Source organism: uncultured Eubacterium sp., from assembly GCF_934295145.1.
Lineage (GTDB): Bacteria > Bacillota > Clostridia > Lachnospirales > Lachnospiraceae > Eubacterium_I.
In genome coordinates this window covers 1-43,305 of sequence record NZ_CAKRAS010000025.1, presented here as the reverse complement: position 1 = coordinate 43,305, position 43,305 = coordinate 1, and the positions used below count along the sequence as shown (strand labels likewise).

General features: G+C 43.2%; 37 protein-coding genes. 35 read left to right on the top strand and 2 right to left on the bottom strand.

Annotation, left to right across the window (positions count from 1 at the left end):
* Positions 1-48 precede the first annotated feature (48 nt).
* From Q0I54_RS06765 to Q0I54_RS06695, 15 genes are all read left to right on the top strand, one after another.
* On the top strand, positions 49-726 hold the full coding sequence (locus Q0I54_RS06765; protein ID WP_296117478.1) for a hypothetical protein: 678 nt from the start codon (positions 49-51) through the stop codon (positions 724-726).
* A gap of 252 nt (positions 727-978) precedes the next feature.
* A complete protein-coding gene (locus Q0I54_RS06760; RefSeq protein ID WP_296117476.1) occupies positions 979-1,461 on the top strand; it encodes a VanZ family protein in 483 nt (160 codons plus the stop codon).
* Positions 1,462-1,548: 87 nt separating this feature from the next.
* On the top strand, positions 1,549-3,174 hold the full coding sequence (locus Q0I54_RS06755) for a MutS-related protein (protein WP_296117473.1): 1,626 nt from the start codon (positions 1,549-1,551) through the stop codon (positions 3,172-3,174).
* A gap of 269 nt (positions 3,175-3,443) precedes the next feature.
* Positions 3,444-3,746: a DUF6506 family protein gene (locus Q0I54_RS06750; RefSeq protein ID WP_307776715.1), complete on the top strand. Its 303-nt coding sequence runs from the start codon at positions 3,444-3,446 to the stop codon at positions 3,744-3,746.
* 93 nt (positions 3,747-3,839) lie between these two features.
* Positions 3,840-4,712 carry a DegV family protein gene (locus Q0I54_RS06745; protein WP_296117471.1) on the top strand — a complete coding sequence of 291 codons (873 nt, stop codon included), beginning with the start codon at positions 3,840-3,842 and terminating at the stop codon, positions 4,710-4,712.
* A gap of 1 nt (position 4,713) precedes the next feature.
* Complete coding sequence (locus Q0I54_RS06740; protein ID WP_296117469.1) at positions 4,714-5,136, top strand: PaaI family thioesterase; 423 nt, start codon at positions 4,714-4,716, stop codon at positions 5,134-5,136.
* Between the two features lie 245 nt (positions 5,137-5,381).
* A complete protein-coding gene (locus Q0I54_RS06735; protein ID WP_296117468.1) occupies positions 5,382-6,656 on the top strand; it encodes an adenylosuccinate synthase in 1,275 nt (424 codons plus the stop codon).
* Positions 6,657-6,984: 328 nt separating this feature from the next.
* A complete protein-coding gene (locus tag Q0I54_RS06730; protein ID WP_296117465.1) occupies positions 6,985-8,193 on the top strand; it encodes a glucose-1-phosphate adenylyltransferase in 1,209 nt (402 codons plus the stop codon).
* Complete coding sequence (gene glgD, locus Q0I54_RS06725; protein WP_296117463.1) at positions 8,187-9,332, top strand: glucose-1-phosphate adenylyltransferase subunit GlgD; 1,146 nt, start codon at positions 8,187-8,189, stop codon at positions 9,330-9,332. Before Q0I54_RS06730 ends, glgD begins: the two co-directional genes overlap by 7 nt.
* 303 nt (positions 9,333-9,635) lie before the next feature.
* Positions 9,636-10,970, top strand: a complete 1,335-nt coding sequence (locus tag Q0I54_RS06720; RefSeq protein WP_296117462.1) for an MATE family efflux transporter — start codon at positions 9,636-9,638, stop codon at positions 10,968-10,970.
* Positions 10,971-11,176: 206 nt separating this feature from the next.
* On the top strand, positions 11,177-12,976 hold the full coding sequence (locus Q0I54_RS06715) for a serine/threonine-protein kinase (protein ID WP_296117461.1): 1,800 nt from the start codon (positions 11,177-11,179) through the stop codon (positions 12,974-12,976).
* The gene (locus tag Q0I54_RS06710; RefSeq protein WP_296117460.1) at positions 12,973-15,675 is read left to right on the top strand and encodes an Ig-like domain-containing protein; all 2,703 of its coding nucleotides are present in this window, start codon (positions 12,973-12,975) and stop codon (positions 15,673-15,675) included. Before Q0I54_RS06715 ends, Q0I54_RS06710 begins: the two co-directional genes overlap by 4 nt.
* A gap of 102 nt (positions 15,676-15,777) precedes the next feature.
* Complete coding sequence (locus tag Q0I54_RS06705; RefSeq protein WP_296117459.1) at positions 15,778-16,887, top strand: ABC transporter ATP-binding protein; 1,110 nt, start codon at positions 15,778-15,780, stop codon at positions 16,885-16,887.
* A complete protein-coding gene (locus Q0I54_RS06700; RefSeq protein WP_296117458.1) occupies positions 16,884-18,986 on the top strand; it encodes a Gldg family protein in 2,103 nt (700 codons plus the stop codon). The genes Q0I54_RS06705 and Q0I54_RS06700 overlap by 4 nt, the downstream gene beginning before the upstream one ends.
* A gap of 106 nt (positions 18,987-19,092) precedes the next feature.
* Positions 19,093-19,674 carry a DUF4340 domain-containing protein gene (locus Q0I54_RS06695; RefSeq protein WP_296117457.1) on the top strand — a complete coding sequence of 194 codons (582 nt, stop codon included), beginning with the start codon at positions 19,093-19,095 and terminating at the stop codon, positions 19,672-19,674.
* A gap of 215 nt (positions 19,675-19,889) precedes the next feature.
* Here Q0I54_RS06695 and Q0I54_RS06690 read toward each other — a convergent pair whose 3' ends face one another.
* Entirely contained in the window at positions 19,890-20,117 is a 228-nt protein-coding gene (locus Q0I54_RS06690; protein ID WP_296117456.1) for a hypothetical protein, read from the bottom strand.
* Positions 20,118-20,153: 36 nt separating this feature from the next.
* Entirely contained in the window at positions 20,154-21,041 is an 888-nt protein-coding gene (locus Q0I54_RS06685; RefSeq protein ID WP_296117455.1) for an AraC family transcriptional regulator, read from the bottom strand.
* Positions 21,042-21,281: 240 nt separating this feature from the next.
* On the opposite strand from Q0I54_RS06685, the gene Q0I54_RS06680 reads away from it, so the two are divergent.
* The 20 genes from Q0I54_RS06680 to srtB all read left to right on the top strand — a co-directional run bounded on the left by Q0I54_RS06680 (position 21,282) and on the right by srtB (position 43,231).
* Positions 21,282-22,886 (top strand): xylulokinase, encoded by a 1,605-nt coding sequence (locus Q0I54_RS06680; RefSeq protein ID WP_367270791.1) that lies wholly within the window; start codon positions 21,282-21,284, stop codon positions 22,884-22,886.
* Positions 22,887-22,927: 41 nt separating this feature from the next.
* Complete coding sequence (locus Q0I54_RS06675) at positions 22,928-23,626, top strand: L-ribulose-5-phosphate 4-epimerase (protein WP_296117454.1); 699 nt, start codon at positions 22,928-22,930, stop codon at positions 23,624-23,626.
* Positions 23,627-23,686: 60 nt separating this feature from the next.
* Positions 23,687-25,186, top strand: coding sequence for an L-arabinose isomerase (araA, locus tag Q0I54_RS06670; protein WP_296117453.1), 1,500 nt, complete (start codon positions 23,687-23,689; stop codon positions 25,184-25,186).
* 331 nt (positions 25,187-25,517) lie between these two features.
* The gene (locus tag Q0I54_RS06665) at positions 25,518-26,024 is read left to right on the top strand and encodes an SEC-C metal-binding domain-containing protein (protein ID WP_296117452.1); all 507 of its coding nucleotides are present in this window, start codon (positions 25,518-25,520) and stop codon (positions 26,022-26,024) included.
* Positions 26,025-26,207: 183 nt separating this feature from the next.
* On the top strand, positions 26,208-26,522 hold the full coding sequence (locus tag Q0I54_RS06660; RefSeq protein WP_296117450.1) for a DUF1540 domain-containing protein: 315 nt from the start codon (positions 26,208-26,210) through the stop codon (positions 26,520-26,522).
* Between the two features lie 218 nt (positions 26,523-26,740).
* Positions 26,741-26,893 (top strand): Spo0E family sporulation regulatory protein-aspartic acid phosphatase, encoded by a 153-nt coding sequence (locus Q0I54_RS06655; protein WP_296117448.1) that lies wholly within the window; start codon positions 26,741-26,743, stop codon positions 26,891-26,893.
* Between the two features lie 255 nt (positions 26,894-27,148).
* Positions 27,149-27,589 carry a division/cell wall cluster transcriptional repressor MraZ gene (mraZ, locus tag Q0I54_RS06650; RefSeq protein WP_294783210.1) on the top strand — a complete coding sequence of 147 codons (441 nt, stop codon included), beginning with the start codon at positions 27,149-27,151 and terminating at the stop codon, positions 27,587-27,589.
* A gap of 26 nt (positions 27,590-27,615) precedes the next feature.
* Positions 27,616-28,554: a 16S rRNA (cytosine(1402)-N(4))-methyltransferase RsmH gene (gene rsmH / locus Q0I54_RS06645; protein WP_296117446.1), complete on the top strand. Its 939-nt coding sequence runs from the start codon at positions 27,616-27,618 to the stop codon at positions 28,552-28,554.
* 45 nt (positions 28,555-28,599) lie between these two features.
* On the top strand, positions 28,600-29,091 hold the full coding sequence (locus tag Q0I54_RS06640) for a hypothetical protein (protein ID WP_296117445.1): 492 nt from the start codon (positions 28,600-28,602) through the stop codon (positions 29,089-29,091).
* Between the two features lie 18 nt (positions 29,092-29,109).
* Positions 29,110-31,197 carry a penicillin-binding protein 2 gene (locus Q0I54_RS06635; protein ID WP_296117444.1) on the top strand — a complete coding sequence of 696 codons (2,088 nt, stop codon included), beginning with the start codon at positions 29,110-29,112 and terminating at the stop codon, positions 31,195-31,197.
* A gap of 70 nt (positions 31,198-31,267) precedes the next feature.
* Positions 31,268-33,019, top strand: coding sequence for a penicillin-binding protein 2 (locus tag Q0I54_RS06630; protein WP_296117443.1), 1,752 nt, complete (start codon positions 31,268-31,270; stop codon positions 33,017-33,019).
* A 115-nt stretch (positions 33,020-33,134) separates the two neighbouring features.
* The gene (gene mraY, locus Q0I54_RS06625) at positions 33,135-34,088 is read left to right on the top strand and encodes a phospho-N-acetylmuramoyl-pentapeptide-transferase (RefSeq protein ID WP_296117441.1); all 954 of its coding nucleotides are present in this window, start codon (positions 33,135-33,137) and stop codon (positions 34,086-34,088) included.
* A gap of 164 nt (positions 34,089-34,252) precedes the next feature.
* Entirely contained in the window at positions 34,253-35,614 is a 1,362-nt protein-coding gene (murD, locus tag Q0I54_RS06620; RefSeq protein WP_296117440.1) for a UDP-N-acetylmuramoyl-L-alanine--D-glutamate ligase, read from the top strand.
* A gap of 5 nt (positions 35,615-35,619) precedes the next feature.
* Positions 35,620-36,780 carry an FtsW/RodA/SpoVE family cell cycle protein gene (locus Q0I54_RS06615; protein ID WP_296117438.1) on the top strand — a complete coding sequence of 387 codons (1,161 nt, stop codon included), beginning with the start codon at positions 35,620-35,622 and terminating at the stop codon, positions 36,778-36,780.
* A 30-nt stretch (positions 36,781-36,810) separates the two neighbouring features.
* On the top strand, positions 36,811-37,749 hold the full coding sequence (locus Q0I54_RS06610; RefSeq protein ID WP_296117436.1) for a cell division protein FtsQ/DivIB: 939 nt from the start codon (positions 36,811-36,813) through the stop codon (positions 37,747-37,749).
* 139 nt (positions 37,750-37,888) lie between these two features.
* Positions 37,889-39,052: a cell division protein FtsZ gene (gene ftsZ / locus Q0I54_RS06605; protein WP_296117435.1), complete on the top strand. Its 1,164-nt coding sequence runs from the start codon at positions 37,889-37,891 to the stop codon at positions 39,050-39,052.
* A gap of 164 nt (positions 39,053-39,216) precedes the next feature.
* Complete coding sequence (locus tag Q0I54_RS06600) at positions 39,217-39,987, top strand: sigma-E processing peptidase SpoIIGA (RefSeq protein WP_296117433.1); 771 nt, start codon at positions 39,217-39,219, stop codon at positions 39,985-39,987.
* Between the two features lie 45 nt (positions 39,988-40,032).
* The gene (gene sigE, locus Q0I54_RS06595) at positions 40,033-40,770 is read left to right on the top strand and encodes an RNA polymerase sporulation sigma factor SigE (RefSeq protein ID WP_296117430.1); all 738 of its coding nucleotides are present in this window, start codon (positions 40,033-40,035) and stop codon (positions 40,768-40,770) included.
* 78 nt (positions 40,771-40,848) lie between these two features.
* Positions 40,849-42,342, top strand: a complete 1,494-nt coding sequence (locus Q0I54_RS06590) for a L,D-transpeptidase family protein (protein WP_296117429.1) — start codon at positions 40,849-40,851, stop codon at positions 42,340-42,342.
* A gap of 103 nt (positions 42,343-42,445) precedes the next feature.
* Positions 42,446-43,231 carry a class B sortase gene (gene srtB / locus Q0I54_RS06585; RefSeq protein WP_296117428.1) on the top strand — a complete coding sequence of 262 codons (786 nt, stop codon included), beginning with the start codon at positions 42,446-42,448 and terminating at the stop codon, positions 43,229-43,231.
* Positions 43,232-43,305 lie beyond the last annotated feature (74 nt).

Genomic DNA, 43,305 nt, shown 5'->3' with positions numbered 1-43,305 from the left:
TGCTGAAGTTTGATAATAACAGGATAACACTAGAAGAGGAGTTGTGATATGAGATATTTATGGACAGAGGATACCGGCGCAGGTCTTCACTTCTGGAAATTAGTTAATCAGCTTTTCTTTGACAATGAGCTTGTAGTTGAGAGTAAAGGAAGCAATCAGGGATTATTGGATGCATTAATAGACTTGGATATTAGAGATGACGATGAATACTATGTTGCATTTGATTATGTGGTTGATAATCAGGACATTCGCAATAAGTATCGTATGTTGAAATCAATAACAGATAAGTTGGAAGGAAAGATTGTAATTCTGGATATGATATGTTTTGAGTACCTAATTCTTGCATTTGACAAGCTGGTAGAATGGACGAACACCAGAAAGACGGATAAAATAAAAATCCGTGAGGAGGTTTTGGCGGCAGTTGGGAATCACAGAATCGACTTATCAAGGATTGATGATGAGAAAACATTACAGTACATAGCAGGATTTAAGAGATATTCTACAGAACGTGTGATGAAGTCATTGGCTGGTGAATTTACACAAAATGAAAAGTGGTCTGTTAAAGGTGCTCTTATGGGTGAGTGCTGGTATAAAGATTGTTGTGTGTCAGAGCATACGGATAGTCTTAGGTGTGGTAAGCCAGAGGTTGAAGGTGGGGATGAAAAGATGATGCGGCTGATACAGTCGGAGAAGGTGCAAGATATTATTGACAAATTGGTACATTAGAGTTGGATCGAACAGATATACAAGATTGCAGTACAGTTTGCACCAGATTATGTTGAAACTCAGATATGTGAAGCGTTGATGAAGAAACAGTAGAATAAGTGTAAGGGAAAGGGAACCGTAAGCTTCCTTTCTTCCAATAGAGAAAAAAAGATAGGAAGTATACTGGAGGATTACAAAAATCAATAAGTTATGTGACTGAAAACAAAGAGTGTTATAAAAGATTATTAATAGAAGTATAGGAACATATCGTTTATGAAAAATTATTCTAATAAGAAATATTTCATCTGGCTTTTTCCGCTTGCTGTAGCAGTTATGATTTTTTGCTTTTCCAGCCAGCATGCGCAAGAGTCATCAAATTTAAGCAATTTTTTTGTGCAGCTATTTTTAAATGTACGGGCAAAGCTGGGATTGTTCTCAAAATTATCGGATGCAGATCTATTGGGTGTGATTTCTACACTGGTGCGAAAAGGAGCGCATGTGACGGAATATATTATTTTGTGTATATCGTTTCTGACAGCATTCTGGGTGTCCGGTATCCGTGGAAAATGGAGAAATATTGCATCTTTTGCGATGACATTCGGTTATGCGTGTACGGATGAATTTCATCAGTTGTTTGTGCCGGGAAGAGCCGGCAGGTTTACGGATGTGTTGATCGACAGCAGCGGAGCACTGGTGCTGAGTATAATTGTTGTACTTGTGATGCGTTTTAGAGGTAAGAAAAGGCAACAGTTATAAAATCTGAAGAGGCGCGTTGTGGAGATTAGGGAACTTAAAGAAATTTATATATAGTAGATAAACAAGTCATGGGAGGAAATAGACAAAATGACAGGTTTCCGGTTTTTATATCCGCCGGAGTATGATCCGGCGAAGGAAGTGAAGATGAAATCGTTTGAGTTTATCCGGACGTTACAGATTGATGATATGGTGGTATTGCAAAATGACCGGTATCGGGGCTACTCGGATCTGACATTGGAAAAGTTTTTTTCTGCGGATCCACAGGTACTGGAATATCGGCAGGCTATCGTGGAAGATCTGGTGGAGCATCCAAAGCTTTATGAGGTATTTTGCAGGTCTGTCTCAGAAATTCAGAATGTAAATGATCTGCGCCGTGTGCTGGGGAGTGATTTTTCTGTGGATTCAGCGCTGAGTGCCGTGCGTTATCTGGAAATGTATGAGGAACTGGTGGATATGTTTGCCGATGTTTTTGACGAACTGGAGAAAAATCCGGAGTCTGATATTATATCGGAGGGCATGAAACGGTTCCGCGCGCAGATTTATGCGGTGTCCTGCAGTGAAGAGTATCAAAACCTGAAGAGGGAAATGGCATGTACAGGAAAAAACTTTGGCTATCTGAAGAGTGTGACCATCGGCATTAACCTGGATGAAAATCTGCGACCGAAGGAAGCAGGGATTATTTCTATTAATGAAAAGGAGTTTTCGGCGGGAAGCATCATTAATAAACTGATGAAGCACCGGCTGAATGACCGTCAGGTTATGATGACTCCGCTGTATCCGCTGCAAAAGGGACTGCATGGGGAGGAACAGAAGTCATTGAATTATTCTATGGGAAGTGCGCTGCAGACTATTTTTGAAAAGTCCTTGCGGGCTTTTGAACCGATCATTCAGAATTATTATAAGGAAAACACAGCGATGTTTGTGGCAGTGTTGGATGACATTCGCTTTCTGACAGCTGGGGTGAAGTTTATTCTGGATATGCGGACTCATGGATTTGAAATGTGCCGGCCACAGATCTGTTCGGTGGAGGACAAGGTTTGTGAGTTAAAACAAGTCTACAATCCGATGCTTGCCATGCGCGGTGTGGAGAAAACGGTGGTTTCCAATGAGTTTATGCTAGATGAAAACGGGCGTTTTTATATTGTGACAGGACCGAATCACGGTGGAAAATCAATTTTTGCCTATTCTGTTGGAATGGCGCAGGCGTTATGTCAGCTTGGTTTGTTTGTGCCTGCGCATCAGGCAAAAATGAGTCCGATGACGGGAATTTTTACGCATTTTCCAGTTTCCGATGAAAATAATTTTGGAAAGGGACGTCTGGAAAGTGAGTGTGCCCGTCTGAGTGAGATTTTAGGGCGGCTCGCTGACACGGACATGCTTTTGATGGACGAGTCTTTTTCCAGTACCAGTGGCCTGGAGGCCGGTTATATTGCTTCGGAAGTGCTGACAGGAATTGGCGTGATTGGCTGCTGCGGCCTGTTTGTAACGCACATTCATGATCTGCCGATGAAGATTGCGGAGTACAATAATTATCCGGGAAACCGCAGCAAGATTGATAATCTGGTGGCACAGATGGAAAATAAAGAGGACGGTGTGCGAAGTTACCGTATCAGCAGAACGACACCGGACGGTCTGAGTTATGCCCGGGATATTGCTTTCCGGTATGGATTGAACCTGGAAGAAATTTGTCAGAAGGCGCAGAAGCGGGATTAAGTAGTGGGTAAATCAATCTGCTAAGATGCTTTATTTATTATAGAAGTGTTCTTATAGAAAAAGGAAGGTATCTGGCGGCGTTAAAAATGTGTGAAATAAGAACAAGAGAAAATACAATTCAGCAAAAATGTTTAAAATACAGGCGGGGACGGACTTTACAAGTTTTTTTAGTAGTATTAAAATAAAGCTGTTCCGAGAAAATTCAAAATACATATATTTTTTGCAGAAGAAGCGGAATAATTCAAAAGAAGCATGAGGAGGATAATATCATGATTAATGCAGCTTTTATTTATGTAGCACCAGGACAGAACCCGCAGGAGCAGAAAGCAGTAATTCCGTCCGAGACACTTACGTTACATGTCGTAGGATGCTCTACTTACGAGCAGGCAGAGGCAGCGGCAAAGGAACTGGTTGCAAACGGATGTGGCGCTATTGAGTTATGTGCAGGTTTTGGAAACGAAGGAATTGCACGAATCAAGAAGGCAGTTGGACCGGAGATCCCGGTAGGAGCTGTAAAATTTGATTATCATCCGGCTTTCGGTTTCAAGAGCGGAGACGAATTATTCCAGTAAGACGGTTGTTTTTTCTCTTGCGGTATGTTACTATTTGTAGTACTGATAAAAATAGAGTATAGAGCAAGAGAGAAAAAACGGAGGAATGAAAATTTGAGTAAAGTAGCAATTGTGACAGATAGCAACAGTGGAATTACTCAGGCACAGGCAAAAGAACTTGGAATCCGCGTCATGCCGATGCCGTTTTATATTAATGAAGAAATGCTTCTGGAGGATATTGATCTGACCCAGGAACAGTTTTATGAGAGATTGACAGAAGGTGCTGATATTCATACATCCACACCGATTCTGACAAATTTTACAGAGCTTTGGGATGAACTTTTAGAGGAGTATGATGAAATCATTCATATTCCGATGTCCAGCGGTCTTTCCAGTACTTGTGCGACAGCGTCTATGCTGGCTCAGGATTATGATGGAAAAGTCTTTGTGGTAGATAATCAGCGTATTTCTGTGACACAGCGTCAGTCTGTACTGGATGCCATGGAGCTTGCAGAGGCAGGCAAATCCGGTCAGGAGATTTATGATAAACTGATGGAGAATAAAATGGAATCCAGTATTTATATTATGCTGGATACCTTATATTATCTGAAAAAAGGTGGCCGTATCACACCGGCGGCAGCAGCACTTGGTACTCTGCTGAAACTGAAACCGGTTCTGCAGATTCAGGGTGAGAAGCTGGATGCTTTTGCAAAAGCAAGAACCGTAAAACAGGCAAAAAATATCATGATCAAACAGATCAAAGATGATTGTGAGAAACGTTTTGGCTCCGCTGACGGTACAGGTGTACACATTTCTATGGCTTATACTCATGATCTGGAAGCGGCAGAAGAGTTCAAGAAAGAAGTACAGGAAGCATTTCCAGATCACGAGATCGTGCTGAATCCGTTATCCTTAAGTATCGCATGTCATATTGGACCAGGTGCTTTGGCTGTAACAGCGACAAAAGCAATTGAGGTGGATGCATAACATGGATTTTGAGAAGTTAAAAGAAATCCGAAATATGGGATATATTAAGCATACAGGGATTCGGACTGTTGAACTTCGGGAAGGTTACGCAAAGGCTGAGATCGTTCTGGATGAACGTCATGCAAATCCAATCGGTTCCACGCACGGTGGGGTACTTTTTACACTGGTGGATACTGTTGGCGGTGCGGCAGCAACCAGCCGTGGCAGATATGTGACGACGGTATCCGGTAATATCAACTACCTGCGTCCGGCCATGAATTGTAAAAAGCTGATCGGAGAATCCCGTGAGATCAAGATTGGTAAAAAGATGTGTGTGTATGATGTGATGATCACAGATGAGAATGACCGTGAGATCGCGAAAGCTACGATGACGTTTTTTTATCTGGACAAAATTAATGCAGAGGATTTTTTGGACGCAGAATAAGCATTCTCCGCTTCAAGTGCGTGGAGCACTAAGCGTGGGGAAGACGGATGAAATTTTTGCTGAGTGATATAAATGTAATATAATAGTAAAAAACTTATTAGCTTTGCTTATGAATCGACGATATATATTAGAAAAAAGATTTTACATCTTGTATAGAATCGTGTATAATCATAAAGTAAAACGGAAAATAAAAAAGGCAGGTTTTACACCTGTCTTTTATAATGCCGAAGGAGGAATCTGTAATTATGGTAAAAGCTGTAGTAGGAGCAAACTGGGGTGATGAAGGAAAAGGTAAAATCACCGACATGTTGGCAAAAGAGGCAGATATTATTGTTCGTTTCCAGGGTGGCGCAAATGCAGGTCACACAATCGTGAACAATTATGGTAAATTTGCACTTCATACACTTCCGTCAGGATGTTTTTATGGACATACAACAAGCATCATCGGTAATGGTGTTGCATTAAATATTCCGGTACTGTTCAAAGAGATCCAGGACATCGTAGCAAAAGGTGTGCCAATGCCAAAAATTCTTGTATCTGACCGTGCGCAGATGGTTATGCCATATCATGTATTATTCGATCAGTACGAGGAGGAGCGTCTGGGTGGTAAATCATTCGGTTCCACAAAATCCGGTATTGCACCATTCTACTCAGATAAATATGCAAAAATCGGTTTTCAGGTAAGTGAATTATTTGATGAGGAGCTTTTAAAAGAGAAAGTTGTCAGTGTCTGCGAGACAAAGAACGTTACTTTAGAGCACCTGTATCACAAACCGTTACTGAATCCGGATGAGTTATTGGAGACTCTGCACCAGTATAAAGAGATGGTAGAGCCATACGTATGTGACGTATCTGCTTATCTGTGGAATGCAATCAAAGAGGGCAAAGAAATCCTGTTAGAGGGTCAGCTTGGTACATTAAAAGATCCGGATCACGGAATTTATCCGATGGTTACATCTTCTTCCACACTGGCAGCATATGGCGCAATCGGCGCAGGTATCCCGCCATACGAGATCAAGAAGATCATTACAGTCTGCAAAGCATACTCAAGTGCAGTAGGTGCAGGCGCATTTGTCAGCGAGATCTTTGGTGACGAAGCTGATGAGCTGAGAAGACGCGGCGGCGACGGTGGCGAGTACGGCGCTACAACAGGCAGACCGAGACGTATGGGATGGTTCGACTGTGTCGCCAGCAAATATGGATGCCGTCTGCAGGGTACTACAGATGTAGCATTTACCGTACTGGATGTACTTGGATATCTGGATGAGATTCCGGTATGCGTAGGTTACGAGATTGACGGTGAGGTAACCACTGAGTTCCCGACCACTGCAAAATTGGAGAAAGCAAAACCGGTATTAAAGACATTACCGGGATGGAAATGCGATATCCGCGGAATCAAAAAATACGAAGATCTTCCGGAAAACTGCCGCAAATATGTAGAGTTCATCGAGGAGCAGATTGGTTTCCCAATCACTATGGTTTCCAACGGACCAGGCAGAGAAGATATTATATATCGCTAGGCATATGGCAGTGCAGCTATTCAGAACAAAGCAGATTTGTAAAAAATAGTTATAAAAAAGTAAGACAGGAGCAGCGAAACAATCGGCTGCTCCTTTTGTTTGATAGGAAATTACGATGAATTTCCTATCAAACAAAAGGGAAAAATGTTGCTTTGTATAAAATTATGAAAAAATGTAAAAACAAAAGAAAATCATTGTAAAAAATATTGAGAAAAACGCAAAATACACTTTAAAAATTGGTAAATATGCAGTATAATATAATTAATACCCATACTAACCATTTGAAAATTATGGGAATAAATACTAATTTTTTAGAGGGGGATATGAAGTGGAAAAAGAAATTATTGCTATGCTGCTTGCCGGTGGTCAGGGCTCACGATTATATGCGCTGACACAAAAGCTTGCAAAACCTGCAGTTCCATTTGGCGGAAAATACCGAATCATTGATTTTCCGTTATCCAATTGTATAAATTCCGGTATTGATACCGTAGGTATTCTGACACAGTATCAGCCACTTGTTTTGAATGAGTACATTGGAAATGGACAACCCTGGGACCTTGACCGTTTACACGGAGGTGTCCATGTATTGCCACCATATCAGAAAGCATCCGGTTCCGACTGGTACAAAGGAACTGCGAATGCAATTTACCAGAACATTTCGTTTATTGAGCGTTATGATCCGAAATATGTCATCATTCTTTCTGGTGATCAGATCTGCAAACAGGACTACAGTGACTTTCTGGAGTTCCATAAGCAAAAAGGCGCAGAATTCAGCGTGGCTGTTATGGAAGTGCCATGGGAAGAGGCTTCCAGGTTTGGACTGATGGTTGCAGATGAGAATGATAAAATTACAGAATTCCAGGAGAAACCGGCAAATCCGAAGTCAAATCTGGCTTCTATGGGTATTTACATTTTCAACTGGGATGTACTGCGTAAATATCTGATCGAAGATGAGGAAGATCCGGAATCTGAAAACGATTTCGGTAACAATATTATTCCGAATCTGCTGCGTGACGGCAGAGAGATGTATGCATATCACTTCAGTGGCTACTGGAAAGATGTCGGAACGATTTCTTCTCTGTGGGAAGCTAATATGGAGGTTCTTGATCCGAAAAACAGTGGTATTGATCTGTTTGATGATGACTGGAAAATCTACAGCCGAAACAGTGGTATGACTGGTCACAAGATTGGTGCGCATGCAGTGATTAAAAATTCTATGATCACAGACGGATGCCGGATCGACGGTGAGGTAGAGCATTCTGTACTGTTTGCCGGTGTAAAAGTAGCACCGGGTGCTGTTGTCAGGGATGCGGTTGTCATGGGTGGCACTGTGATTAAATCAGGTGCTGTAGTAGAGCATTGTATTATCGGAGAAGATGCTGTCATTGGAGAAAATGCCAAGATTGGTGTGACAAAAGATGGTGAGGAGAAAGGCGTTGCTACTATTGGACCGGGTGTCTACGTAGGAGATGGCGCAATGGTAGGCTCTACTGCTATGGTTCGAGAAAATGTAAAGGATGGTGAGGAAGAATGGTAAAGTCAAATATTAGCGCACTGGGAATCATTTTCCCTAATTACTATGATTCTCTCATTTCGGAGCTTGTCAATGAGCGCCTGATGGGATCCGTCCCTTTTGCCAGCCGATACCGTTTGATAGATTTTGTGCTTTCCAGTATGGTAAACAGTGGCATTAACAACGTATCTGTACTAGTGCGTGAGAAATATCATTCCCTGATGGATCATCTCGGTTCTGGTCGTGAGTGGGATCTGGTTCGTAAGAATGGTGGATTGACAATCTGGCCGCCATATGCAGAGAAGGGCATGAACCTGCACAGTGGACGTATTGATGCATTAGAGCACACACTGGATTACCTGAAAAAGCAGAAAGAAAAATATGTCATCATGACAGATACAAATATTGCTGTGAACTTTGATTTCAGAAAACTGGTTGCAACCCATGAACAAAATGATGCGGATATAACGGTTGCATACACCGTGGAAGAGATTCCGGAAGGATTACTGAAAGCGGAAAATGCAAGGAAGGATATGTATTATACCTTTGATTTTGATGAAAATGGCCGGGTAAACAAATGGCATATCAATACAAAAGAAAAAGGTGCACATAATCTTGGTATGAATATTTACTGTTTCAACCGTGAGTATCTGATCGATCTGATCGATGATGCATTTATCCGCGGAAATGTTTTCCTGGAGCGTGACATCCTGGCAAATCAGGTAGATACAATTAAAATCTATGGTCACAGATATGAGGGATATGCTTCCCGCATCTGTGATATGAAGAGTTATTTCCAGGAGAATCTGAAACTGCTCGAGGATGAGAATCTGGAAGGATTGTTTGCAGGCGGACCAATTTATACGAAACTGAGAGATGACAACCCGACTCGTTACATCAATGGCACGGTTGTAAAAAATACAATGGCTGCGGATGGCTGCGTGATCGAGGGAACTGTAGAAAATTGTATTCTTTTCCGCGGGGTGAAAGTTGGAAAAGGCGCAGTTGTGAAAAATTGTGTACTGATGCAGGATACGGTCGTTGAGCCGGATGTAAAAGCAGAGTATATCATTACAGATAAAGATGTTGTGATTACTGCCGGAAAAGAATTAAAAGGAACAGATTCTTTCCCAGTGTACATTGCAAAACACCAGACGGTATAGGCATAGTACATGTCAATATTTTGACTGATATAAAAAGCGTAAGTTTATAGGAACGTGGGAATGCAAAGTTTCAAGTCGAACGCACGTGAGACTTGGTGCGTGATTCAAGGGAGCTGTCCAGCAGTGCTGTGCAGCTCCCTTTTTGGGTGCACTTTGCGAATGGCGTGTGTGAAGTGTAACATTTGTGCTACCTTCTGTGACAAAAAAATGCCACTGCCTGAGAGAAAAAAGGGTTGACATCGTAATTGTTGTAAGGTTTACTGATATACAGAGCGTTTTTTGTAAGTAATGGGAGAGAAATCTATGGAACGAAATCTTACAACAGGAAGTATTTTAAAAAATATGATCTATTTTTCACTGCCGTATCTGTTGTCATATTTTTTACAGACATTATACGGAATGGCAGACTTGTTTATTATCGGTCAGTTTGATGGCGTAGCGAGTACTACGGCGGTGTCGGTAGGCAGTCAGGTGATGCATATGCTGACAGTTATGATTGTCGGTCTTGCAATGGGAACTACCGTTGTGATTGGGCAGGCTGTGGGAGGTCGCGACAGGGAGAAAGCCGCAAAAACGATTGGAAATACTGTGATTTTGTTTATGATCGTGGCTGTTGTGATGATGGCGGTTTTTCTGATGCTTGTGCGTCCAATCGTAGCTGTGATGTCCACACCGCAGGAGGCGGTGAAAGGAACCGTAGCTTATCTGACGATCTGCTTTATCGGAATTCCGTGCATTACAGCATACAATATCATCAGTTCAATTTTTCGTGGCCTTGGTGATTCCAAGAGTCCGATGTATTTTATTGCGATTGCCTGTGCGGCAAATATTGGCTTTGATTATATTTTTATGGGTGGTCTGCATCTGGGACCGGCGGGAGCAGCTCTTGGTACGACACTGGCGCAGGCGTTAAGCGTTGTGATCGCATTGTATGTCATTAAGCGGCGTGGTATCGGCATAAAAGTAAGCAAAAAGGATTTTCGACCGGAGAAAACTGTGATGGGACAGATCGTACGTATCGGTATTCCGATTGCGCTGCAGGATGGCCTGATCCAGATTGCGTTTATTGTAATTACGGTCATTGCAAACCGCCGTGGTCTGAATGATGCGGCAGCAGTCGGAATTGTGGAAAAAATCATCAGTTTCTTATTCCTTGTGCCGTCGTCCATGCTGTCTACCGTGTCAGCATTGGGGGCACAGAATATCGGTGCAGGAAAACCGGAACGTGCCATCAAGACGCTGCGGTACTCCATCGGAATCACGGTTGGATTTGGTGTGATCATCGCAGTTATCATACAGTTTGCGGCGGCACCGGTGGTCGGATTGTTTACGGCGGATGCGACGGTTGTCTTACTGGGTACACAGTACATTCGTGGTTATATCTGGGATTGTATCTTTGCAGGCATTCATTTCAGTTTCAGCGGATATTTCTGTGCGTGCGGCCGGTCAGAACTGTCCTTTATCCACAATATCACCGCCATTGTGCTGGTGCGTGTGCCGGGTGTGTATCTGACATCTAAATTCTTTCCGGATACGTTATTCCCGATGGGATTGGCAACGGCAGCCGGATCGCTGACGTCAGTGATCATCTGTCTGATCGCATTTTCGCTGCTTCAGCGGAAGAAAAAAATTGCATAAAAATGAAAAAAAGTGGGACTTCAAAAACAGTTGTTTTTGGGGTCCTTTTTTTGCGTAAAGTCAGAATATATGCGGTTTTGTGAATTTTGTGGCGCTGATTGTGCATGTTGTATAGTGCCCATTTTCAGTCAAATTGCCAGATTGACGCTGATGGGTTCAGTTGTATATACTTGGGCAACAGTTGAGAGAGGGAAAGGCGTGATAGGATGAAAGACAGGGAGGATACCTGTCTGCTGTGTGGCAGTCTGATCGGTGGAAAATATCGGATTTTACAGGAAATCGGTCACGGTGGAATGAGTCGGGTATATCTGGCAGTAAATGAAACAGTGAACCGACAGTGGGCGATCAAGGAACTGCGAAATGGCACAGAGACGGATATGGAGCTGGCAAAGCGGGGGCTTTTGCGGGAAATAGATATGTTAAAAAGGCTGCAGCATCCGGGGCTGCCGGGGATTATTGACGTGGTGGAAGAAAAAGGCCGCTTTTTTCTTGTGATGGATTACATCCAAGGGCAGCCTTTAAGTGAGCGGCTGGAGCGGGAAGGAAGGCAGCCCGAAGAGCAGGTTGTTCGTTGGGGGATGGAACTTTGTGAAGTGCTTGGGTATCTGCATGCACAGTCACCAGCGGTGATCTATCGGGATATGAAGCCAGCAAATATCATTGAAAAAACGGATGGAACGCTGGCGTTGATCGATTTTGGAACAGCCAGGGAATTTAAAGGGGAAAACGGAATGGATACAGTGTGCCTGGGAACCGTTGGATATGCGGCACCGGAGCAGTTCGGCGGAAGTGGGGAGACGGATGCACGGTCAGATATATACAGTCTTGGAGCCACTTTATATCATCTGGCTATGGGGCAGCATCCGGGAGCCGGAATGGAGCGGCTGCAGAATGGCAGCAGGCGTGGCACAATAAAAGAAAGGTTGTCACCGGGGCTTGAGCAGATTATCCGGAAGTGTACCAGAAAAGATCCACGCAGACGCTATCAGAGTTGTGAAGAACTGGCGCATGCGCTGCAGAAGCTTGGGAAAACAACCAGGGACAGGAAGAAGGTTCGTGGACATTGGTGTTATCGCCTGGTGCTATGGATAGGTGTCGGGATTTTTTGTGCTGGAACGGCTTTTTATGTAAAAGGTGTTACAAAGAATCAATGGATATTAGGCAGCAATAATGAAAATCTGGCAGGAGATAAAACGATATTTGGTGGCAAAAAGGTGAAATCAGAGATTTCTGAACAGGAAGTTGTACGTTCGGAGGAGTATGAGCAGAAACTTTCGCAGGCAGAAACATATGAGAATTATCACCAGTTGATCCTGCAATATCCGGAACGGACAGAAGCCTATCTGGCGTTGGTTCGCAGCATGATTTCTGATCTGCGGCTGACCAGAGAAGAAACGGAACAATTAAATCAACTGTGGTTGGAAAAAATATTGCCGGAAAAGGAAGCAGAAGAACAGGATGAGACAGTTATGCAGCGGCTTTGCGAAACGAATTCAGAGGGGTATATACAGGTATGTTATAGCGTTGGAATGTCGTTTTTGCAGTTTTATGAGGTGAATGTGGATAAAGACCGTTATGTGAGTGCGAAAAGATGGCTTAAGGAGGTGGAAAACGTATTTCCTGCAGCAAAGAGTTATTGTCGGATTGCAGATTGCCTGGAGTTGATTAGCCAGTATCAGGGGGCACGCACTGTGCAGGTCGAAAAACGGTATGAGGAAGAACGTGCGTTGTGGGAAAATGTACAGATGTTGCGAAGAGAGGCATCAGAACTGGAAATGGTGGATGACAGACTGCAGGTTTGGACAGAAATTGATCATTTGATTGACACAAATATGAGTGCATTTCTTGAAGCTGCATCTGCGGAAGAACTCAGACAATTTTTAAGTGGAATATCAGAAGAAATGCAGGGGGAATCACAGATTGAAATACAGCAGACGGTAATACAGATACAACAATGTATAGAGGAAACAATTCAGAAAATTGAGAGTGCAGGAGGAAATGGATGAGAAAAGTATTGGGAATGTTATGTGCGTGTTTGCTATTTGTAAGCAGCGTGGGAACAGGGATACAGGTGCAGGCAGAGAACGGAACAAATAGAGTAGCCAAGAATGAAAAAGAAGAAATGAAACCAGGAAATTTGTTTTCCTATGAGGCATTCGATGGAAGTAAGCGGGTTTCCGTGGTAAAAGCAGACAGTGAAACAGCATGGACAAGGGAAAATGTGCCAGCAGATGAAATTGATGAGACAAGCAGACTGATTTATGACGGGCCGGTGAGTGTGAGGGTAGAACTGCCAGAGAAGAAAGCAACTGCCGGAGATACGGATGGAAAAGATAGTACAGATGATGAAGATGTCAAAGATAGTGTAGATGATAAAAACAATATTGAAGATAAGAACGATAACGATAATGAGAGTAAAGTTGTAGAGAAAAATGAGAAGAAAGACGATTATAAGAACTTTGTAGTAAGCATTTTTCATAATGGAACAGAAATCTGGCATGCAGCGATAGAAAAAGAAGAAACACTGGATTTTATCTGCAGGATTTCTGAGTGGAAGTGGCAGAAAGAAACACAGACGTATGTGCTTGAGGTATTTTCCTTTGCGGAAGGTGATTATCAGATTCTGGTAGAGGAAAAGGTGAACCCTGACGGAAAAGGTGACGAAGAGATAAAATCAGATGAAAAAGATGAAGATAAGGCAGATACAGATAAAAGGGATAGGAAGAATGATGAATCAGATAGTGAAGTAGTGAAATTAATAGAAAAATCTGCGATAGTGACGGTTGACCGTACTTCACCAGAGGCCAATTTGTCATGGAGAAAGAAAGAGACAACAGCAGGGAAGGTGCAGGCAGATGGAACGCAGTTGGTGGAACTTTCTATCTGTGATGCAAATTTTCGACCGTACGAGGTGGAATGGGAGGTTTTGGTAAAGAAAAGTGAGACGGAAAATGGTGGACGGAAGAGTGAGTGGACAGATGCACCAACTTCTTCATTGAAAAAATGGAGTGATTGGACGCGTGACAAGCAAGAAAAGAACTTGTGGCATGCAACGGTGCCTTTGCATGCGGACGGACAATATCAGATGGAATTAAAATATACTGATCTGGCAGGGCATAGTTTACAAAAGACCTGTATGGGAACATTAGTGATTGATACAGTCAGTCCGCTGCTGACGGTTGATTATCCGACGCCGGTACAGAAACAGAATGGAAAATTATATTATGCAGAAAAGATAGATTTTGTATTGAATGTAATGGAGGCAAACTTCAGATCGGAAGACGTTGTATTTTCTTTGACAAGGAATGGAACAGTAGAAGATGTGCAGACTGAATGGAAGGCGATTGGAGCCATACAGTATCAGACAACTGTGTCATTGGAGAAAGACGGTGAGTATGAAATCCAGGTATTTTACACTGATCCATATGGGAATGAAATGGAACCGTATCTGTCAGAAAAGATTGTCATTGATCACATGGCACCGGAGATAAAAGTGTTTGGAATACATGCGGATACTGCGGAGAAAACTGCCATTTCGGATGCGTTTCTTCAGATTCAGGATAAAGGAAACAACTTGAACACTGAATCAATACAGCCAATGTTGAAACGAGTAGTGACTGGAGTGGATGGAACCTATCTGACAGAGGAGGTATTACTTCCGGAGCCGGTGAAAAATTCGAATACAGGAGTTTGGAGTTATCGTATACCAGAACTGACCGAAGATGGAATATATACATTGACTTGTCAGGCGGAAGATTATTCCGGAAATCAGATCCATGAGATTAAAACGGAGGACGGGATTGCACGTCAGCAGATGAAATTCTCTATTAATTGTGGTGGATCAGCCTTTGAGGTGGATGATGCAGTCATAGAACTGACGAAACGATATTATATTTATGGAGTGGAATCGGATGTGGAAATCCGGGAGATAAATACAGATTTGATTGAGGATTACGCAGTGCGTTTAAATGGAACTGTGCTGCAGGAAGGAAAAGATTTTACCACGGATGCAGTGACAGGGGAGAAATCCTGGAGTGAGCGTCGTTATGTGGTCAAAAAAGATGTTTTTGCCAAAGAAGGAGAATATCATCTGGTGGTGGAATCCGTGGATAAGACTGGTACAAAGGCATATAGTGATGTGAAAAAGATGCAGTTGTCATGGGTGGTGGATCAGTCGGCACCATCGGTTTTGCTGTCGGGACTGGAAGCGGATCATGTTTATGAGACGGAAGAACAGCAGGTGACAGCGATACCGTCAGATGAAGGCGGAAAATTAAAGACTTTTCAGGTATCTGTGACAGATGCTCTGGGAGAAAACAGGAAAATGCTGGTAAATCTGACCGGGGAGAAGCTGGAACAGTATTTAAAAGAGCATGATGGACAGGTGCATTTTACCATTTCGGAGGGAATAGACCAGCAGATAGAAATTTTTTGTGCAGATCAGGCATGGAAGAAAGATGGAAGCACGAATGAGTATCACGAAGTGATCCAGGGCGTGTTTGTGGCGAAAAATCAAAGAAGCTTTCGCAGAATGAAGCGGGATCTGGAGAAACGGTTAAAAGAAGAAACGGAGCAATCGGAATCAGAGATGAATACTGAAGTGCAAAAGCGAATGCCTGTAACAACAATTGTTGTGATAGCAGCAATGGTTGGAACTGTATGTTGTGCGGCAGTGACCGGAGGGAGAAGAAAGAAAAAAAGATAAAGAGAAAACGGACACATAATTGACACATTTTTTCCTAATATTTAACACATTTTCCGTATAAGATACAGAATAACAATTTTAGAAAATGGAGGAGATTGTGTTTTGATAGAAATCAATCATCTTACAAAAAAATACGGCACAAATGTGGCTGTCAATGATCTGAATCTGACACTGGAACCGGGAAATATCTATGGATTCCTCGGCCCAAACGGTGCAGGAAAATCAACAACAATGAATATTATTACCGGCTATATCGGTGCGACATCCGGAGAAGTAAAAATTAATGGATATGACATTAATAAGAATCCGGAGGAAGCAAAAAAATGTATCGGCTATCTGCCGGAGATTCCGCCGGTGTATGGTGATATGAAAGTATTGGAATATCTGAAATTTGTGGCAGAACTGAAAAAATTGGATCCGCATACACGAAATGCAGATATTAAGCAGGTGATGGATCTGACAAAGCTTCATGAAATGAAAGATCGCCTGATCCGAAATCTGTCAAAAGGATACCGACAGCGTGTGGGACTTGCACAGGCGTTGATGGGAATGCCGGAAATTATTATTCTGGATGAGCCGACCGTAGGACTGGATCCGAAACAGATCATTGAAATTCGTGATCTGATCCGCTCTTTGAAGGAAAATCATACGGTAATTTTGAGTTCCCACATTTTACAGGAAATCAGTGCTGTGTGCGATCATGTGTTTATTATTTCCAAGGGAAATCTGGTGGCTAGTGATTCTATGGAACATCTGGAGAGCCGCATGAGTGGTGCGCAACAGCTGGATGTTATCGTGCAGGGAACTTCAGAGCAGATTGCCGGCCTGAAACAGGTCGATGGCGTCAAAGAATGTAAAATCGTGCGGGAAGTACTTTTACATGATCCGGATGCAGAAATAGAAACGGAAGAAATTGTTCCAGAAGAAAAGGTTGTAGAAGATGCATCAGTGCTTGAAACAGAAAAGCAGAACAAAGCATTCGCGGAAACTGAGTCATCTGTACAGGAAAAAGATGCAATGGAAGCAGCTGAATTTGAGAAGAAGGAACTCCACCTGTCTGTCATTTCGCAGGAGGGATGCGATGTCCGTGCATCCGTATTTCATTATTGTGTGACTAACAATCTTGTTTTGTTGGAAATGAAGACAAATACAAAGACTCTGGAGGATGTATTCCTTGAGTTGACCGGATCTGAGGAGGTGCATAAGGCATGATGGCAGTATTAAAAAGAGAGCTGAAGGCATATTTTACCTCTGTAATCGGATGGATTTTCCTTGCAGCATTTTTCTTTGTATATAATTTATATTTTGTGGCAAATAACCTGATTTACGGGACACCGTATCTGTCCTATTCTCTGAATAATGTGGCATTTGTACTGTTGATCATTATCCCGATTCTGGCAATGCGGAGTATGTCGGATGACCGGAGAACAAAGACAGATCAGTTATTATATACTTCACCGGTTTCCATCCCGAAAGTAATTCTTGGCAAATTTTTTGCATTGGTGATCGTATTTTCGATTGTCGTTGGTGCAATTTGTCTGTGCCCGCCATTGCTGGCACGATTTGGCAGCGTTCCGATTGCAGAAAGTTATGCGGCAATTCTTGGAGTGTGGCTGTATGGTTGTCTGTCTATTGCTATTTGTGTCTTTGTGTCCTCTCTGACAGAAAGCCAGGTAATCGCAGCAGTATTATCCTTTGCATTATTGTTCATTGGATATATGATGGAGGGAATCACAAGCATTATTTCTTCCAGTGGAAATACATTAACTAAGGTTTTGAATTGCCTGTCCACATCCACAGCGCTGAATAATTTCAGCAATGGTATGCTGGATGTGACTGGAATTATTTATTATGTCAGTGGAACAGTATTATTCCTGTTCCTGACCTGTCAGGTAGTGCAGAAACATCGTTGGACAGTAAGTTCCAAAAAGATCAGACGAGGTGTGTTCAACTCCAGTTTTGTTGTAATTGGAATTGCGATTGCTGTTGCAGCAAATGTGTTTGCAAATCAGCTTCCGGAAAAAACGAAAAACATAGATCTGACCACACAAAATCTGTATACACTGACAGATGACAGTGTGAATCTGGTGAAAAAACTGAAACAAGACGTGACATTCTACGTTTTATCCAGCGAGAAAAATGTAGATGATACAGTAGAGCGTACGTTGGAAAATTATGCAGATGAATCGTCACATATTAAAGTAGAGTATGTAGATCCTGCAGTTTCACCGAATTTTTATGCAAGTTATACCGATACCGCACCGTCAGACGGAAGTATTATTGTCGTGAGCGGAAATGCGTCCAAGGTAGTGGATGCAAATGATCTGTATGAATACTCTGTCGATTATTCTACTTATACACAGACAAAATCCGCATATGATGGAGAAGGTCAGCTGACCAGTGCCATCAGCTATGTAACGAGTGAGGATATGCCAAAAGTATATGTGATCACAGGACACGGAGAGACATCTCTGGATGATAGTTTTAAATCTGCATTGGAGAAAATGAATATTTCCGTCGAGGAAGTGACACTTCTGCAGGAAGATGCAATCCCGGAAGATGCAGCAGCTATCATTATTAACGGACCAACCTCTGATTTCTCAGCAGATGACGCATCAAAAGTAAGCAATTATCTGTCTGGTGGCGGAAAAGCAGTGATCACAACTTCTTACAACAAGACTGCTGAGACACCGAATTTTGACAGTATCCTTGCTGCTTACGATATCAATGTAACAAATGGTCTGGTAATGGATTCTGATCATTCTCATTACTATCAGTATCCGTTCTATCTGCTTCCGAATGTGGCAAGCGCTACGCAGACTTCAAAGGTGGAAAAATATGTCTTTATGCCATATGCACAGGCCATCAGTAATAGTGGTGCACACCCGGATACCATTACATGGACAGATCTGCTGACAACGTCTGATAATGCATATATCAAGACAGATATCACTAATATCAAGACTTTTGAGAAAGAAAGCGGTGATCAGACTGGAAGCTTCAGCATTGCAGCAAATATTACGGACAGTGAGACAGGAGCGGATATTACAATCCTCGGTTCTTCTCTGACCTTTACAAATGATGCGGATTCCATGGTGTCCGGACAGAATCTGGCACTGTTTAAAGGAATTACAAGCAGCTTTGCGGGAAGTGATTCTGCGGTATCCATTGATGCAAAACAGTATACATATTCCACGCTGTCTGTAAATCAGTCCATTGCGATCATGAGTGAGACACTGCTTGTCATGGTGCTTCCGGTGGCTCTGATCGTAATCGGTATCGTGATCTGGTATCGCAGACGCCGGGCATAGTAAACCTGAAATAAAGTACAGAGCGCAGCAATTCTAAAAAGAATATCTTGGATTATACAGATTAGAATTATGCGCTCAGTATCATGCTTTTGAAAGGAATATGTGTATGAGAAAAAAACAATGGATTATTCTAGTGATTGCATTGGTGGCAATTGTAGCTGCGTCTGCTGGGATGAAAGGATACCAGAAAAAACAGGATCAGAAAGCAGCACAGCAGGAAGAAGATGAGAAAGTCTATGCACTTCAGTTTGCATCGGATGATGTAACCGGGATTTCCTATGAATATGACGAGACAGTTCTGAGTTTTGTAAAGGATGGTGATGACTGGAAGTGCAGTACAGATGAAAACGCAGAGATTGATGCGGATAAAATGAAAACGATGCTGTCTTCTCTTGGCAGTATGACTGCGGACAGTACCGTGGAAAGCCCGGAGAATGTGTCAGAGTATGGCATTGATCAGCCGACACAGCAGGTAACACTGAATTTCTCGGATGGAAGTGAAAAAAAGGTGACATTTGGAAGCACAAATGAGATTGTGGGCGGCACCTACGTGCAGGTCAGCGGCGATGCAAATGTATATCTGGTTGGCAGCAGCTATGTGAATACGACATTAAATAAAGGAATCGATGATCTCAAGGTTGATGATACAGACGATACGTCTTCTGATACTTCGGCTACGACAGAATAGTGTTGTACAAACGGTAGGTTATGAAAAAAGGACTCTGCTATTTAGTCTTTCCCGCTAACAATCGCTGGTTAAGAAAAAATAGCCAGAGTCCTTTCATCTAAGTTACGAGGTTATTCAGTGTTACACGGTAGATGGAATTCCCTGATGATTGTAATGAATGTGCTGGAATATATAGTGTACGGTGTCAATGCGATTGAAAAGTATAATATTAAATTTTAGTCATCCTTTTCAGACGTATCATCATTCTGTTTCCCTTTCATCATTCGGTAGATGAAAGAATAAGCCCAAAGCAATACCGGAAGCACAATTGTTGCATACACGGCAACTTTTAACAGGTTGATCGCTTCCGCACTGCCAATCAGCGCCAGCACCAGTGTAGACACGTATAATCCAGCCAGTGCGATAACACCGATAAGTGCAGTAATCTGTTTTAATTTTTTCATATAAATAAATTCTCCATTTCTGTTTGTTCTTCTATCTTACTCCTGTGAATCTGGTTCCGTCAAGAGTTCCGAACTTTGCAGTGTCGGGTCAAATGCATCCGCAATCCGGCAGATCGGCTTGAAATCCGGAACATAATTGGCGGGAAGTTCCCGTGGCGACATTCCTGTAATATCACGGAAAACACGGTTAAAATGCCGGATGGTTTCGAATCCACAGAGGGATGCGATTTCTGTCACCGAATGTTTGCGTGGATTTTCCAGCAGCATGGCGATGGCATGCTCCAAACGAACGGTATTCAGGTATCGGGAGAATGTCATGCCGGAAATCTTTCGGAAAAATCTCGAAAAATACGGTTCTGACAGTCCCATAAATGCAGCGGCATCGGAAAATGTGATGTAGTTGTAATTTTTGTCAATTTCATCCAGCAGATCTTTGTAATTGTCGATGGAAGAGTGTTCCTGGCGGCTTACCGCAGGCATACAGGCTTCTCCGCGAAAGATCCGGATCATTAATTCGGTGATCAGCACACAGGTCTGTTGTTCAAAGAAAAGTTTTTTCTCGCTACGCTCTCTCTGAATAAGGGAAAAGACTGCTGTAATATCATAGTTACCAGACAGTTTGGCACAGCAGAGCTGATAATGACTGGTCAGCGGTGCAGTCAGAGCTGCATCAAATAAGGTGATAGCGGTAATACTGTCTGGCTCACTTTTGATATAGTGGATTTCCCCGCTGGAAAGAAAAATGGATTCTCCGGCGGTAAGGTTATATTCCTGATGATTGTGGGACACCGTGACACAGCCCTGTTCCACAATAATCAGTTCATTTTCCAGATGCCAGTGCGGGAGATTGTGCAGGTTACGGTAGCGGCCGGTCCAGACCCGCTCAGCGCTACCAGTATTTCTTGGTTCAAAATTTGCAAGCATATATGCCTCCGAAGATCATAGCACAGGACAGGGAAAACGGATAGTTCCACAATCCGGAAGGCTAAGATCTGAAAAAGTATATTTTTCTTTTTATTTTATATGGAATGTCAATAAATGTCCAGAAAATGCATAATAAAATTCTTTTGATTTCATTGAAAATGATTTATGATAAAAGCATTGAGAGACAAAGATATCCAGAAAGAATGAAAATATGTTACGATCATAAATAAAGGGGGAAAAATGATGGACAAGTTAAAAATTGCAGAGCTGATCCGAAATGGTCAGGCGATTCTCGGTATGGAATTTGGTTCCACAAGAATTAAGGCTGTTTTGATCGATGAAGCTGGAGATACACTGGCTTTGGGCAGTCATGGATGGGAAAATCGTCTGGAGAACCAGATCTGGACTTACAGTCTGGCCGATATCCGGGAAGGATTACAGGATTGTTATGCAAAACTGAAACAGAATGTGCAGGAAAAATATGGAGTCACTTTAAATCGGGTAGCTGCTATGGGATTTAGCGGCATGATGCACGGTTATATGGCTTTTGATGCAGAAGATCAGTTACTGGTTCCGTTCCGTACCTGGAGAAATACTATGACAGAGCAGGCTGCAAAAGAACTTTCTGAAACTTTTTCATTTAATATTCCGCAGCGATGGAGCGTGGCACATTTGTATCAGGCAATTCTAAATGGTGAGTCTCATATAAAACAGATTAGTTTTGTTACCACTTTGGCTGGCTATATTCACTGGAAACTTACAGGAGAAAAAGTAGTCGGTGTCGGTGAGGCTGCTGGAATGTTCCCAATTGATTCAAATACCAATGATTATGATAAAGTAATGGCGGCAAAATTTGACGGGCTCTTACAGGCAAAAGGAATGAACTATCATTTGAAAGATATTTTCCCGAAAGTTCTGGTGGCAGGAGAGCAGGCTGGTGTACTGACGGAGGCAGGTGCAAAATTGCTTGACCCGGCAGGGGATCTGCAGGCAGGAATACCGCTTTGTCCGCCGGAGGGAGACGCGGGAACCGGTATGACAGCGACAAACAGTGTGGCAGTACGTACCGGAAACGTATCCGCAGGAACAAGTGTATTTGCCATGGTTGTTATGGAACATGCACTTTCCAAATATTATGAAGAAATCGATATGGTTACCACACCGGATGGAAAACCGGTGGCTATGGTACACTGCAATAACTGTACCTCTGACCTGAATGCGTGGGTTGGATTGTTTGGCGAAGCACTGGAAGCTTTTGGCGTGAAGCCGGATATGGATACTTTGTACGGAACTTTGTATCGCAAGGCACTGGAAGGTGATGCAGACTGCGGTGGCCTGCTGGCATACAATTATTTTTCGGGAGAGAGTATTACCGGATTTGAAGAAGGACGCCCATTGTTTGTGCGCAGACCGGACAGTGCATTTAATCTTGCAAACTTCATGAGAGTACATCTGATGACATCACTTGGAGCATTGAAAGCCGGTATGGACATTCTGGTAAAACAGGAAAAAGTACAGATTGACAAAATGCTTGGTCATGGTGGATTTTTCCTGACAAAAGGCGTCGGACAGCGGATCATGGCTGCGGCAATGCAGACACCGGTGTTTGTTATGGAGACAGCCGGTGAGGGCGGTGCCTGGGGAATTGCACTTCTGGCCGCTTACATGCAGAACAAGGCAGAAGGCGAGACATTGCCGGAGTATCTGAATGCCAGAATTTTCCACGGAGAGGAAGGCAGTGCAATGCAGCCGGAGGCAGCCGATGTGGAAGGCTTTGAGACATTTATGAAAGATTATAAAGCAGGTCTTGCCATTGAGCGTGCAGCAGTAGAACAATTGTACTAATAGATCAGATATACATATATGAAAAACGGGAGGGATTTTTCATGCTGGAAGAGTTGAAAAAACAGGTATATGAAGCAAATATGATGCTTCCGAAGTATGGACTGGTAACATTCACCTGGGGAAATGTCAGCGGAATTGACCGGGAATCCGGGCTGTTTGTTATCAAACCAAGTGGTGTGGAATATGATCTGCTGACACCGGAAGATATGGTGGTCGTAGATTTAAAGGGAAATAAAGTGGAGGGACGCTATAATCCGTCTTCTGATACCGCGACCCATGTGGTTCTTTATAATCGTTTTCCGAATATCGGTGGAATCGTACATACGCATTCTTCCTGGGCCACCAGCTGGGCGCAGGCAGGACGTGACATTCCGTGTTATGGAACAACCCATGCGGATTATATTTACGGAGAAGTTCCATGCGTGCGCAATCTGACGAAAGAAGAGATTGACGAAGGATATGAGCATAATACCGGCGTGCTGATCGCGGATGAGTTCGAACGCCGCAGCAAAGATTATATCGCAGTACCGGCAGTTTTATGTAAAAATCATGGTCCGTTTACCTGGGGCAAAGATGCACATGAGGCAGTACACAACGCAGTTGTTCTGGAAGAAGTGGCAAAAATGGCTGCTCGCTGTGAGATGATCAATCCGCAGAATCAGCCGGCACCGCAGGAACTGCAGGACAAGCACTATTACAGAAAACATGGCGCGAATGCATATTACGGACAGAACAACTAACCATTTGATGAAATTGCAACTACAAAACAGAAACGATATATATGAGGAGGAAAATATATTATGATTCAGCAGAAAAATTACAAATTTTGGTTTTGTACAGGTTCCCAGGATTTATATGGAGACGAGTGTCTGAACCATGTGGCAGAACACGCAAAAATTATCGTAAATGCCTTAAATGCATCCGGAAATCTTCCGTATGAGGTTGTCTGGAAACCTACACTGATTACAAATGCACTGATTCGTCAGACATTCAACGAGGCAAACAATGATGAAAACTGTGCAGGTGTCATTACATGGATGCACACTTTCTCACCGGCAAAATCATGGATCCTCGGCCTGCAGGAATACAGAAAACCACTGCTTCATCTGCATACACAGTTTAATCGTGAAATTCCATATGATACGATTGATATGGATTTTATGAATGAGAATCAGTCTGCACACGGAGATCGTGAGTATGGTCATATTTTCAGCCGTCTTGGTATGGAGCGTAAGATTGTAGTTGGCTACTGGGAAGACGAAACAGTTCAGAAAAAGATTGGCTCCTGGATGCGTACCGCAGTAGGCGTTGTGGAAAGCAGTCATATCCGTGTTATGAGAATCGCGGATAATATGAGAAATGTAGCGGTTACTGAGGGAGACAAAGTAGAAGCACAGATCAAATTTGGCTGGGAAGTAGATGCTTATCCGGTAAATGAGATCGCTGAGGCTGTGGCAGCTGTTTCTCAGGCGGATATTGATACATTAGTAGAAGAATATTACAGCAAATATCAGATCCTGTTAGAAGGCAGAGATGAAAAAGAATTCCGCAAACATGTGGCAGTTCAGGCTGGAATCGAGATTGGATTTGAGCGTTTCCTTGAGGAGAAAAACTACCAGGCAATCGTTACTCATTTCGGAGATCTGGGAGCATTGAAACAGCTTCCGGGACTGGCTATCCAGCGTCTGATGGAAAAAGGATACGGTTTCGGCGGTGAGGGTGACTGGAAGACAGCAGCCATGGTACGCGTTATGAAGATTATGACTCAGGGAATGAAAGACGCAAAGGGAACATCCTTTATGGAAGATTATACATATAATCTCGTTCCTGGCAAAGAAGGCATTCTGGAAGCTCATATGCTGGAGGTTTGCCCAAGTATCGCAGATGGTCCGATCAGTATCAAAGAGCAGCCGTTGTCTATGGGTGACAGAGAAGATCCGGCGCGTTTAGTATTTACTGCAAAGACAGGTCCTGGTATTGCAACTTCTCTGATTGATCTTGGCGACCGTTTCCGTCTGATCATCAACGATGTGGATTGCAAAAAAACAGAAAAACCAATGCCGAAGCTTCCGGTTGCTACTGCATTCTGGACACCTCAGCCAAATCTGATTACTGGTGCAGAGGCATGGATCCTTGCAGGTGGTGCACATCATACGGCATTTTCCTATGATCTGACAGCTGAGCAGATGGGAGACTGGGCAGATGCAATGGGTATTGAAGCTGTTTATATTGATAAAGATACGAATATCCGTCAGCTGAAAAACGAGCTGAGATGGAATGCACTTGCATACAGAAAATAAGTATCCAGGTTTATAAGTACACAGGTTACAAGAAAAAGAGATCGTCACGGAAAATAAAATCCGTGGCGGTCTCTTTGGATTGGAAAGTAAGAGCTTTCCTGTCATAAATAGGGGAGGATAAGTTAAAAAACTTGTCTTTTGTGCCGGTATACCGGCCTGGACGGTAGATGTATGGGGGTAATTAAAATATCTGCCGTCTTACTGTAAGTATGGCCGGGAAAAACATTTTTATTCATAAAAATGGAGTTTACAAACATAGTGCACATGAGGTATACTAAAACATGCGATAGCGCGTAATGACGAATAAAATAAACAAAAGGTGGTAAAAATAATGGGATTATTACAGGATTGGCAGGCAGTTGCCTTTAATGAAAAAGCAGACAGAGGTCAGCTTCAGAATTTCTGGAGTCGTTATTTTGCAATTGAGAAAAGCGTATATGAGAAACTTCTCTCCAATCCGGATGAGGTAGTAGAAGGAACTGTCAAAGAGCTGGCAGAGCATTTTGATATTGAAGTTATGGCTATGGTTGGTTTCCTTGATGGAATCGATGAGAGTCTTGTTACTCCGAATGAACTTGAGGATCTGACAGAGGACAGCCATGTAAGTCTTGCATTTGACAAAGAGAAACTTTACAAAAATATGGTAGAAGCAAAAGCAGATTGGCTGTATGAACTTCCGCAGTGGAAAGAGATTTTCCCGGAGGAAAAATTAAAACAGTTATATACAGAGCAGAAAAAATCCGGAACAATCATTAAAGAAGCAAAAGTATATCCAAACGATCCGTGTCCATGCGGAAGCGGCAAAAAATACAAAAAATGCTGCGGAAGAAACAAATAAGACAAATTGTTAAAAACATTTTTTGGGTTTCTTCTAATATTATAATATGAAACATATTGATACCTGTGGCGAAAGGAAAATGATTTTGCCACAGGTATTTTTTTATAAATACAGCAGCACAGGTATAAATCCGGCTAACCTGCACATACTGCCTTTGTATAAAAATCAAAGGAGGATTTTGCAATGACACAGTTAGACTGTTCAGTAACAAGTTGTCTGTATAATCAGGATCATTATTGTGCAAAAGAAGATATTACCGTGGGAGGTTCCAATGCGAAAAAGGCAAGCGACACCTGTTGCGAGAGTTTCCGCGGAAAAAATGGGAGCGCCAGCAACTCTGTGAGCCAGGCCAGCAGCACGGTAGATATTGACTGCGAAGCATCCAGTTGCGTACACAACCGTGACTGCAAATGTTGCGCGGAGAGTATTGGAATCGGAGGTGGAAGCCAGGCCTGTACCTGTCGAGAAACCGAGTGTGCAGATTTTTGCTGTCGTTAGCGGAAATGTGCGCAGGCATGTCGAGTTTTGTCGACAACTTATATTTGACTTTTAACAAATAATAATAGTAAAATATAGTTGCATGATCCCGGAGGGAAGATGTTTCTTTCCGGAGCATGCAGCCTGTAAAATAAAAATACATCAGAGTAGAACACAAGGACAAAGATATATTATGTCAGGGTACATAGTGTGGAGGAAGACATTCAGGAGGAGATGGAATGCAGAAAAAAGCGGAACTGATGGAAATGATTCGTCAGGAAAAAAGAATGCTGGAGGAACTGGTATTACAAAACGGATTGGAACATGATGCGGTGTATGAGCAGAGCAAACGTGTGGATGCGCTGCTGGAGCAGTATTATCAGGAAGCATAACAGCTTTTTTTCGAGAAAAGAGTGCCTGGTGGGGACTGAAAATGGAATAATCTGGGAAAAATGTTCAAGCAGAGTCTGTTTGGGCATTTTTTTTGCTTTGGAACGCAAAATTCTATTGATTTTTAATGGTAAATGCTATACTATTTAAATAAAAGTGGTGAAAAGTGGTGTGAAAGGGTAGAAAGTGGATAATGTGGATAACTTTGTTGATAACCGAAACACCGTTTAGATAAACCGGAAAGGAAGGGGTTTTCGATGGGACGCGGATTTAAAGGCGAATACAATCATACCGTAGATGCCAAGGGCAGATTGATTGTACCGGCAAAATTCCGTGAATCACTGGGAGAGATATTCGTAGTCACCAAAGGGCTGGATGGCTGCCTTTTTGTATATCCGAACGAAGAGTGGGAGAACATCGAAAATAAATTCCGTGAATTACCGTTGACCACAAAAGATGCACGTAAGTTCTCACGTTTCTTCTTTGCGGGAGCTGCTGACTGTGAAGTGGACAAGCAGGGAAGAATCCTGATTCCATCTGTATTGCGCGAGTTTGCGGGAATCGGAAAAGAAGCAGTGTTGGTCGGTGTCCTGAACCGTGTGGAAATCTGGAGTAAGGAACGCTGGCTGGGTGAGAATGAGTATGAAGATATGGACGAAGTTGCTGAACATATGGCAGAACTTGGTCTGGGAATATAACCGAACTGACAGGAGGCAGGCGAAATATGGACTTTTCGCATATATCAGTATTACTGGATGAAACCGTCAGTAATCTGATCACTGATCCGGATGGCATCTATGTGGATGGCACGCTGGGCGGGGCAGGTCACAGTTATGAGATCTGCAACAGAATTTCAGAAAAAGGAAGACTTATCGGAATCGATCAGGATGCAGATGCGATTGCAGCCGCGACGAAACGATTAGAACCTTTTCAAGATAAAGTAACGATCATTCGCAGTAATTACTGTGAGATGCCGGCGCGTCTGCGTGAGATCGGCATTGAACAGGTGGACGGCATTATGCTGGATCTGGGTGTTTCTTCTTATCAGTTGGACGAACCGGCCAGGGGATTTACCTACAAAGAAGAAAATGCTCCGCTGGACATGAGAATGGATCAACGTCAGAACCTGACAGCGAAGGATATCCTGGCAGAATACAGCGAACAGGAACTTTATCGTATGATCCGTGATTACGGAGAAGATAAATTCGCAAAAAATATTGCAAAACATATCGTACAGGCCAGAGAAAAGGCTCCGATTGAGACAACCGGGCAGCTGAATGAGATTATTCGTGCGGCGATTCCGGCAAAGATTCGTGCAACCGGTGGCCATCCGGCGAAACGTACCTATCAGGCCATTCGTATTGAATTGAATCATGAACTTGATGTGCTGGAAAATTCTCTGGATGAGATGATTCGTATGCTGAAACCGGGAGGGCGTCTGTGTATTATCACATTCCATTCCCTGGAAGATCGCATTGTCAAGACGAATTTTAAAAGAAATGAAAACCCATGTACCTGCCCGCCAAACTTTCCGGTGTGTGTATGTGGAAAAAAATCATTGGGGAAAACCATTACAAGAAAGCCAATTCTTCCGTCGGAAGAAGAGCTGGAACACAATAAACGTTCAAAAAGCGCCAAATTGCGTGTGTTTGAGCGAAGATAAAGACAACTTATATTTATAAAATAATTTAGAAGGTGTATAAGAAAAATGGAAAGTAGAGACAGACAATATCGACACAATGCATATATTGAAGGAAACGTAGTCAGACAACGGGAACTGGCACCTGCAAGAAGAGAGCAGCAGGTAGAAAAAAGCCGTGAGGAACTGCGCAGAGAACGGATCAGAAGAAATGCGGCAAAGCAGAATCAGCAGAGAGCAATGGCAATGGATCGCCGTTATGTGGCATTCTTGGTTACGGCAACAGCAGTCTGTTTTATCGTATGTGCAGTATTTATCCATCTGCAGTCTGATGTGACAACGAGACTGGCAAATATCGCATCCATCGAAAGTCAGATTGCAGAGCAGAAAGCAGACAACGTGGCTGCTGAAAAGAGACTGGAGACAACCATGAATCTGGATCAGGTGCGTGAAGCAGCAAAAGGTCTTGGCATGGTGACACCGGGGAGTGAGCAGGTTCGTTATTATTCTGTGGAAAATAGTGATTACATGAACCAGTATGGGGAAATTCCATCCAATTAATCCTGTGGAGGAGAGCGAATGAGACCCAGAAGACGAAGAAAAAAAGAAAAGACCTATAAATTTCTCACCAGAATGAAGGCAAAGATGCTGATCATCTTCATTGCCATTGCAGGTGTTCTCATCTGCCTGGTGGGACGTTTGGCGTATATTGAATTAAAAAGCGGTGACAAGTATGCAAAGATCGTGCTGAACCAGCAGGAATACAGCAGCAAGACCATACCATTCCGCAGGGGTGACATTGTAGATAGAAAGGGGACCGTTCTTGCAACGAGTACAGATGTTTACAATGTCATTTTAGATTGTAGTGTTCTAACATCCAGGGAGGCATATTTAGAACCAACACTGTCTGCATTAAATCAGTGTTTTGGACTGGATACCGAAGAACTGCGCAGCTACGTCAGTGCAAATCCGAAAAAACGGTATTATGTTCTCGCCAAGAAACTGCCATACGATGAGATCGCCCAGTTTGAGTCGTTACAGAATGACAAAAAAACTGGCAAAAATATCAAAGGTGTCTGGTTTGAAAAAGAATATATCAGAAACTACCCGTATGATTCTCTGGCATGCTCCATTCTTGGATTTACCACATCCGGTAATGAAGGAATCGGCGGTCTGGAGGATTATTATAACAGTACATTAAATGGAATTGACGGGAAAGAATATGGATATGTAAACTCTGATTCCAATTATGAGATCAAGGTTAAAGACGCGACAGATGGTAGTAACGTGGTATCCACCATTGATGCGAACCTGCAGTCCATTGTGGAGAGTAAGATTGCGGAATTTAACAATGCTATGAAGGATTCTTCCCATGAAGGCGCCAAAAATATTGGCGTTATCATGATGGACCCGAACAACGGGGAAGTGCTGGCTATGGCTACAAACCGTACCTTCAGTTTGCAGAATCCATGGGATGCAGATACGGATAAGTACTTTACTGATGACGAACGCGCAACAATCATCAAACAGGCGGAACGTGTGGAATTGAAGAAATATTACAGTCTGGATGAAATCAATGCCATGACAGATGATCAGTGGAGTGCAGCTCTGAACGAGCATTACAGTGAAGAACAGTTGGAACAGATCCACCATCTGGCATTGCTGAATCAGGTATGGAATAATTTCTGCGTGTCATCCACTTATGAGCCGGGATCCACCGCAAAACCATTTACTGTTGCGACCGGTCTTGACAGTGGTACACTGACAGGAAACGAGACTTTCTACTGTGATGGTGGAGAGAGCATTTCCGGTCATCATATCAGCTGTATCAAAAAGGCCGGACATGGTATGGAGACGGTTCAGCAGGCTCTGGAAAATTCCTGTAACGATGCCCTGATGCAGATGTCCTATCTCATCGGACCTGCCAATTTCAGCCGGTATCAGCAGATTTTTAATTTTGGATTAAAGACAAACATCGATTTGCCAGGTGAAGCAAGAACCGATTCTCTGATTTATTCAGAAGATCAGTTAAGCACTATCAACCTTGCAACCAACTCTTTTGGACAGAGTTATAACGTAACGATGATCCAGATGATCGCAGGCTATTGTTCCCTGATCAACGGAGGTAAATATTATCAGCCACATATGGTGTGCAAGATTGAGGATTCCAACGGAAATACAGTACAGAACATCGAACCGACACTGATCAAAGAAACCATTTCCGAGGAAACTTCAGCAACAATTCGTCAGTATTTGCAGGGCGTTGTAGTAAATGGTTCCGGTAAAAAAGCAAAAGTAGACGGTTATTCCATGGGTGGAAAAACCGGTACGGCGCAGAAACTGCCGCGTTCTGCCAGAAAATATCTGGTATCCTTTATTGGATCGGTACCTGCAGATAATCCGCAGGTTGCGATATATGTAGTAGTAGATGAGGCAAACTCAGCCGATCAGGCGCACAGCTATTATGCACAGAGTATTGCCCGAGAAATTTTAAAAGAAGCACTCCCATATATGGGAATTTATCCGGATGAGGAAAAAACCGGCGTAAACGAAGGTATTGGAATCACCGGTGAAGGTACACCGGTAGAGACAACGACCGAGTCCATGGACAGTGAGGTGCCGACGCAGGCTCCGCAGAGTACAGAGGACAGTACCAGCGGTCAGTAAGGTGTTTTGCCGGGCATAAGGAGCAAATATCAGGAATATCCTGTAAGAAAGGGATGTTCTGGGGCTTTTTATGCAGCATTTAAAAACATTTCAAAAAAAGAAAATTGTGGCACTGATGCTGATCATTGTAACGGCAATGTGTGCACAATTTGGGCGGCTGATCTATCTCATGGTATTTCAGTCAGAGTATTATGAGGAAAAAGCGCAGAATCTGCACGAACGGGAACGCAGTATCAAAGCAGCCCGTGGAAAAATCACAGACCGAAATGGTATTGTGCTGGCAGATAATCAGTCCGTCTGTACCATATCCGTGATCCACAGTCAGCTGACGGATCCGGAGCAGGTAATCCGGGTATTGTGTAAGGAGCTGGAGCTGCCGGAGGAAAACGTGCGAAAGCGTGTGGAAAAGGTCAGTTCCATAGAAAGAGTCTGTTCCAACGTGCCAAAAGAGACAGGGGATGAGATTTTGTCCTACCACTTGGACGGCGTAAAAGTAGATGCTGACTACCGCAGATATTATCCCTATGATACGCTGGCTTCCAAAGTTATCGGTTTTACCGGTGGAGATAATCAGGGAATTGTCGGACTGGAAGTAAAATATGAGGAATGGCTGGCGGGGACAGATGGAAAGATCCTGACGCAGACAAATGCTTTCGGTGAAGAACTGGAGGCAGAAGGTGAACGCAGGATAGAGCCTGCAGTAGGTAATCAGTTGACCATTAGTCTGGATTATAATCTTCAGAATTACTGTGAGCAGGCAGCACAGAAGGTGATGCAGGAAAAATCAGCAGATGGTGTATCCGTGATTTTGATGAATCCGCAAAATGGTGAGATACTGGTCATGGTCAATGAACCGGAGTACAATCTCAATAATCCGTTTACACTGAATGTGGAAAAGGCTGTTCCTGAGGAAGAAAAACAGGATCTTCTGAACCAGATGTGGAGAAATGCGTGTATCAATGATACTTACGAACCGGGATCCACCTTCAAAATTATTACCACGGCTGCGGCACTGGAACAGCATGTGGTGACAGTGGATGATCCTTTTTATTGTCCCGGATACAAAATTGTAGAGGATCGTAGAATCCGATGTCATAAAACAACAGGACATGGGGCAGAAACCTTTACTCAGGGAATTATGAATTCCTGTAACCCGGTATTTATTGAACTGGGACTGCGGCTTGGCGCAGACAATTTTTATCATTACTTTGAGCAGTTCGGGCTGCTGGGCAAAACCGGAATCGATCTACCGGGTGAGGCGGCAACGATCATGCATAAAAAAGACAAGATAGGACAGGTGGAACTGGCAACAATCTCCTTTGGACAGTCTTTTCAGATCACCCCAATCCAACTGATCACGACAGTATCGTCTCTGATCAACGGTGGAACCCGGGTGGTACCACACTTTGGAGTGTCGGTACAGAATGCAAAAGGAGAGACGATCCACACCTTTACCTATGATACAACGGAGGGGATGGTGAATGAAGGGACCTCTGAAACGCTTTGTTCTCTTTTGGAGAAGGTGGTTTCAGAAGGAACCGGAAAAAAAGCAGCAGTGGAAGGTTTTTCCATTGCAGGAAAGACGGCGACATCACAGACATTTCCGAGAAGTGAGCACAAATATATTGCTTCCTTCCTCGGTTTTGCACCGGCGGATGATCCACAGGTGATCGGTCTGATCGTGATTGATGATCCACAGGGCATTTATTACGGTGGAACGGTAGCGGCACCGGTGATGAAAGAGATTTTTGAAAATGCACTTCCGTATCTTGGAATAGAAAAGATGGAAAATGTGCTGACAGAGGACTCCGCCCAGGAGTGAAAATTGGCAGATATTCAGAGTTGCCAAACAAATAGAAAAGACGTATGATACTACTTAGACTGTAAAAAACATACAATCGACATTGGGAGATGCCGAAGTAAGAAGAGGTGTGAAAATGACATATCAGGTAATTATTCCGGTACTGCTGGCATTTGCGATCACAGCAGTGTTAGGACCGGTCGTGATTCCGTTTTTACGGAAATTGAAAATTGGGAATACAGAGAGAGAGGAACTTGAGTCCCATCAGAAGAAAAATGGTACCCCGACCATGGGCGGTATCATGATCCTTATCGCGGTAGTGATCACTTCCCTGTTTTATGTAAAGGGATATCCGAAGATTATTCCGGTGCTGTTTGTGACAGTCGGATTTGGAATCATCGGATTCTTAGATGACTATCTGAAAGTTGTACTGCGCAGATCCGACGGACTGCTTGCATGGCAGAAAATGCTCTGTGAGATCGTTGTGACAGCTGTATTTGCAGTATATCTTGTAAAAAGTGACGTATCACTGTCTATGCTGATCCCATTCAGCAAAGGACATTATCTGGAACTTGGCTGGCTTGCAGTTCCGATTCTGTTTTTTGCAGTGATCGGTACAGTAAACGGCGTAAACTTTACGGATGGACTGGATGGTCTGGCTTCCAGCGTAACAATTCTGGTTGCGACATTCTTTTCCGTGATCGCAGTCGGAACAGGTGCAGGTATTGCACCGGTGACCTGTGCGGTTGTCGGCGCTCTGCTTGGATTTTTACTGTTTAATGTATATCCGGCCAGCGTATTTATGGGAGATACCGGTTCTCTCGCTCTGGGCGGTTTCGTGGCAGCAGCTGCGTATATGATGCAGATGCCGATCTTTATCCTGATCGTCGGACTGATCTACTGGATCGAGATCATTTCCGTTATGATTCAGGTCGTATATTTTAAGAAAACAGGTGGAAAGAGATTTTTCCGCATGGCACCGATCCATCATCATTTTGAACTTGGTGGATGGTCTGAAACCCGTGTGGTTGCAGTATTTTCAATCGTGACAGCAATTCTTTGTCTGATTGCATATATTGGTATTGTATAGGTGAAATGTACTTTGTGCAAGAGATGCACACTCGCACAAGGAGAAATTATTGCTCCGCAATCGTGCTCGGCGCGGACAAGAAAGATGTGCTATTGATAACTTTATTTGCGAAAGTGTGTGAAAGCACACTTTCTTGAGGAAAAATAATCTGGAGGAATGTGACAATGGAATTCACAGGGAAAAAAGTACTGGTATTCGGAACCGGTATCAGTGGAGTAGCGGCAGCAAATTTATTGGAAAGTGCCGGAGCAAGCGTCGTTTTATTTGATGGAAATGAAAAGCTGGATAAAGCGCATATACTGGAAAACTTTGAGGCAGGAAAGACACCGGAATTATATGTGGGAGAACTCCCGCAGGAAGTGGAAATAGCACTGGATCTGGTTGTATTAAGTCCTGGTGTACCTGTGGATCTTCCAATCGTGAACCGTCTGAGAGAGGCCGGACTGCCAATATGGGGTGAGATCGAACTGGCTTACCGATGTAAAAAGGGTGATGTGCTTGCAATTACCGGTACAAATGGTAAGACTACAACCACTGCACTGCTTGGTGAGATCATGAAGACTGCATTCCCGCACGTACATGTAGTAGGAAATATCGGAATTCCTTATACCGGTGTAGTTGCAGAAGATACGGATGATACCGTAACGGTTGCAGAGATCAGCAGTTTTCAGCTGGAAACCATCGATGAGTTCTGTCCGAAGGTGTCTGCCATTTTAAATATCACACCGGATCATCTGAACCGTCATCATACAATGGAAAATTACATAGCTGCAAAACTCAGCATTGCGAAAAATCAGGGACCAGAGCAGACCTGTGTATTAAATTATGAGGATGAAGTGCTTAGAGAGCGCGCAAAAGAATTATCTGCGCATATTGTATTCTTCAGCAGTCTCAGAACGCTGGAAGAGGGAATTTATCTGGATGGTGATAAGATCATCTATGCTCATGACAGCCAGAAAGAAGAAGTATTTTCTACTGATGAATTGAATATCCTTGGCCGCCATAATCATGAAAATGTAATGGCTGCAGTAGCAATGGCCTTAAATTATGGCGTGTCCATGGAACATATCCGTCAGGCACTGCGTACGTTCCAGGCAGTAGAGCACAGAATTGAGTATGTAACAGAGAAACGTGGTGTTCGTTTCTACAATGATTCAAAGGGTACAAATCCAGATGCTGCCATCAAAGGCATTCAGGCAATGGACCGTCCGACCTACCTAATCGGCGGGGGCTATGACAAACAGTCCGAGTATACCGAGTGGATCAATAGTTTTGATGGAAAAGTAAAGAAACTGGTACTGATCGGTCAGACCAGAGAAAAAATAGCTGCGGCAGCGGATGCCTGTGGATTCCATGATTATGTGTTTGCAGACAGCCTGCAGGAGGCCGTAGATATCTGTTATGAAAATGCCGAGAACGGAGATGCTGTATTACTTTCACCGGCATGTGCAAGCTGGGGAATGTTCCCGAACTATGAAGTTCGTGGAAAAATGTTTAAAGAAATGGTTCATGCTTTAAAGGAGTAATTTAAATGAGTAACCGCAGAAACCGCGCAAGGGCAGCCAGTGCCCCGCAGAGAAGGGAAAACGCCGGGACAACAAAATATTTTGATTACAGTCTGCTTTTCATCATTATTTTTCTGGTGGGATTTGGTCTGGTCATGCTTTACAGCGTCAGCGCTTACGAGGGGCAGGACGTATTTAACGATCCGATGCACTATCTGAAGCGTCAGGCAGGCTGTGCGGTACTGGGATTTATGGGAATGTTCGTGGTAAGTTATGTGCCGCAGAGCTGGATGAAAAAGCTGGCATTTCCGGCATATATTTTATCATTGCTGATGTGCGGGGCAGTTATCCTCGTCGGTCAGAGTTCCAACGGATCCGCACGATGGCTGAAAATTGGTCCGATCCAGTTACAGCCGTCAGAGATCGCAAAAATTGCCGTAATCCTTTTTATGGCAGTTTTGCTCAGTAAGATTCCTAAACAGGTCAAGGATCTGAAATCAATCATAAAGATACTGCTCTTTGTAATTCCAATGGTTGGTGTCATCGCAGTCAGCAACTTGAGTACTGCCATTATTGTGGCAGGTATTGCGGTGATCATGATATTTGTGGTCAGTCCGAAATACAAAGAGTTTATCATGCTCGGCGGCGTTGCCGTAGTGCTGATGGTGGTCGGTATCAATATGGCCGGTTACCGTGCGGAACGTATCAAAGCATGGCTTCATCCGGAAGATTTTCCGGATAAAGCATATCAGACACTGCAGGGATTGTATGCGATCGGTTCCGGTGGACTGTTCGGAAAAGGTCTGGGAGCCAGCGTGCAGAAACTTGGTTATGTTCCGGAGGCACAGAATGACTTTATTTTCACGATCATCTGTGAAGAACTGGGGCTGTTTGGCGCAATCTGCGTCATGCTGCTTTTTGTACTGCTGTTATGGCGGTGCATGGTTATAGCCAACAACGCGCCGGATCTGTTTTCTGCACTGGTGGTTGTCGGTGTTATGGGGCATATCGCATTGCAAGTTGTATTGAATATCATGGTTGTAACAAACTGGATGCCAAATACAGGTATTATTCTGCCTTTTATCAGTTACGGAGGTACATCCATTGCAATCCTGCTCACGGAGATGGGACTGGTGCTGAATGTATCGCGGCATATCAAATTTGATGCCAGCCATCCGGTTGAGTAATGTACAGGCAGAAATCCGGGAGAGAGCAGTATGCGAAAAAAGAGAAGAAGAAAGAAAATCGGGCGTGTCATATTGACCGCCCTTCTGATTATAGCGTTTGTGATCGCACTGGGAGCAATTCTGGTGTGGAAAGTATTTGTGGTAAAAAATGTTACCGTAAAAGGAAATGAAATCTACAGTGACAAACAGATCGAGGACTGGGTACTGGACAAGGAATATTCCTGGAATTCACTGTATGTTTACTTTGAAAATAAACTGAATAAGACAGAAGAAATTCCGTTTGTGGATTCCCTGCAGATTCACCTGAAGTCTCCGCAGAAGCTGGAAATTACAGTCGTGGAAAAAGGAATTCTCGGTTATATCTATGTGCCGTCACTGGGAAAAAATGCATATTTCGACAAAGACGGTTTTGTAGTGGAAATTTCTTCCGAGATCATTGAGGGAGTTACCAAGATCAGCGGCCTTTCTGTGGATACTGCAGAATTATATAAGAAATTGTCCATTGGAGATAACAGTAAGTTATTGAGAAGTCTGCTGAATGTGACACAGTTACTGAAAAAATATGAGCGGATACCGGAGACAATCCTGATTCAGAACAGCAATATATATCTGAATTATGGACAGATTCAGGTAAATCTTGGCTCCGGTACGGATCTGAATGAGAAAATCCTGCGCATGGATCAGATCTTACCGCAGTTAGATGGCGCAAGCGGAATGCTGCATCTGGAAACCTGGTCAGAAAATAATACGGATATTTATTTCCGCAATGGTGAACTGATTGAATTCCCAAATGATGTACAGACGGTACCAGGACAGGCGGCGGATACACAGGATACCGGTGATCAGACAGACACTGCTGGTGGCGAAATAGACAACCAGGGCGATTTGCAGGACACATCCGGTGAAAAATCCGGTGATCAGGCAGATACGCAGGATACAAACACTGCCGATACAGCAGAAGGTCAGTAAAAAAACCGAATTATCGGGATTTTATAGTTGATTATTTTCAGAAAAAAAGATATTATAAAAGATATAGCAAAGAGAATGGCAGAAATGTTATGAAATATAATATAAGATATTCCGTTTGAGGGATAAAAGGAGGATTATCGTGGTTGAAATCATGTCAATAGGGGCTGAGTCCAGCGCAAAAATAATTGTAATCGGAGTTGGCGGCGCTGGAAACAATGCCGTAAACCGAATGATAGATGAGAAGATTGGCGGTGTAGAGTTCATCGGAATCAATACGGACAAGCAGGCACTTACTTTATGTAAGGCGCCGACGCTGATCCAGATTGGTGAGAAGCTGACCAAAGGACTTGGTGCAGGAGCTCAGCCGGAGATCGGACAGAAAGCTGCAGAAGAGAGCGCAGAAGAATTGACAGCGGCCATCGAAGGCGCTGATATGGTATTTGTAACATGCGGTATGGGCGGCGGAACAGGAACAGGTGCTGCTCCTGTCGTAGCAAAAATCGCAAAGGATATGGGAATTCTTACGGTAGGTGTTGTTACAAAACCGTTTAAATTTGAAGCAAAAACACGTATGACAAATGCGATTCATGGAATCGAGAATCTGAAAGAGAGCGTAGATACTCTGATCGTTATCCCAAATGACAAACTTCTGGAGATCGTTGATAGAAGAACAACCATGCCGGATGCGTTAAAGAAAGCAGATGAAGTATTACAGCAGGCTGTACAGGGAATCACAGACTTGATCAATGTACCAGCTCTGATCAACCTGGATTTTGCAGATGTACAGACTGTCATGAAAGACAAAGGTCTGGCTCATATCGGTATCGGTGCAGCTTCCGGTGATGACAAAGCTATCGAGGCTGTTAAAATGGCTGTTGCCAGCCCACTGCTTGAGACAACCATTAATGGTGCATCCCACGTGATCATCAATATTTCCGGTGATATCTCCCTTATGGATGCAAACGATGCAGCAAGCTACGTTCAGGAGCTTGCCGGAGATGATGCAAATATTATCTTTGGTGCAAAATACGATGAGTCTATTCCGGATGCAGCTACCATCACTGTTATCGCAACAGGACTTGAGACAGAGGCAGCACCGGCTCAGAGCATTTTGCCGGGTATGAAATTCAACGGTGGAAATACACTGAACATGGCCCGCACAACAGGTACACCGGTAAAACCGGTTCAGCCAGTGACACCGGCTCAGAACTTCAATAGTATCCAGCGTCCGCAGAAACCAACTCCGACCGTTGCACCACGTGATATCAAGATTCCGGAATTTCTGAAAAACACAAAGAGATAAAAATATACGGATTTAGGAATATATCAGATGTGAGATGGCTCCCACCTTTGCAGGTGGTGAGCAACTAGAATGTTGAGGGTATTCTTGAATTCTTAAAAAGCTCCGCGATTTCGACAAGAAATGCGCGGAGCTTTTTGTATACTTAAAAGGCAGGGAGGTGAAAGGTGATTTATGAATGGTATGTGGATATATTTTTCCTGACAAATATATTGCTGGATGTCAGTGCCATGCTGGCGGCGGGTGTGATATTGAATCGACAGATCCGTGTTGTCCACTGTATTCTTACATGTACACTTGGCGTGCTGTTATCCATTGTTTTTCTGTTACATATGAATATGCTGTGGAGCAGTATTTTGCTGCATGGAGCTGTTCACCCGCTGATGACATTGCTGGTATTCGGGGGCAAGGATCGTGTGGGTTATCTGCGGGCACTTCTGACTGTGTATCTTGTCATTTTTGTGATGGGCGGAGTGCAGAATAGTATAGCAGTGTATTTTGGGAGCAGCACGGTACAGATTCTGTTTTCCGGGGTACTCACGGCGGTGATGTTTGTTATTTACATGATCCGCAGAAGAGTAACCGGAGAAATCTGCCAGGTGGAATTGTGGTTACAGGAGCAGAAAATAACGGTTAAGGCGTACTGTGACAGTGGAAATCTGCTGCGGGATCCGGAGAATGGAAGACCGGTGTCAATCCTGCAACAGGAAATTCTGACAGCATTGCACACAGAAAGTCAGACATTAGAAACACACCGCATTGGTTATCGGACGATTCATGAAAATGATGGAACGCTGGAAGTAATAACATTGGATCGTATGACTATTTATCACAGAGGAACCGCCAGGCAGATCATGTACCCGGAGGTTGGATTGCACAAGGGAGAGGTGATGCAGCGGCCGAAGGTGCAGCTTTTGCTGAATGCAGATTATTTTTAAGTTACAAAAGCAGGAAATAATAGAAAGGGTAAAAGGTATCTGAGTATGTATTTGAAAGTGTCTGTGCCGGGAAAATTTCAGCTGAAACTGATTCCGACGTTACAAAATCTACTTTTTTTGAAATCTAATGATGTGCATTATATAGGAGGAACGGATGTGCTTCCGGCGCCCTTAGAGCATGATGATGAGAATGACTGCATTATGCAGCTTGGAACGGAAGGCGGTGAGGAGGCTCGCAATCGGCTGATCGAACACAATCTGCGTCTGGTTGTATACATAGCAAAAAAATTTGATAACACAGGAATTGGTGTGGAAGATCTGATTTCTATCGGAACGATCGGACTGATCAAATCTATCAACACTTACAATCCGGGGAAAAATATCAAGTTGGCCACTTATGCCTCTCGGTGTATTGAAAATGAGATTTTGATGTATCTGCGGAGAACAAGTAAAATGAAAATGGAAGTATCTTTTGATGAGCCGCTGAATGTGGACTGGGATGGCAATGAACTGCTGCTTTCCGACATTCTTGGTACGGAGGAGGATATTATATATAAAGACATGGAACTGGAAGTTGAGAAAAAACTTCTGAAGCGTGCCATTGCGAAATTGTCTGCGAGAGAACGGAACATTATTGAACTGCGCTACGGTCTTGGTCCAGGCGGCAAAGAGTATACACAGAAAGAAGTGGCAGATCAGATGGGAATTTCCCAGTCCTATATATCCCGGCTGGAGAAGAAGATTATGCGGCAGTTAAAAAAAGAAATTACTCGTTACGAATAGGACCAGACTAATTGAAATCATGAAGAAAAAGATCGCAGTAATATTTTACAATTTTATTAATTTTTCAAGGAAAGGTTGATGAAAAATAAAAATGCGTTACAATATGAGATAACTAGCGAAAAAGTGACGCATAAGTGGAAAGAAAATACAAAGGAAGTAGTAATTGTGCAAAAGACAAAATTAAGACAGGAATTAAAAAGACAGAGAAGCAGTCAGAAAAAGCTTCGGATGATCATTGGCATTGTAATTGCTGTAATTGCAGTTTTGTATATTGCAGGTACTGTTTTTTACAGCAGACATTTTTATAGCAAAGGAACAGCTTTCGGTATTGCCCTGCGCAATGAGAGTGTTGCTTCCATGAAAGAAAAAATTACAGATAAGCTGAGTGCTTATACACTGACCATCCAGACAAGGGATGGAGATGAGCAGATCAGTGCGTCTGATATTCAGCTGAAATATGATGATCAGGGAGAACTCGATAAGCTGTTTGATGAGCAGAACGCATTTTTGTGGTTTATGATGGGGGCAACTTCCGGTAATGAGATTGACCTTGGAATCGTTGTGGATGATGCCTCTCTGAACCAGGAGATTGCAAGTCTGAAATGTATTCAGGAAGAAAATATGTCATCTCCAACGGATGCGCATCTGGAGTTCAGTGATGGAAAATTCCATGTAGTGGATGAGACTCAGGGAAATCAGCTGGATATGAGCAAAACAGATGCTACAATCAAGCATGCAGTAGAAGAAGGTGCAGAGACAGTATCTCTGGACGAGACAGATTGCTACGTAAAACCGAATATATACAAAGATGATGAAAAACTTCAGAAGGAGTGTGAGGATGTCAATAAGTTGCTAACTGCACAGATCACTTATGATTTCAGCGATCGCAAAGAGGTTGTGGACAGTGATGAGATTGCTGACTGGATCACATTTGGAGATGACTATTCTTATTCTCTGGATGATGAGAAAATTACAGAGTATGTACATCAACTTGGTTTGAAATATGATACATTTGGTTTGAGCAGACAGTTTACCACACACAGTGGTCAGACGATTAAATTGAAAGGCGGAGACTACGGCTGGTGTATTAATAAGAAAAAGACGGTAGAACAGTTAAAAGAACTGGTGCTGGCAGGCGAGACCACAACGGTAGAGCCGGTTTACCTGTACAGTGGTATTTGCCGAGATACGAATGATATTGGTGGTACTTATATTGAAGTAAGCATTTCAGCACAGACGATGTGGATGTACAAAGACGGAGAATGCATCGTATCTACACCAGTTGTAACCGGAAATGTGGCTGCAGGACACAGTACTCCATCCGGTGGCGTGTGGGCGATTGACGCCAGAATGCCGAATTATACACTGACCGGTCAGGATTACAATTCAGAAGTATCATTTTGGCTTCCATTTAACGGAGATGTTGGTATTCATGATGCTTCCTGGAGAAGCGAATTTGGCGGTTCTATTTACAAGACCCGTGGTTCTCATGGATGTGTCAACACACCGTACAGTGCAATGAAAGTAATCTATGAGAATGCGAAGATTGGTTATCCGGTAGTAGTATATTAAATGTGAAAAATAGAATTATACAATGGAAGACGTACATTTTATCTGAAAATCCGAACGGAAAGAAGCTATTCCATGTATGGTGTTGGAGTAAGGAGTAAAAAACTTGGAAGAGAAAACAAAGAAAAAACGACATCCGGTTACGTTGATCATTATTCTGATCGCGTTGGCGGTGATGATCTTTGCATTGGTAAAAATTGCGGGAATTTATAAAGATTATCAGGAATCGGAAGAGACATTCCAGACATTGGAATCCAAATATGTGGTAAATCCGAGTGGGGGAACAGGTGCACTCTGGCAGGATGGAACAAGAATCCAGTTTGAAGCACTTCAGAAAGAAAATCCAGATATCAAAGCATGGCTGCGTTTCGATAATTACAATGATGTACATATCAGTTATCCGATTTTATATTCCGGTGATGATGAAAAATATCTGCGCAGCGATATCTATGGAAATTATCATATTGCAGGCTGTATTTTCCTGGAAGGGTTGAATAGTCCGAATTTTTCGGACTATCATTCTATTATTTATGGGCACAACATGCGGAATACGACGATGTTTGGAGATCTCAAACGTTACAAAAACGATGAGGGATTTTATGAAAACAATCAGTATTTCAATATCTATACAGAGGACAAAGTGCAGCGTTATCAGATCTTTTCCTACTATGATGTAGATGAAAATGATGAAGTTTATACCGTAGGGTATCTTCCGGATGAGGCATGGCAGGCCCTGATCGACCGAATGGTGGCGGCCTCCATGAAAGATACGGGGATTCATCCGACGAAAGACCAGAAGGTTGTGACACTGTCTACCTGTAGTAAGGCGGGAGAAACAAAACGTTTCGTGGTTCATGGTGTATTGGTTGACGAAACTGCGGTAAATGAATAAATTCTTGTTTAGGGTGGTTTGGAACAAGCAGAAACGAACTCCAACAAGAACCTGAAAAATTTTCTGTGACCACT

What these genes read in the sequence shown, in the direction of transcription:
- Q0I54_RS06765 (WP_296117478.1), top strand. Translation starts at nt 49, where the DNA reads ATGAGATATTTATGGACAGAGGATACCGGCGCAGGTCTTCACTTCTGG.
- Q0I54_RS06760 (WP_296117476.1), top strand. Translation starts at nt 979, where the DNA reads ATGAAAAATTATTCTAATAAGAAATATTTCATCTGGCTTTTTCCGCTT.
- Q0I54_RS06755 (WP_296117473.1), top strand. Translation starts at nt 1,549, where the DNA reads ATGACAGGTTTCCGGTTTTTATATCCGCCGGAGTATGATCCGGCGAAG.
- Q0I54_RS06750 (WP_307776715.1), top strand. Translation starts at nt 3,444, where the DNA reads ATGATTAATGCAGCTTTTATTTATGTAGCACCAGGACAGAACCCGCAG.
- Q0I54_RS06740 (WP_296117469.1), top strand. Translation starts at nt 4,714, where the DNA reads ATGGATTTTGAGAAGTTAAAAGAAATCCGAAATATGGGATATATTAAG.
- Q0I54_RS06735 (WP_296117468.1), top strand. Translation starts at nt 5,382, where the DNA reads ATGGTAAAAGCTGTAGTAGGAGCAAACTGGGGTGATGAAGGAAAAGGT.
- glgD (WP_296117463.1), top strand. Translation starts at nt 8,187, where the DNA reads ATGGTAAAGTCAAATATTAGCGCACTGGGAATCATTTTCCCTAATTAC.
- Q0I54_RS06720 (WP_296117462.1), top strand. Translation starts at nt 9,636, where the DNA reads ATGGAACGAAATCTTACAACAGGAAGTATTTTAAAAAATATGATCTAT.
- Q0I54_RS06715 (WP_296117461.1), top strand. Translation starts at nt 11,177, where the DNA reads ATGAAAGACAGGGAGGATACCTGTCTGCTGTGTGGCAGTCTGATCGGT.
- Q0I54_RS06710 (WP_296117460.1), top strand. Translation starts at nt 12,973, where the DNA reads ATGAGAAAAGTATTGGGAATGTTATGTGCGTGTTTGCTATTTGTAAGC.
- Q0I54_RS06700 (WP_296117458.1), top strand. Translation starts at nt 16,884, where the DNA reads ATGATGGCAGTATTAAAAAGAGAGCTGAAGGCATATTTTACCTCTGTA.
- Q0I54_RS06695 (WP_296117457.1), top strand. Translation starts at nt 19,093, where the DNA reads ATGAGAAAAAAACAATGGATTATTCTAGTGATTGCATTGGTGGCAATT.
- Q0I54_RS06690 (WP_296117456.1), bottom strand. Translation starts at nt 20,117, where the DNA reads ATGAAAAAATTAAAACAGATTACTGCACTTATCGGTGTTATCGCACTG.
- Q0I54_RS06685 (WP_296117455.1), bottom strand. Translation starts at nt 21,041, where the DNA reads ATGCTTGCAAATTTTGAACCAAGAAATACTGGTAGCGCTGAGCGGGTC.
- Q0I54_RS06680 (WP_367270791.1), top strand. Translation starts at nt 21,282, where the DNA reads ATGATGGACAAGTTAAAAATTGCAGAGCTGATCCGAAATGGTCAGGCG.
- Q0I54_RS06675 (WP_296117454.1), top strand. Translation starts at nt 22,928, where the DNA reads ATGCTGGAAGAGTTGAAAAAACAGGTATATGAAGCAAATATGATGCTT.
- araA (WP_296117453.1), top strand. Translation starts at nt 23,687, where the DNA reads ATGATTCAGCAGAAAAATTACAAATTTTGGTTTTGTACAGGTTCCCAG.
- Q0I54_RS06665 (WP_296117452.1), top strand. Translation starts at nt 25,518, where the DNA reads ATGGGATTATTACAGGATTGGCAGGCAGTTGCCTTTAATGAAAAAGCA.
- Q0I54_RS06660 (WP_296117450.1), top strand. Translation starts at nt 26,208, where the DNA reads ATGACACAGTTAGACTGTTCAGTAACAAGTTGTCTGTATAATCAGGAT.
- Q0I54_RS06655 (WP_296117448.1), top strand. Translation starts at nt 26,741, where the DNA reads ATGCAGAAAAAAGCGGAACTGATGGAAATGATTCGTCAGGAAAAAAGA.
- mraZ (WP_294783210.1), top strand. Translation starts at nt 27,149, where the DNA reads ATGGGACGCGGATTTAAAGGCGAATACAATCATACCGTAGATGCCAAG.
- rsmH (WP_296117446.1), top strand. Translation starts at nt 27,616, where the DNA reads ATGGACTTTTCGCATATATCAGTATTACTGGATGAAACCGTCAGTAAT.
- Q0I54_RS06640 (WP_296117445.1), top strand. Translation starts at nt 28,600, where the DNA reads ATGGAAAGTAGAGACAGACAATATCGACACAATGCATATATTGAAGGA.
- Q0I54_RS06635 (WP_296117444.1), top strand. Translation starts at nt 29,110, where the DNA reads ATGAGACCCAGAAGACGAAGAAAAAAAGAAAAGACCTATAAATTTCTC.
- Q0I54_RS06630 (WP_296117443.1), top strand. Translation starts at nt 31,268, where the DNA reads ATGCAGCATTTAAAAACATTTCAAAAAAAGAAAATTGTGGCACTGATG.
- mraY (WP_296117441.1), top strand. Translation starts at nt 33,135, where the DNA reads ATGACATATCAGGTAATTATTCCGGTACTGCTGGCATTTGCGATCACA.
- murD (WP_296117440.1), top strand. Translation starts at nt 34,253, where the DNA reads ATGGAATTCACAGGGAAAAAAGTACTGGTATTCGGAACCGGTATCAGT.
- Q0I54_RS06615 (WP_296117438.1), top strand. Translation starts at nt 35,620, where the DNA reads ATGAGTAACCGCAGAAACCGCGCAAGGGCAGCCAGTGCCCCGCAGAGA.
- Q0I54_RS06610 (WP_296117436.1), top strand. Translation starts at nt 36,811, where the DNA reads ATGCGAAAAAAGAGAAGAAGAAAGAAAATCGGGCGTGTCATATTGACC.
- sigE (WP_296117430.1), top strand. Translation starts at nt 40,033, where the DNA reads ATGTATTTGAAAGTGTCTGTGCCGGGAAAATTTCAGCTGAAACTGATT.
- Q0I54_RS06590 (WP_296117429.1), top strand. Translation starts at nt 40,849, where the DNA reads ATGAAAAATAAAAATGCGTTACAATATGAGATAACTAGCGAAAAAGTG.